Source organism: Lewinella sp. JB7 (genome assembly GCF_024297185.1).
GTDB lineage: Bacteria > Bacteroidota > Bacteroidia > Chitinophagales > Saprospiraceae > Neolewinella.
On sequence record NZ_JANCTD010000005.1, the window covers coordinates 346,029 to 403,699 of the forward strand.

At 61.1% G+C, this 57,671-nt stretch carries 44 protein-coding genes and 1 pseudogene (2 of these 45 cut by a window edge); 30 read left to right on the top strand and 15 right to left on the bottom strand.

The window, feature by feature from the left end; all coding sequences use genetic code 11:
• The 5 genes in view from nirB to NMA52_RS11465 are tightly spaced (at most 48 nt apart) and all read left to right on the top strand, a layout consistent with a single transcriptional unit that may run on beyond the window.
• Positions 1 to 1,816, top strand: partial view of a nitrite reductase large subunit NirB gene (nirB, locus tag NMA52_RS11445; RefSeq protein ID WP_254827801.1) — the 3' portion only. Its footprint begins 698 nt before the window's first position; only the last 1,816 of its 2,514 coding nucleotides appear in the window; the start codon falls outside the window, past its left edge; the stop codon is at positions 1,814 to 1,816.
• Positions 1,817 to 1,851: 35 nt separating this feature from the next.
• Positions 1,852 to 2,217, top strand: coding sequence for a nitrite reductase small subunit NirD (gene nirD, locus NMA52_RS11450; RefSeq protein WP_254827802.1), 366 nt, complete (start codon positions 1,852 to 1,854; stop codon positions 2,215 to 2,217).
• Positions 2,218 to 2,233: 16 nt separating this feature from the next.
• Entirely contained in the window at positions 2,234 to 2,836 is a 603-nt protein-coding gene (locus NMA52_RS11455; RefSeq protein ID WP_254827803.1) for a DUF4202 domain-containing protein, read from the top strand.
• 3 nt (positions 2,837 to 2,839) lie between these two features.
• Entirely contained in the window at positions 2,840 to 4,537 is a 1,698-nt protein-coding gene (locus NMA52_RS11460; RefSeq protein WP_254827804.1) for an ATP-binding protein, read from the top strand.
• Between the two features lie 48 nt (positions 4,538 to 4,585).
• Positions 4,586 to 5,242 carry a response regulator transcription factor gene (locus tag NMA52_RS11465; RefSeq protein ID WP_254827805.1) on the top strand — a complete coding sequence of 219 codons (657 nt, stop codon included), beginning with the start codon at positions 4,586 to 4,588 and terminating at the stop codon, positions 5,240 to 5,242.
• On the opposite strand, the gene NMA52_RS11470 is transcribed toward NMA52_RS11465, so the two are convergent.
• From NMA52_RS11470 to NMA52_RS11490, 5 genes are read right to left on the bottom strand one after another with little or no spacing between them, the layout of a single operon-like run.
• Positions 5,239 to 6,033, bottom strand: coding sequence for an ABC transporter ATP-binding protein (locus NMA52_RS11470; protein WP_371930965.1), 795 nt, complete (start codon positions 6,031 to 6,033; stop codon positions 5,239 to 5,241). The genes NMA52_RS11465 and NMA52_RS11470 overlap by 4 nt on opposite strands.
• A 20-nt stretch (positions 6,034 to 6,053) precedes the next feature.
• On the bottom strand, positions 6,054 to 6,929 hold the full coding sequence (locus tag NMA52_RS11475) for an ABC transporter ATP-binding protein (RefSeq protein ID WP_254827807.1): 876 nt from the start codon (positions 6,927 to 6,929) through the stop codon (positions 6,054 to 6,056).
• Positions 6,930 to 6,949: 20 nt separating this feature from the next.
• On the bottom strand, positions 6,950 to 8,050 hold the full coding sequence (locus tag NMA52_RS11480; RefSeq protein ID WP_254827808.1) for an ABC transporter permease: 1,101 nt from the start codon (positions 8,048 to 8,050) through the stop codon (positions 6,950 to 6,952).
• A 31-nt stretch (positions 8,051 to 8,081) separates the two neighbouring features.
• Positions 8,082 to 9,464 carry a CmpA/NrtA family ABC transporter substrate-binding protein gene (locus NMA52_RS11485; protein ID WP_254827809.1) on the bottom strand — a complete coding sequence of 461 codons (1,383 nt, stop codon included), beginning with the start codon at positions 9,462 to 9,464 and terminating at the stop codon, positions 8,082 to 8,084.
• Positions 9,461 to 10,798: an alginate export family protein gene (locus tag NMA52_RS11490; protein WP_254827810.1), complete on the bottom strand. Its 1,338-nt coding sequence runs from the start codon at positions 10,796 to 10,798 to the stop codon at positions 9,461 to 9,463. Before NMA52_RS11490 ends, NMA52_RS11485 begins: the two co-directional genes overlap by 4 nt.
• Before the next feature lie 188 nt (positions 10,799 to 10,986).
• Here NMA52_RS11490 and NMA52_RS11495 point away from each other — a divergent pair, with 188 nt between their 5' ends.
• The 3 genes from NMA52_RS11495 to NMA52_RS11505 all read left to right on the top strand — a co-directional run bounded on the left by NMA52_RS11495 (position 10,987) and on the right by NMA52_RS11505 (position 17,114).
• Positions 10,987 to 14,520 carry a nitrate reductase gene (locus tag NMA52_RS11495; RefSeq protein WP_254827811.1) on the top strand — a complete coding sequence of 1,178 codons (3,534 nt, stop codon included), beginning with the start codon at positions 10,987 to 10,989 and terminating at the stop codon, positions 14,518 to 14,520.
• Positions 14,517 to 15,959, top strand: coding sequence for a rubredoxin (locus tag NMA52_RS11500; protein WP_254827812.1), 1,443 nt, complete (start codon positions 14,517 to 14,519; stop codon positions 15,957 to 15,959). The genes NMA52_RS11495 and NMA52_RS11500 overlap by 4 nt, the downstream gene beginning before the upstream one ends.
• 66 nt (positions 15,960 to 16,025) lie before the next feature.
• Positions 16,026 to 17,114: a hypothetical protein gene (locus tag NMA52_RS11505; RefSeq protein ID WP_254827813.1), complete on the top strand. Its 1,089-nt coding sequence runs from the start codon at positions 16,026 to 16,028 to the stop codon at positions 17,112 to 17,114.
• Here the strand turns inward: NMA52_RS11505 and NMA52_RS18850 are convergent.
• A complete protein-coding gene (locus tag NMA52_RS18850; protein ID WP_256534244.1) occupies positions 17,103 to 17,234 on the bottom strand; it encodes a hypothetical protein in 132 nt (43 codons plus the stop codon). The genes NMA52_RS11505 and NMA52_RS18850 overlap by 12 nt on opposite strands.
• Positions 17,235 to 17,340: 106 nt before the next feature.
• Between NMA52_RS18850 and NMA52_RS11510 the strand changes: the two genes are divergently transcribed.
• Positions 17,341 to 18,141: an enoyl-ACP reductase gene (locus tag NMA52_RS11510; RefSeq protein ID WP_254827814.1), complete on the top strand. Its 801-nt coding sequence runs from the start codon at positions 17,341 to 17,343 to the stop codon at positions 18,139 to 18,141.
• Between the two features lie 107 nt (positions 18,142 to 18,248).
• Positions 18,249 to 20,225, top strand: a complete 1,977-nt coding sequence (locus NMA52_RS11515) for a putative porin (protein WP_254827815.1) — start codon at positions 18,249 to 18,251, stop codon at positions 20,223 to 20,225.
• A gap of 61 nt (positions 20,226 to 20,286) precedes the next feature.
• Here NMA52_RS11515 and NMA52_RS11520 read toward each other — a convergent pair whose 3' ends face one another.
• Positions 20,287 to 21,699 (bottom strand): Gfo/Idh/MocA family protein, encoded by a 1,413-nt coding sequence (locus NMA52_RS11520; protein WP_254827816.1) that lies wholly within the window; start codon positions 21,697 to 21,699, stop codon positions 20,287 to 20,289.
• A gap of 116 nt (positions 21,700 to 21,815) precedes the next feature.
• Between NMA52_RS11520 and NMA52_RS11525 the strand changes: the two genes are divergently transcribed.
• Complete coding sequence (locus NMA52_RS11525; protein ID WP_254827817.1) at positions 21,816 to 23,120, top strand: NAD(P)/FAD-dependent oxidoreductase; 1,305 nt, start codon at positions 21,816 to 21,818, stop codon at positions 23,118 to 23,120.
• Here NMA52_RS11525 and NMA52_RS11530 read toward each other — a convergent pair whose 3' ends face one another.
• Positions 23,121 to 23,861, bottom strand: coding sequence for an STAS/SEC14 domain-containing protein (locus tag NMA52_RS11530; RefSeq protein ID WP_254827818.1), 741 nt, complete (start codon positions 23,859 to 23,861; stop codon positions 23,121 to 23,123).
• Positions 23,862 to 24,042: 181 nt separating this feature from the next.
• Between NMA52_RS11530 and NMA52_RS11535 the strand changes: the two genes are divergently transcribed.
• From NMA52_RS11535 to NMA52_RS11555, 5 genes are all read left to right on the top strand, one after another.
• Positions 24,043 to 25,176: a glycosyltransferase gene (locus tag NMA52_RS11535; RefSeq protein WP_254827819.1), complete on the top strand. Its 1,134-nt coding sequence runs from the start codon at positions 24,043 to 24,045 to the stop codon at positions 25,174 to 25,176.
• Positions 25,169 to 26,227 carry a glycosyltransferase gene (locus NMA52_RS11540; RefSeq protein WP_254827820.1) on the top strand — a complete coding sequence of 353 codons (1,059 nt, stop codon included), beginning with the start codon at positions 25,169 to 25,171 and terminating at the stop codon, positions 26,225 to 26,227. Before NMA52_RS11535 ends, NMA52_RS11540 begins: the two co-directional genes overlap by 8 nt.
• A gap of 213 nt (positions 26,228 to 26,440) precedes the next feature.
• Positions 26,441 to 28,828, top strand: a complete 2,388-nt coding sequence (gene lon, locus NMA52_RS11545) for an endopeptidase La (RefSeq protein ID WP_254827821.1) — start codon at positions 26,441 to 26,443, stop codon at positions 28,826 to 28,828.
• A 112-nt stretch (positions 28,829 to 28,940) separates the two neighbouring features.
• Positions 28,941 to 29,585: a carboxypeptidase-like regulatory domain-containing protein gene (locus tag NMA52_RS11550; protein WP_254827822.1), complete on the top strand. Its 645-nt coding sequence runs from the start codon at positions 28,941 to 28,943 to the stop codon at positions 29,583 to 29,585.
• Positions 29,586 to 29,790: 205 nt separating this feature from the next.
• Positions 29,791 to 31,626, top strand: a complete 1,836-nt coding sequence (locus tag NMA52_RS11555; protein ID WP_371930960.1) for an ABC transporter ATP-binding protein — start codon at positions 29,791 to 29,793, stop codon at positions 31,624 to 31,626.
• 507 nt (positions 31,627 to 32,133) lie between these two features.
• Here the strand turns inward: NMA52_RS11555 and NMA52_RS11560 are convergent.
• Positions 32,134 to 33,963 carry a glycoside hydrolase family 15 protein gene (locus tag NMA52_RS11560; protein WP_254827824.1) on the bottom strand — a complete coding sequence of 610 codons (1,830 nt, stop codon included), beginning with the start codon at positions 33,961 to 33,963 and terminating at the stop codon, positions 32,134 to 32,136.
• Positions 33,964 to 34,138: 175 nt separating this feature from the next.
• On the opposite strand from NMA52_RS11560, the gene NMA52_RS11565 reads away from it, so the two are divergent.
• The 3 genes from NMA52_RS11565 (at position 34,139) to NMA52_RS11575 (ending at position 39,611) form a co-directional block, all read left to right on the top strand.
• The gene (locus NMA52_RS11565; protein WP_254827825.1) at positions 34,139 to 35,170 is read left to right on the top strand and encodes a glycoside hydrolase family 43 protein; all 1,032 of its coding nucleotides are present in this window, start codon (positions 34,139 to 34,141) and stop codon (positions 35,168 to 35,170) included.
• 213 nt (positions 35,171 to 35,383) lie between these two features.
• Positions 35,384 to 38,512 carry a hypothetical protein gene (locus NMA52_RS11570; RefSeq protein ID WP_254827826.1) on the top strand — a complete coding sequence of 1,043 codons (3,129 nt, stop codon included), beginning with the start codon at positions 35,384 to 35,386 and terminating at the stop codon, positions 38,510 to 38,512.
• Between the two features lie 121 nt (positions 38,513 to 38,633).
• Positions 38,634 to 39,611: an FAD:protein FMN transferase gene (locus tag NMA52_RS11575; protein WP_305884746.1), complete on the top strand. Its 978-nt coding sequence runs from the start codon at positions 38,634 to 38,636 to the stop codon at positions 39,609 to 39,611.
• A gap of 61 nt (positions 39,612 to 39,672) precedes the next feature.
• Here NMA52_RS11575 and NMA52_RS11585 read toward each other — a convergent pair whose 3' ends face one another.
• On the bottom strand, positions 39,673 to 40,734 hold the full coding sequence (locus NMA52_RS11585) for a branched-chain amino acid aminotransferase (RefSeq protein ID WP_254827827.1): 1,062 nt from the start codon (positions 40,732 to 40,734) through the stop codon (positions 39,673 to 39,675).
• 134 nt (positions 40,735 to 40,868) lie between these two features.
• Between NMA52_RS11585 and NMA52_RS11590 the strand changes: the two genes are divergently transcribed.
• Entirely contained in the window at positions 40,869 to 41,315 is a 447-nt protein-coding gene (locus tag NMA52_RS11590; RefSeq protein ID WP_254827828.1) for a hypothetical protein, read from the top strand.
• 10 nt (positions 41,316 to 41,325) lie between these two features.
• Positions 41,326 to 41,730: a DoxX family protein gene (locus NMA52_RS11595; RefSeq protein WP_254827829.1), complete on the top strand. Its 405-nt coding sequence runs from the start codon at positions 41,326 to 41,328 to the stop codon at positions 41,728 to 41,730.
• Positions 41,731 to 42,210: 480 nt separating this feature from the next.
• Here the strand turns inward: NMA52_RS11595 and NMA52_RS11600 are convergent, their stop codons facing one another.
• The gene (locus tag NMA52_RS11600) at positions 42,211 to 43,173 is read right to left on the bottom strand and encodes a RimK family alpha-L-glutamate ligase (protein ID WP_254827830.1); all 963 of its coding nucleotides are present in this window, start codon (positions 43,171 to 43,173) and stop codon (positions 42,211 to 42,213) included.
• Positions 43,174 to 43,561: 388 nt separating this feature from the next.
• Here NMA52_RS11600 and NMA52_RS11605 point away from each other — a divergent pair, with 388 nt between their 5' ends.
• Both NMA52_RS11605 and NMA52_RS11610 read left to right on the top strand, forming a co-directional pair.
• Positions 43,562 to 44,731: a T9SS type A sorting domain-containing protein gene (locus NMA52_RS11605; RefSeq protein WP_254827831.1), complete on the top strand. Its 1,170-nt coding sequence runs from the start codon at positions 43,562 to 43,564 to the stop codon at positions 44,729 to 44,731.
• 60 nt (positions 44,732 to 44,791) lie between these two features.
• On the top strand, positions 44,792 to 45,616 hold the full coding sequence (locus tag NMA52_RS11610; RefSeq protein ID WP_254827832.1) for an alpha/beta hydrolase: 825 nt from the start codon (positions 44,792 to 44,794) through the stop codon (positions 45,614 to 45,616).
• Here the strand turns inward: NMA52_RS11610 and NMA52_RS11615 are convergent.
• Entirely contained in the window at positions 45,613 to 48,063 is a 2,451-nt protein-coding gene (locus tag NMA52_RS11615; RefSeq protein ID WP_254827833.1) for a TonB-dependent receptor domain-containing protein, read from the bottom strand. The two genes, NMA52_RS11610 and NMA52_RS11615, sit on opposite strands and share 4 nt — an antisense overlap.
• Before the next feature lie 260 nt (positions 48,064 to 48,323).
• Between NMA52_RS11615 and NMA52_RS11620 the strand changes: the two genes are divergently transcribed.
• From NMA52_RS11620 to NMA52_RS19190, 6 genes and pseudogenes are all read left to right on the top strand, one after another.
• On the top strand, positions 48,324 to 48,851 hold the full coding sequence (locus tag NMA52_RS11620) for a hypothetical protein (protein ID WP_254827834.1): 528 nt from the start codon (positions 48,324 to 48,326) through the stop codon (positions 48,849 to 48,851).
• Between the two features lie 11 nt (positions 48,852 to 48,862).
• Positions 48,863 to 49,159 carry a hypothetical protein gene (locus NMA52_RS11625; protein WP_254827835.1) on the top strand — a complete coding sequence of 99 codons (297 nt, stop codon included), beginning with the start codon at positions 48,863 to 48,865 and terminating at the stop codon, positions 49,157 to 49,159.
• Positions 49,160 to 49,249: 90 nt separating this feature from the next.
• Positions 49,250 to 49,438 carry a 30S ribosomal protein S21 gene (gene rpsU, locus NMA52_RS11630; RefSeq protein ID WP_099105555.1) on the top strand — a complete coding sequence of 63 codons (189 nt, stop codon included), beginning with the start codon at positions 49,250 to 49,252 and terminating at the stop codon, positions 49,436 to 49,438.
• Positions 49,439 to 49,561: 123 nt separating this feature from the next.
• A complete protein-coding gene (locus NMA52_RS11635) occupies positions 49,562 to 51,130 on the top strand; it encodes an AAA family ATPase (protein WP_254827836.1) in 1,569 nt (522 codons plus the stop codon).
• A gap of 88 nt (positions 51,131 to 51,218) precedes the next feature.
• The gene (locus NMA52_RS11640; protein WP_254827837.1) at positions 51,219 to 51,950 is read left to right on the top strand and encodes a (Fe-S)-binding protein; all 732 of its coding nucleotides are present in this window, start codon (positions 51,219 to 51,221) and stop codon (positions 51,948 to 51,950) included.
• Between the two features lie 259 nt (positions 51,951 to 52,209).
• Positions 52,210 to 52,695: pseudogene (locus NMA52_RS19190) on the top strand (transposase); the annotation flags it as partial.
• A gap of 230 nt (positions 52,696 to 52,925) precedes the next feature.
• On the opposite strand, the gene NMA52_RS11645 reads toward NMA52_RS19190, so the two are convergent.
• Positions 52,926 to 53,738: a transporter gene (locus tag NMA52_RS11645; protein WP_254827838.1), complete on the bottom strand. Its 813-nt coding sequence runs from the start codon at positions 53,736 to 53,738 to the stop codon at positions 52,926 to 52,928.
• A 38-nt stretch (positions 53,739 to 53,776) separates the two neighbouring features.
• Between NMA52_RS11645 and NMA52_RS11650 the strand changes: the two genes are divergently transcribed.
• Positions 53,777 to 54,490 carry a polyprenol monophosphomannose synthase gene (locus NMA52_RS11650; RefSeq protein WP_254827839.1) on the top strand — a complete coding sequence of 238 codons (714 nt, stop codon included), beginning with the start codon at positions 53,777 to 53,779 and terminating at the stop codon, positions 54,488 to 54,490.
• A gap of 5 nt (positions 54,491 to 54,495) precedes the next feature.
• Here the strand turns inward: NMA52_RS11650 and NMA52_RS11655 are convergent, their stop codons facing one another.
• Complete coding sequence (locus NMA52_RS11655; protein WP_254827840.1) at positions 54,496 to 56,292, bottom strand: DUF5060 domain-containing protein; 1,797 nt, start codon at positions 56,290 to 56,292, stop codon at positions 54,496 to 54,498.
• Positions 56,293 to 56,304: 12 nt separating this feature from the next.
• On the bottom strand, positions 56,305 to 57,671 hold the 3' portion of the coding sequence (locus NMA52_RS11660) for a S9 family peptidase (protein ID WP_254827841.1). 1,036 nt of this gene lie beyond the right edge of the window; the window shows 1,367 of its 2,403 coding nt (coding positions 1,037-2,403); the start codon falls outside the window, past its right edge; its stop codon occupies positions 56,305 to 56,307.

A 57,671-nucleotide genomic window follows, 5' to 3' on the forward strand; every position in this document is an offset into this window, starting at 1 on the left:
CGAAACCGACCTGCTCATCATTTCGGCGGGCATCCGACCGCGCGATGAACTCGCCCGTAAGTCCGGTATCGCCGTCGGGCCCCGGGGCGGCATCGTGGCCGATCGGCACATGCGGACCAGCGCCCCCGACGTGTTCGTTATCGGCGAGGCCGCCCTGTATCGCGATATGATCTACGGACTAGTCGCCCCCGGGTACGAAATGGCACGCGTAGCCCTGTCAACCCTCATGCGGGATGCGGACCCGGCGTGTATGCCGGAATCGATCGATCTGTCCACCAAGCTGAAACTGATCGGTACCGACGTGGCCAGTTTCGGCGACTGCCTTCCGCAGCCGGGCACGGCGCGTTCCATCGTGTACCGGGACGAGGCCGGCGGGGTGTACAAGCGCATTAACGTTTCCCCGGACGGTCGGCGGTTACTGGGCGGTATCCTGGTGGGCGACGCGGCCGACTACAACCGCCTCCACCAGATCTACCGGAACCAGCTGGCCCTGCCTCCCCAGCCCCAGGACCTGATCCTTGGAAGTCGGGGTAGTGGGGGCGGGGACGCGGGAGCCGGCATATCGGAACTCCCGGAAGCAGCGGTTATCTGTTCCTGCGAAAACATTACCAAGGGTCAGCTTTGTGGCCACCTCGAAGCGGAGCAAGCCCATTCGGTAAAGGACTTGATCGCCTGTACGGGGGCCGGGACGGGGTGCGGGGGCTGTAAGCCTATTCTTTCCGACCTGGTGGAGCAACACCTGAAGGCCCGGGGGAAGGTAGTTCGCCACCTGCTGTGCGAGCACTTTCCCCACACCCGTCAGGAACTGCGCGACCTGATCGTACTGCGGCAACTGCGGACTTACGACGAGGCGCTGGACGAGCTTGGACGGGGCCACGGCTGCGAGGTATGCCGGCCGGCCCTCGCGGGCATCTTCGCTACGGTGTACGCCGAAACGGCCAACCCCCAGGCGGTCATCCAGGATACCAACGACCGTTTTCTCGCCAACATCCAGCGCAACGGCACTTACTCCGTCGTTCCCCGCGTACCGGCCGGCGAGATCACCCCCGATAAGCTGATCGCCATCGGGGCCGTAGCCAAGAAGTTCGGCCTGTACACCAAGATTACCGGGGGACAGCGGATCGACCTCTTCGGCGCACGTCTCGATCAGTTGCCGCCCATCTGGGAGGAACTCATTGCCGCCGGATTCGAGAGCGGGCACGCCTACGGCAAATCGCTGCGCACCGTGAAGAGCTGCGTCGGCAGTACCTGGTGCCGGTACGGGATGGACGAGTCCGTATCCTTCGCCATCGAAATCGAGGAGCGGTACAAGGGTTTACGTTCGCCCCACAAGCTGAAGGGCGGCGTCAGCGGATGTATTCGCGAATGCGCCGAGGCCCGGGGCAAGGACTTCGGGCTGATCGCGGTAGAGGAAGGCTACAACCTCTACGTCTGCGGCAACGGCGGCGCGCGGCCCAAACACGCCGTACTGCTCGCCGGACCCATCGACCGCCGGACCGCCGTTCGCTACCTCGACCGATTTCTCATGTTCTACCTCCGAACGGCGGGGCCGCTGGTCCGTACCGCGAAGTGGCTGGAAACGATGGAAGGGGGAATCGATTACCTCAGATCCGTGGTAATGGACGACGTGCTCGGCATCGCCGCGGAACTGGAAACCGAAATGCAGGGATTGGTCAATGGCTACCGCTGTGAGTGGAAGGAGGTAATCGAGGATCCGGAGATGCGCGCCCGCTTCCGCCCCTTCGTCAATACCGACGACACGGAAGAGCTCGAGTTTGTTCCCCTCCGCGACCAACAGATGCCCAAACCCTGGTAACCCAGACCCCCCCCGGGGTCCTCCAATGCTTATCCATGACCGCCTACCAAACCATCCTTCCCGAACAGGTCACGACCTGGTTCCGTGCCGGCCACACCCACCAGTTTCCCGCCGGCGCGGGCGCCACCGTCAAGTACGGTAACCGCCAGATCGCCGTCTTCTACTTTCACCGCAACCGTCGGTGGTACGCCTGCCAGAACCTCTGCCCCCACAAGCTGGAGAACGTACTCGGCCGCGGACTCATCGGCGAGCAAGACGGCATTCCTAAGGTGGCCTGCCCCCTGCACAAACGTACCTTCAGCCTGGAAACCGGGGAAAACCTGAACGGCGACTGTCCGCCCGTAGCCGTCTACCCCGTACGGGTCGAGGGAGAGGACGTGTACATCGGATTTGCGGATTAGCCCGTACCTTTTGCCCATGCCAGAGCAGGATGCCAAGACCCGACTTACCGCCGCCTTCGAAGCCCTCGATGCCGCCAACGCCGCTGACCCCCGTCACGTAGCGAACAATGGCGGCGAGGTTCCCTACGAAGTACTCTACGCCCGCCGCATGACGGAGGAGTTGAATCGCTTCGCTCCTGCCGCGCCCGACGCCCTGCGCCTGGCCGCCCGCGCTCAGCACCTGGAACGGTGGCGGATCCCGCGGGAAGATTACCCCATGGACCGTGAGGGCTACCTGCGGTGGCGCGCGGACCTCAAGAAATTTCACGCGGAGCGGGCGCGGGAGATCCTGTCCGGGGTCGGCTACGACGACGACATTCTCGACCGCGTAGCCTTTCTGCTCCAGAAGAAGCGGCTCAAACGGGACGAAGACACCCAGACCCTGGAAGACGTGGTCTGTATCGTATTCCTTAAATTTTACGCCGCCGAGTTTGCCGCCGAGCATACCCGCGAGAAGATCCTCGATATTCTGCAAAAAACTCTGCGTAAGATGTCGGATCGGGGGAAAGAAGCCGCCCTGGCCGCCGACCTTCCCCCCGTTGTCCGGGGACTGGTAGTGGAGGCCGCGACAATCGGGTAAGCCGTGGGAGAGAACCGCATCTTCTCCCGCCTCCGCCGCGCGTATCTCCTGGCACTGTTCCTCATCGCGCTGTCGCTGGTCGGTGAGTTGCTGCTGGTCGACGGTTTTCTGATCGACCAAAAAAAGGACGGCGACATCATCAACGTTGCCGGCCGCCAGCGCATGCTGAGCCAGCGCATCGCCAAGGAAGTGGCTCTCGGCGCGGGAGAATCCGTCGCTACCTACGTGGAGCACTGGCAAAGTCGTCACGCCTGGCTAAAGCGGGAGCTGACGGGCCAGCCCGTCCTGGATAGCCTGCGGGCGCTCGACCCACTGATGCTTAGCCTGGCCCGTACGGCGCTCTCCGATACGCTCGGGCGGGTGGCGACCGTCAACAGGCTCTCCGAAAGCTTTCTTACCGCCATGGATGCCATCGTAGGCGAATTGTCGGCCACCGCGACGAATAAAGTCGATCGGTTGCAGCAGGTCAACCGGTGGCTTACCGCCCTGACGCTGACGATCCTGCTGCTCGAATTACTCTTCATCTTTCGTCCCGTGAGCCGCTTCGTGCGCAGGCAGTTCGAGCGAATCGATGCCGAGCGCGCCGCCCAGGAAAAAGCACGGCGGGCGGCGGAGGAGGCGGTAGCCGAGAAGAACGCCACCCTCGGCCAACTCTACGCGCTCAACACCGCCATCGACGAAGCAGCGCTGTTTGCCTCCCTGCGGAGCGACGGTACCCTGATTCACCTCAGCAAAAAGTTCCGGGAACTCCTGGGCGCGGACGCTCCGGTCGTCGGTCGCCCCTTCGCTCAGGTGCTGAACCGCGGCGAGGGGCGGCAGATTCGCATGGCCGAGATCCTGCGCAACGTCACCGTAACGCCCTGGCGCGGTGAGTGGGAGCTTACCGACCGCGATGATGCCACCCGCTTTCTCGAGCTGAGCGTACTGCCCGCGCGCCGGGCCGGGGCCGACGTGGACCTCTTCGTCCTGGCTACCGACGTGACCGAGAACCGCATGGCCCGCGACGCCCTGAATGCCCTGACCGAACGGCAAATTACGGAAGAGAAGGAACGCGCCCACCGACGGGCCCGCCAGACCACGGAGGCTCAGGAAAAGGAACGTCTGCGGGTGGCCCGCGATCTCCACGACGGGGTAGGGCAGAATCTCACCGCCCTGAAGTTTAGCCTGGAAAGCCTGAAGCTCGACGGTTCGGAGCGGAGCCAGGCCGACCTCGAGCGGCTCAAGGAACTGGCGGGCGATATCATCCGGGGCGTCCGCATGGCAACCTTCAATCTGCGCCCGCCCGAACTGAGCGACTACGGCCTGGCCGCTACCCTGGAACGCATGGCCCGCGAACTCAGCCGGCTGACCGGCGAACGGGTAGTTTTCGAAAACGATCAGTGTACGGCGACCCTGGACCCGGCCGCTGAGCTCAACCTTTACCGCATCACCCAGGAAGCCGTAAACAATGCCATTAAGTACGCCGGCGCGAACTACATCCTCATCACCCTGTCGGCCGGCAAGGACATCCTCAGCGTGACCGTCGACGATGACGGCCAGGGCTTCGACCCCGAAACGGTAAAATCGCGGACCGACGGGTCCGGCCTCGGTCTGGCCTCCATGGAGGACCGCATCGCCCAACTCCGCGGGCGCTTATTCATCCGTAGCTCCCCGGAGACGGGTACCCGCATCACGATTAACGTGCCCCTCGGCGGGGGCTAATCGGCGAATCCTGTATTTTGTCGCCTCGCCCCATTCACCCTACCGATCATGTCCACTACTATCTTACTCGCCGACGATCACGCCCTGGTCCGCGACGGTATCCGCCGCCTCCTCGAAGATCAATCCGACCTGCAGGTAGTCGGTGAGGCGAACGACGGGGAGGAATTGGTCGCCCTGGTCCGCGAACTGAAGCCGGACCTGGCCATCGTGGACATCCGGATGCCGAAAATGAACGGGATAGAAGCGGTGCGCCACCTGCGACGCGAAGGAAGTCCGACCCCCTGCCTGATGCTTTCCATGCACGACAGCGAAGAATACGTACTCCAGTCCATCGACGCCGGAGCCTTCGGTTACTTGCTCAAGGATGCCAGCCGCGATGAGTTCCTGCGGGCGGTCCACACCATCGTCGGGGGCGATCGCTACTTCAGCGGCGACCTTTCCAATATTCTGATCCGGCAACTGACGCGTACGGAAGGAGGGGTGAGCGCACCGGCTCCCGCCGCCCGGGAAGCGGTCGAACTGACCCGCCGGGAGCGGCAGATCCTGCCCATCATCCTTCAGGGTGCCACCAATCAGGAAATCGCCGATCAGCTCGACCTCAGCCGCCGGACCGTGGAGACGCACCGGTTCAACATGATGAAGAAGCTGGGGGTGAGCAACAGCAGCGAATTGAACCGCCGTGTACGGGAACTTGGGCTGGCCTAGTGCTCTAGGAAGCCGATGAGATGCTCGCGGTAGCCGTAGTAATCGGGATGGTTAAGGATGTCCTTGCGCCGGCGGGGGCGGGCGAAATCGATGGGCAGGATGTCTCCGATTTGCGCGCGTGGACCGGAAGTCATCATGATTACCCGGTCGGCCAGGAAGATGGCCTCGTCCACGTCATGCGTGATTTGGATCGCCGTGATCTTCTCTTTGTCCCACACCTCGAGCAGCACGTCTTGCAGTTCGGCACGGGTGAGGGAATCGAGCATCCCGAAGGGCTCGTCGAGCAGCAGGATCTTGGGTTTCAGAGCGAAGGCCCGGGCGATCCCCACCCGCTGTTGCATGCCCTGACTGAGCTGGGAGGCCCTCCGGTGAAGTAGGGAGCCGAGCCCCACCTTATCAAGGTAATACCGACTGATGTCCTGCCGCTGCCGGCGGGTCGCATGGGGGAATACCTGTTCCACCCCCAGCTGCACATTCTCCAGGGCCGTCATCCACGGCAGCAGACTCGGCGACTGAAAGATGACCCCCCGATCCGGCCCGGGCCCCGTAATGGGAAATTCATTCAGCAGGATCTCTCCGCCGGAGATGTCGTTCAGTCCCGCAATCATGGTCAGGAGGGTCGTTTTGCCGCAGCCGGAGTGGCCGATGATGGAGACGAACTCCTGCTTCTTGATCTGAAGCTGTAGCTTCTCCAGCACGACGTATTCCCCCGTCGGGGTGGGGTAGGTCTTCGTGAGATCGCGGAAGTCCAGTACGACGTCGCGCAGGGAAATGGGGGCGGCAGGGGGCATGGTGGTCATGGGGAGGGGATTTAGTCCCGGTGCCACGCCGCGACGAAGCTGCGGGTACCGGGCATGATGGGTTGGACGTCGGGCAGCGGCAGGGAATTGTCCGCCCGTGGCCGGTTAGATTCGCCCAGGGCGACGAGGTAATTCAGGATTTCGGTGCGCACCCGTTTGAAGTTCGGGTCGTGATTGAGGTCGGTCTTGTCGCGCGGACGCGCGAGGTCGATGCGGAACTCCGGCCCCAGCCCGGCGGCGGGCCCCGGATCGAGCGGAAGGATGCGATCGGCCATGAAGATGCCCTCGTCCACGTCGTTGGTGATGAGTACGGCGGTCCGCCGGTTAGCACTCCAGATCCGGAGAATCTCATCCTGGAGGTTCCCGCGGGTCAGGGCATCGAGCGCGCCGAGGGGTTCGTCCATCAGCAGGAGGTCGGGGTCGGTCGCCAGAACCCGGGCGATGGATACGCGCTGGCGCATTCCTCCGCTGAGTTCGCTGGGAAATTTATCGATGGCGTGGGAAAGCCCGACCATCTCCACGAAAGTCCGGATATGTCCTTCCCGGCGGTCCTTCGACCAGTCGGGATACACCTGATCGACCGCCAGGGCGACGTTCTGGTAGACGGTGTACCAGGGCAGGAGGGAGTAATTCTGAAAGATGATGCCGCGTTCCGGGGCCGGACCCTTGATGGGTTGGCCGCGGTAGAGCACCTGGCCGGAGCTGGGCCGGAGCAGGCCGGTCATCAGGTTCACCAGCGTGGTCTTGCCGGAGCCGGTGAACCCGACGATCGCCAGAAACTCCCCCTCCGCGATGCTCAGGTTGATGTCGGACAGTACTTCGGTGCGGGATTCCCCCTCGCCGTACCACTGGCTGACGTTGCGAAATTCAATTACGGGAATGGACATATGCACTGATTTTGCGGGGGTTATCCGATGGCCTTCTCGAAGGACACGCGGCCCTGTACCATGAACATGAGGCGGTCGAGCAGGAAACCCACCAGGCCGATGACGAACATCGCCACGATGATCTTGGCGTTGGAATCCGATCCGCCGTTCTGAAATTCCTCCCACACGAAGGAGCCGAGACCGGGGCTCTGCGCCAGCAGTTCGATGGCGATGAGTACCATCCAGGCCACGCTGACGGTAATGCGCATCCCGGTGAAGATGAGGGGAATGGCCGAGGGCAGAATTACCCGGAAGATCTTCTTTCCGATTCCCAGCTGGAGGACGCGGGCGACGTTGAGGTAGTCCTGGTTCACCGAGGAAACCCCGACGCTGGTGTTCACGAGGGTAGCCCACATGGCGCACAGGCCCACGCTGATGGAGGAGATGAGGAAGGAAGTATCGGTATCGGAGCCCAGAGTAAGGGTCTTTACGATCATGAAGACCAGCAGCAGCCAGACCACCGGCGAGACCGGTTTAAAAACCTGGATCATCCAGTTGAAGGCGATCCGTAAGTTTTCGTTCAGCCCGATCACGATCCCCAGGGGAACGGCAATCAGCAGGGAGATCAGGAAGCCCACGACGACCGTTTTCAGGCTGGTGCCGATCTGATCCACGAAGGACGGCCGCCCGGTGTAAGTGATCGCCGCGAGGCCACGGGCGGCCCGGGCGGCGTTCAGCTCGGCGGTTTCCGCGGCGAATTCCGCTTGCTTGGTCCGGATGGCCCGGTGATCGGCCAGTAACAGCCCCGCAGCCCGCACCACCTCACGGGGGAACGGCAGGGTGTTGGGTTTGCAACTGACGTCACCGGAAGCAATACAGGCGGCCATCGCGGCTCCCGCGTCCGCGCCCTGTTCCTGCGTCGTTCGCTCGATGCGGGCCGTGGCTTCCACCCCGTAGAGGTAGCCCGCGCTCAGCTGCCAGAGAAGCAAAAATATCGCCATGGAGGTTAAGGAGATCGCGAGTTTACGCCCCAGGGCGGGGAGATTGCGGCGCATATTCACCCGCCGGGGGAGGCGGCGGGAAAGCGAGGCGAGGGCGGCCCGGGGGGCGGCGGCGACGGTGGTAGTGGTGGGGTGGCCCATGGGAGAGGGGATGAGGGGGGGTGAAGGAATGTTACTCGCTCTCCAGCGGATCCTTGTGACCGATGCTGAAGCGTTGGAGGTAACCGATGGGGTCTCTGCCGTCGTAGGAGATGCCGTCGATGAAATCGGCGGTGACGGGCTTGTAACCGTCGGTGTCCGGCAACTCGGTGGCGGGAAGGAGCCCCTCGGCTACGAGTTCTTCCGCGGCCGCCCGCCATATTTCCGGGCGGTAGATCTCCCGGATGGTCTCGTGGTACCAGTCGGCGGGCTTGGCTTCCGGGATCTGGCCCCAGCGGCGCATCTGGGTGAGGAACCAGATGCCGTCGGAGTAGAAGGGATAGGTCGCGTGGTATTTGTAGAAGACGTTGAAGTCGGGCTGCTCCCGCTTGTCACCCTTTTCGTACTCGAAGGTGCCGGTCATGGAGCTGGCCAAGACGATGGAGTCGGCCCCGACGTAATCCGGACGGGAAAGAATGCCGATGGCCTCGGCGCGGTGGGCCGGATCGTCCAGCCAGCGGCAGGCCCGGATGAGCGCCTTGGTGATGGCGCGGGTGGTGTTCGGGTACTTGGCGGCAAAGTCGGCCCGCAGCGCGAAGACCTTCTCCGGGTTATTCTTCCAGATGTCGTTGTTGGTGACTACGGGAACGCCGATGCCCTTAAAGACCGCCTGTTGGTTCCAGGGTTCGCCCACGCAATAGCCGTAGATGGTACCCGCCTCGAGGGTGGCCGGCATTTGAGGCGGCGGCGTCACGGAGAGGAGCACGTCGGCGTCCACCTGGCCTTGAATGTTGTCGGCGGTGTAGAAGCCCGGGTGCAGGCCGGCGGCGGCCAGCCAGTAGCGGAGTTCGTAGTTGTGCGTCGACACCGGAAAGACCATGCCCATTTTGAAGGGTTTTCCGCCGTTGCGGTATTCTTCCACCACGGGCGCGAGCGCGGCGGCGGAGATCGGGTGGATGGGCTGGCCGTTCTCGTCCTGGGGGACGTGGGCTTTCATCCGGTCCCACACTTCGTTGCTGACCGTGATCCCGTTGCCGTTGAGATCCAGGGAGAGGGGCGTAATGAGTTGCGCCTGACGACCGAAGCCGGCTCCGGCGGCTACGGGCTGCCCGGCGAGCATATGGGCGCCGTCGAGCTGTCCGTCGATCACCCGGTCCAGGATATTTTTCCAGTTGGACTGGGCCTCGACGGTGACGAACAGGCCCTCGTCGCGGAAGTAGCCCAGTTCCTTCGCGATGGCCAGGGGAGCCATGTCGGTGAGCTTGATGAAGCCGAAAGTGAGTTGGGGTTTCTCGATGGCCGCCAGTTTGGCGGGGTCGCGGGAGCCGGCGGTTTCGGCCGGAGTGCCGGCATTACTGGAGCCGCAGGCGTGCAGGAGGAAGGCCAGGGGCAACAACAGGATCAATAAATGCTTCATGGTTGTCGAGTTTTCGGTAGGTCGGTATGGGGGAGATGATGACCGGTGGTTATTTCTTCTGCTTGTCTTCGCTCTCGAAGAGGGTGGGGCGGAAGGTGATCATGGTCCAGGCCCAGTTGTTGGACCGCAGGTTGCCGGGGCGGAGGCGGGTCAGCGTTTTCGGTGCCCAGCAGGTGGGAATACCCGACATGGAGGGTGACGCCGGCGGCGAGGGGGCGGACGTACACCAGGTCCACTTCCGTACCCATGGCCGACGGCAACCGCTCACCGTCGGCATCCACCTGCGCGGAGCCGGTGAAGAACTGGTGACCGTGGGCCAGGAGCGCGGCCCCGCCCAGTTTCCACTTCGTTTTCAGGTAGAGGTCCGTGACGCCCACGGTGCCGTTGGCCGGCCCTACGTAGAAGTAGTCCATCAGTCCGTTGAAGGCGTGGTTGGTACCGTAATCGGGCTGAAAGGCCGTGATCCGGTTGCTCTCGGTCGTAGCATCCTGTCCGGAGATGAATTCGGCCCCCAGGGTGATGGGCGTGACCTTCGTCGGGTAGGTGGCGCTCAGTCCCGCCAGCAGAGCCCCGACGGGCCGCCCGTTCTGGCGGCCGGTCTGGGCGTAAAGATCGCCAATGAACGTAAGCTTGCCGGCACGGTAGCTGACGTAGGTGCCCAGCGTCTGCTTGTGGGAAACCGTGGAGTCCGCATTCTGCAGCGTGGCGTTGAGCGCCAGCAGGGATACCGACCCCTTGTCTTCGGTAAAGGCGTGATTGTACCAGGCGTACTGAAGGCTCTTGTAGTTGCCGCTCACGGAGTAATAATTGGCGGCGGGTGCCTGAAGGTACGCCGGTTCGGGAACGTCGTCGTCGGAGTTGTAGGCCAATCCGACGTGCAGGCGATCGATCTTTTTCTTGTTTTCGAACTGCAGTAACAGGGCGTCGTGGCGGCGTCCCTGCTGGGCCCACTCGAGCCCGCCGAGGATGCGTTCGTTGTCGTAACTGATGATCTGACGGCCGGCCCTGACGGAGAAGCGGGGGTTGACCGCGTACTGTCCCCAGGCTTCACTAAGGAAGGTGTTGCCGTTCTCGTTCTTAAAAATTTGCGGCACCTCGCCCCAGAGGCGCACGTCCTGCAGGGCGAGTCGGAAGGTGTATTTCTCCTCGGCGTAATCCACGTAGACCCGACTGCGCTGCTCGGTAAAGAAGGCCGGGTCGCTGCCGGCGGAACGCGGCGTTTTAAATCCGTTGCGGAACTCCGTGCGCGGCCGCACCTCGGCACTTAACTTAAACTGGCCGGAGAGGGGAGAACTAAGGAGTGAAAGCAGAAGAGCGGAGGCAATGAGTCGCATGGGAGGAAACGTACGAGTGATCAGGCGTAGGACCTTCCCGTGGGTCCGATGTTACAAATCTACGTACTTAAAACTTAAAATACGTAATTAAATACGTAAAAAACTAAGTATAATTTTTATCCATACTGGTAAAGTGTATCTTTGGGACCGTCAGATGCGTTTATTCCTACGTATTTTAATCCTCCTCTATGACCGCCACCGAAGTAAAGACCACCTGCTCCTACTGCGGCGTGGGCTGTGGGATCATCGCCCGGCAGGACGTCCGTGGCCGACTCAGCGTGGAGGGGGATCCGGACCACCCGGCCAACCTCGGGCAGCTCTGTTCCAAGGGCCGCACCCTTAACTACGTAGTGCAGGACCAGTCCGACCGACTGCTTTACCCCCAACTTCGCTACCACCGCGCCCATCCTCTCCAGCGGGTGAGTTGGGAGCGGGCCATGGACCGGGCGGCGGCGGTCTTCCGTTCCGTCATCGCGGAGCACGGTCCGGACAGTGTCGCCTTCTACGTATCCGGCCAGTGCCTCACCGAGGAGTACTATTTGATCAATAAGCTCACCAAGGGGTACTTCGGCACGAACAATATCGACACCAATTCCCGGCTCTGTATGAGCTCGGCCGTAGTGGCCTACACCAAAATGCTCGGTGAGGATGCCGTGCCCGTCAGTTACGCGGATATCGACCACGCCGATTGCTTACTGGTCGCGGGGGCCAACCCCGCCTGGTGCCACCCGATACTCTGGCGGCGGGTGGAAGCCCGTAAAGCCGCCCACCCCCACCTGAAAATCATCGTAGTGGACCCCCGGCGCACCGATACCTGCGCCCTGGCCGATCTGCACCTGCAGATCGTGCCCGGTACGGACGTACTGCTGTACCACGCCATTGCGCGCCGGCTGTACGACACGGACCGTATGGACATGGAGTTCATCCGGCAGCACACCGAAGCGGGGGAGAATTACGTGCGCATCCTGAAATCGCTGCACCTGCGCTCCGCCGCGAAAACCTGTGGCGTGAGCCTGGAAGACATTAAGCTCGCCGCCGACTACATCGGCGACGCCCGCGCCTTTCTGTCGATGTGGGCCATGGGCCTGAACCAGAGCAGGGTAGGAGTGGAAAAAAACGGGGCCCTCATCAATCTGCACCTCCTCACCGGCCAGATAGGTAAGCCCGGTGCCGGCCCCTTCTCCCTGACCGGCCAACCCAATGCCATGGGTGGCCGGGAAGTGGGGGGTATGGCCAGTCTGCTCGCCGCTCACCGCGTCCTGTCGAACCCGGATCACCGGGAGGAGGTCGCCCGCTTCTGGGGGGTGCCCAGTCTGCCCGCCCGGCCGGGATACACGGCCACCGAACTCGTCAGTGCCCTGCACGCCGGGAAGGTGAAAGCGGTGTGGATCGTATGCACGAACCCCTCGGTCAGCCTCCCCAACGCCCTCCACGCCGACGGAGCCCTGCGCAAAGCCAGGTTCGTGGTCGTCCAGGACATCAGTCACCGCAGCGATACGACCGCCTACGCCGATTTGCTGCTCCCCGCCGCCGGGTGGCTGGAGAAGACCGGTACCATGACCAACTCCGATCGTCGCGTAAGTCTGCTCCAGCCCCTGGTGCCGCCCCCCGGCGAAGCCCGACCGGACGCGGACATCATCATCGACTTCGCCCGGCGAATGGGCTTCGCCGGCTTCGATTACCGCGACGTGAGCGAAGTCTACGACGAGTACGCCCGCCTCACCGCCGGCACCCGCATCGACGTCAGCGGCCTGAGCCACGACCGGCTCCGCCGGGAAGGGACTTTTCAGTGGCCGGTTCCCTCTCCCGATCACCCGGGGACGCCCCGCCTGTTTACCGATCACCGCTTCTACACGCCTACGGGCCGGGCCCGCTTCATGTCCACCGTTTCTCACGCGGACCGGCCGCCCGCCGCGCCCGCCGACCGGCCGCTCATCCTGACTACCGGCCGCATCCGCGACCAGTGGCATACCATGACCCGGACGGGCAAGGTGGCCCGCCTGCGCCGGCACGTCGCTCTGCCTTACCTGGACATTCACCCCCTCGATGCCGCCGGCGAGAAGCTGGAGAACGACCAGCTGGCGGTGGTGCACTCCGCGCGCGGCGAGGTCCGGGTCAAAATCCGCTACAGCCGCGACCTGCGGCGGGGCGTGGTGTTCCTGCCCATGCACTGGGGGAAAACCCTGGGATCCGACCTCACGCGCGCCAATAACCTCACCGACGACGCCGTCGACCCCTACAGCAAACAGCCCAACTTCAAGTTCTGTCACGTGGGCGTGCGGGCCTACGTAAAACCGACGGAACACCTCCTCGTCATTGGTGCGGGGGCCGCCGCCTTCCGCTTCGTATCCCACTACCGCGAGCTCAACACCCGCGACCGGATCACGGTCTTTTCCCGGGAGACGCACGCGTTCTACAACCGCATCCTGCTGCCGGAGTACGTCACCGATCACCTGAGCTGGGAGCAACTCGAGAAACTGCGCGAGCAGGAGCGATTACGGCTCGATTTCGCCCTGCACCCGGAAACCTCGGTGGAGCGTATCGACCGGGCAAACCGTACCGTCTACACCGCCACCGGCGAAGCCCACACTTACGATCGCCTGATCATAGCTACGGGTAGCCGACCCTTTGTTCCCCGCGACGTGCCCCTCTACCTGCCGGGAGTCTTTACGATGCGTCGGCGGGAGGATGCCGACGGACTGAGCGACTACCTGCGGCTCGGGCAACAGGCGCGGGAGGCCCACGTACTGATCGTCGGTGGGGGACTGCTCGGGCTCGAACTGGCGGCCGCCCTGCAGGAGATCGGCGTGCGCATCACCCTGGTGCAGCGCAGTAACCGCCTCATGGAGCGGCAACTCGACGCGACGGCCAGTCAGATTCTCGCGGAGGATGTGGGGGAGCGGGGCATCCAGACCTATTTCCGCAACGAAGTAGACACCATTTTTCCGCTGCCGGCGGAGTCGGGCGCGGGCGCGGGTGCCATGCGGGTGACGTTCAAAAGCGGTATTTCCCTGGTGTGCAACGCGGTGGTGTACGCGATCGGCACGCGGCCCAATCTGGAAGTCGGCAGGACCGCCGGACTGAAGTGCGGCGGGGGCATTCAGGTCGACGACCGGCTGACGACGAGCGATCCCTACGTGCACGCTATCGGAGAGGTAGCGGAGTGGCGCGGAAAGCGCTTCGGGATCACGGCGGCGGCCGAGCAACAGGCCCAGGTCCTGGCGGCCTACCTGGCCGGCGACCTGACGGCCGCCTACGCCGGGTCGGTTCCGATGAATATCCTCAAGTTCCGGGATCTGGACCTGTGCAGTCTGGGGGAGGTGAGCCCGCCGCCCGACGATCCGGACTACGAGGAGGTGATCTTCCGTGACCTGAGCCGCCGCTACTACAAAAAGTGCGTGGTTCACCGCGATCGTCTGGTGGGGGCCGTCCTGATCGGCGACAAAAATGAATTCGCCGAATACCGGGCGCTCATTGAAGACCGGCTGGAACTGGGTGAACGGCGGGAGGAACTTCTCCGCTCCGGAAGCGCGCGCGAACCCCTGCGGGGGCGGGTGGTTTGCAGTTGCAACAACGTCGGTGAGGGGAACCTGGCGGATGCGATCGCGGGCGGGTGCCGGGACTTCAACGAGCTGGTCGCCCGCAGCGGTGCCGGTCTCGGCTGTGGCAGCTGCAAGCCGGAAGTAAGGAACATTCTCGACCACCAACTACAGACGCCATGACCACCGATCTGCACCGCGTATCCGTCCGGGGGGGCATCCTGGCCCCGAGCGAGCTGCTCACCGTGATCGAACTGGCCCGGGAACTCGGGCTGGACGGCTTCCACTTCGGCTCCCGGCAGGACATACTCTTTCCCGTACGCCCCGACCAGGCGGAGATCGTGGGTCGCTACCCCCGCTTGCGGGTGGAATCACCGGCCGAGGGTCACCACGCCAACATCATGAGCAGTTACGTGGCGGCCGATATTTTCCCCTCCACCTCCTGGCTGACGAGTTCCACCTACCTCTACATCCTCGAGCAATTTTCCTTTCCCACTCCCCTGGAGATCAACCTGACCGATCCCCGGCAGCGGCTGGTACCCCTCTTCACCGGCCACCTCAATTTCGTCGCCTCCGACGAGGAGGACTTCTGGTACCTCTACCTCAAACTGCCCGGCTGGCCGGAAATGCGCACCCTGCCCGCCCTCGTGCACAGCTGGGATCTGGGCCGGATCGCGGGGAGTATTTCCGCGGCGGGTACCGCCGAGGACCTGGAGGAAGTCATGACCCTGATTCACGCTAACGAGAACCTTAACCTGCGCGATTTGCAGCGTGACCTGGCCATCACCTTCCGTCCCTTCCCCTACTACGAGGGAATGAACCGCCTCGACGGCGACCACTACTGGCTCGGCCTGTACTGGCGCAACAACTGGTATGGTCTCGACTTCATGGCCGCCGCCTGCGAATTGTGTCTTGAGCACCGGATCGGTAAACTGAACATCACGCCCTGGAAGAGCTTCATTGTCAGCGGCATCCCCGAGAGCGAACGCCTCAGCTGGGAAAAACTGCTGGGACGCTTCGGGATCAACGCGCGTCACAGCAGTCTGGAACTCAACTGGCACCTGCCCGTGGCCGACGGGGATGCCCTGGAGCTGAAGCGTTACCTGGTGCGGGAATTCGACCGGCGCGACATCAGCACCTACGGGCTCACCTTCGGCATCAGCCGCGGCCGGGACGTGCCCTTCACCAGCATCGTGATCGAACGGGAAATGCCCAGCGCGGGTTACGTAGACGGCTTCGCGGTACGGCCGCTTTACACCCTGAAGTGTGCGCGCCACTTCGACCCCAACACCCGCGAATATGCCGAATACGCCCGCCGCGTAGACCGGTCCGAACTGGCGGAACTGATGGTCGAAATCAGTCAGCTCTACTTCGAACAACTCAACGAACGACTCGAACAGGTTATCGAAAGCAAGCCCCGCAACGAAGCTCCGCCGCCGAGTAGGAGCGTGCATCAGTGTGGGCACTGCCAGAGCGTATACGACCCCGAACTGGGGGAACCCGACGCCGATATTCTTCCCGGCACCCCCTTTTCGGAACTCCCACCGGACTACCGTTGCTGGACCTGCGGAGCGCAGAAAGACGTCTTTTTGACGATACAACTTACATTAGAGGTACATTAACAAACAATTAGGACACCCACCACGGTTCTTCAGTAAGCCCCAGTAGTTTAGTAACCCCCCCGCCCCTTGGCTACGCACATCATTCATCCCACTAAGCAGATAGCGCCCGGCGAACTGGACGGGTACTTAGATCGCGGGTGGCGACCCACCGGTCAGTCGATCTATACTTCCGACTACCTGCGTACGGACGACGACGAACTCCACGGCTGTCTGCAGATCCGGCTGCCGCTCAACGGGTTCACCTTCAAGAAACGCCACCGGAAACTGATGCGCCGCAACCAGAGGCGCTTCCGCACGGTCTACGAGCGCGCCAAGTTTCCCGACGGCGAATTGCTCCGGGTGAACAGGCTGTACATGGCGCACCATCCCGAGAAAACGCGCGCGGATCTGGAGTACAACGTCATCACCGATGAGGGTCAACGGGTACTGAATACGCAGGTCGTGCGGGTCTACGACGGCGAGCGCCTGGTCGCCTTTAGCTACATCGACGTCGGTCAGCGCGTCATTTACACCAAGGCGGGTATTTACGATCCGGCCTACGCCGCCGACAGTTTGGGAATCTATACTATGCTTCTGGAGGTCGAGCTCGCCCAGCGGTGGAACTACGACTACTATTATCCCGGCTACTATTCCCCCTCCTTCGCGGCCTTTGACTACAAGCTTACGCTGGGACAGATGGAATACCGGGATATTTCCGCGGGTAAGTGGCTGCTTCATCCCACGGCCGCGGAGGAGCGCCCCGCCGACCCGTTGACCGTCAATCGCAACAAGCTCAACGAGGCGCTGCGTATTCTCGGCACCGCCAGTATCCGGGCGGAGTTCCGGGAATATCCCTCCTTTACGGGGCGCTTCCGTCCCACCCGTGACGGCGACAATCTCATGCTCGACGCCCCCCTTCTCCTGGTCGTCGGGCGGCCCCTTCCCCTGGATTTTTATTTCGTGCTTACGTACGACAACGAGAAGCAGTGCTACCGCTACGACGTGGTCCGGACGGCCAACCTCTACGATATGCGGGTACAGCTGCAGAGTCGGGAAGGGGTGCCCCGTTTCACTACGCCGGTAGTCGTGCATAACCGCCTGCTGGAATCCGAGTCGGTACAGCCCATCGTGCGGCTTATCCGGGAACGGTTACACGCCGCCGGGTCAAACGCTTGAAAATACGATGTACATCAGCAGCAGGATCGCGCCTACGATGGCCGCGGTGATGATGAAGAACCGTTTGGTCTGCCGGGCGGATTCGGCATTGCGTTTACGCTTTTTTCTGACTTTGGCCATCGCATGATCTTTAGTGGTCGACTCCCGCTCAAGTTAGTACCCACCCCGCAAACCGAAAAGCGTCGTCAATCGACTACCTTTGCCCGCCACAGCAAACGTAATCTCCATGAGCACCCAACTACTTGCCGGAAAACGCGGCGTCATTTTCGGAGCCCTTGACGACCAGAGCATCGCCTGGCAGGTCGCCGAAGTCTGCGCCGAAATGGGCGCCAAATTCACCCTCACGAACGCTCCCGTGGCCCTGCGCTTCGGCAGCCTCAACGAACTGGGGGAAAAACTGAACGCCGAGATCATCCCCGCCGACGCTACCAGCATCGAGGATCTGGAAAAGTTGTTCCAGCGGTCCGAAGAGGTGCTGGGAGGCAAACTCGACTTCGTCCTGCACGCGATCGGTATGTCGCTCAACGTACGCAAGGGGAAGGAGTACACCGACCTGAAGCACGACTGGATGCTGAAAACCTTCGACATCAGTGCCATCAGCTTTCATAAGATGTGCCAGGTGCTTTACCAGGGCGATCACATGGCTGAGTGGGGCAGCATCCTCGGGCTGAGCTACATCGCGGCCCAGCGCACCTTCCCCGACTACAGCGAAATGGCCGAATCCAAGGCCCTGCTCGAAAGCTTCGCCCGGAGCTTCGGCTACCACTTCGCCGAAAAGAATAAAGTCAGGGTCAATACCATCAGCCAGTCCCCTACCATGACCACCGCCGGCAAGGGTGTCAAGGGCTTCGATGAGTTCTTCGGCTACGCGGACAAGATGTCGCCCCTCGGCAACGCCCCCGCCCGAGCCTGCGGAGAGTACTGCGCTTCGCTGTTTAGCGACCATACCCGCTACGTGACCATGCAGAACCTCTACCACGACGGCGGCTTTTCGAATATGGGCATGAATCCGAAACTGATCGGATAGCGCGGTAGACAACGAAAGGGTTACGGGGAGTACTCCCTGAACAAACGGAACCCCCCGAGGCGCGAGCAATGGACATGGCTGTACAACAACTTTGGCGGATAAGCTGGATGCATCGGATTCGCTCGCTGCTCTGCGTGCCGTTACTGCTGTTCGCCTTCGGCCACGGGGTCCACGCTCAGATCCTCGATCCCAGCGACACCGGGCGACCGGACCTCGGCGACCCGGAATACGACGAGGCGTCCAGTCGCCGGGGCGGGCCCCAGGATCAGCGGGAAACGCTCCCCGATACCTTCGGCATCTTCATCTACCGGGTGGATAATCCGAATCGGGAAGAGACCTTCCGCGACAGCCTCCTCAACGGCTTTCAGCGCTACGAACCCGACCGCGCGGCCGATTTTGACTACGGCACGCTCGGCATCCTCGGTTCCGCCGCCTACGGACTCCGGTACACGCCGGTACACCGCAGGGGACTGGAAGTAGGGTTCCGGCAGTTTGATCTGTACCGGACGGACGGGCAGCAACTGGACTTCTACCGCCTGGAGCGCCCCTTCACCTACCTGCGGTACCTGCGGGGCAGCGAGCAGAACGACGGTCGCCTGACGGCCCGCTTCAGCCGGAATTTCGCCGACGGCGTCAATTTGTTGCTCGACTACGACCGCATCTATCAGCTGGGTACCCAGGACCAGTATCCCTCCACGGCAATCCGCAATACCTCGGTCGCTACCGGACTGGCGGTCAGGCCACCGGGCAGTCGCTACAGCGGCTACTTCAGTTACGTGGCCAACACCTTCGAGAACCAGCAAAACGGAGGAATCGCCGATACGCGGTCCGATACCGGAGGGGAGATCAACAGCCTGGACAACCAAATTCCGTTCCTGGAGGAAACGTATCTCCGCCACGCCTACCGCGAGGCAACGGCAACCCAGTACCTGCAGTTCGGGGCGAGCACGGATACGCTGTCGGGCCGGGAGCGGCGGGCCTTCACGGTGAAGCATCAGTTACGGATCCGGGGAGCGGCCTACCGGATGAGCAGTCTGCGATCCGAACAGGACAGCAGCTTCTATAATCGCTTCCCCGCCCTGGACCTGGACGACCGGGGACTCCGCAGTCGCCTCACCCACGACGTCATCAGTAACGAACTTGGAATCTCCACCTACCGGCGGTCGCGCTCGGGCGGGCGGGAAACCGTCCAGCGAGATCTGCTGGAGGTCGGCCTGCTCCACCAGTTGCACCGGGTCTCCCGCGAAACGGGCGACAGTACCGCCAACGTGGTGATGGCGCAGGCCCGTGTCGGGCTCCGGCCGAGCGACCGGCTGCAACTCCTGGTGGACGGACAGCTCAACATCGTCGGCCAGATCGGTGATTACCGGCTGGCCGCCGAGGGGGCACTCGATCTCGGGGTAGGCGGTAAGCTCGAACTGGCCGCCGTAAATCAGCTGTACTCCCCCGATCTGGTACAGCGGACCTACCTGCTCAACGGTAGCGAATGGTACGACCGCGACTTCGCCAAGACCCTGGAGTTGCGACTCGAGGGTGCCTACACGCTGCCCTTCATCGGCATTCGGGCGGGGGTAGGGTATAGCCTGCTGACGAACTACATCTACTTCGACGCGGAGGGGATGCCCGTGCAGGAAAGCAGTCCGGTCAGCATCCTGCAGCTCACGGCGGAGCGTGACTTCAGCTTCGGCGATTACCGGATCGATAACCGCATTCTGCTGCAGGAAGCGGATCAGACCGTCTTTAGACTTCCCCGTCTGCTGGGTGAGCACAGTATTTACTACGCCGGCAAGTGGTTCGGGGTGCTAAACGTTAATCTCGGAGTCGATCTCCGCTACGTGAGTGGGTTCAGTCCCTACTACTACAACCCCGTCATCCAGCAATTTCAGTTGCAGGACGAGCAGGCCACCGACTTCTCCTGGCAGGTGGATCCCTTCTTCAGCCTGCGGGTCACCCGCTTTCGCTTCTTCGTGAAGTTCGTTCAGGCGCAGACGTTGCTGTCGGATCGCCTTTTCTACCTCACCGCGGAGCATCCCTATCCGGACGCCGCCCTCCGCCTAGGCGCGAGTTGGCGGCTGCTCGACTAAATTAAAAAGGGCACGAAGGTGGTTTCCTCCGTGCCCCTGATACTCGTATGAGCGTGGTGTTCTAGAACTCGCGCATGCTGGTCGGCGCGACGAACTCATTCATTTCGTCCACGTTGGTGACCTTCATGTTTTTGCCGTCCCAGAGCAGCTTCGTGCGGCCCCGAACTTCGTACTCGTCTTCCTTGCCGTCGGCTTTCGGGAAGCGGTAATCGTACCCGCGAACGGCGAGATTACCCATGAGGATGGTTTCGGTAAGCGGCCCGGCCTTGCCCAGGTGGCTGCTGGGCTGGTAGCCTTCCTTGATGCCGTTGACCCAGTCCATTTCGTGGGACGTCTCGACCCGGGGGAGGGTTTCCGGTACATTGCTCTCCTCCATGCGGGAGGTGGGGAGCAGGCGGGGGTTCTGACCGTAGGTATTGGCCATGAGTTTACCCTTGTCGCCGACCATAATGATGCCGCTGCCGCCGTCGCCCATCGGCTCGTCGACGCCGAGTTCTTCGGGGCGACCGGGCAGGATGCCACCGTCGGTCCAGATCAGTTCGACGGGGGGCTTCTCTCCGCGGGCCGGGAATTTCACGTGGATCTTGGAGGCCGGGGGCGCGGTGCCGGGGTTGTAGTCGGCAACCCAGTCCTGGCTGTACACCTGGACTACGCTGGCTTCCGCGCTTTCTGGATAGCCGAGTTCGAGAATGTAGAAGGGCGTATCGATGATGTGACAGCCCATATCGCCCAGTGCGCCGGTACCGAAGTCCCAGTAGCCTCTCCAGCTGAAGGGGTGGTAGGCCTTGTTGTGGGGGCGCATTTCGGCGATGCCAAGCCACAGGTTCCAGTCGAAGTCGGGCGGAATGGGATCGGTGGTCGTAGGCACCTTACCTCCCTGGGGCCAGATCGGGCGGTTCGTCCAGGCATAGATAGTATGCACGTCGCCAATGGCACCGGATTCGTAAAGTTCCTGGGTTTTGCGAATGCCTTCGCCGCTGGCGCCCTGGTTGCCCATCTGGGTGACGAGCTGGGGTTTAGACTTGGCCATTTCGGTCAGCATGCGTACTTCGGCGATGGTGCGGGCCAGGGGTTTTTCGATGTAGAGGTGCTTGTCCAGGCTCATCGCGGCCAGACCTGCGGTCGCGTGCATGTGATCCGGGGTGGTTACGACCACGGCATCAATGTCCTTTCCGTACTTATCGAGCATGACGCGGAAGTCGCGGTCGTAGCTTGCTTTCGGAAAGCGTTCGCGGGTTTCGGCGGCCCGGGAGTCGTCGACGTCACAGAGCGCCATCACGTTTTCACTCATCAGGGCACGGAGGGTGCCGGTGGCCTTACCGCCGGCACCGATGGCGGCGATGTTGAGCGTGTCACTGGGTGCTTTATACCCCTTGCCCCCCAGCACGTGGCGCGGGACGATGGTGAAGGCGGCCGCGGCGGTGGCGGCGGTACGTAGAAATCTCCGACGGGTAGAGATAGATTGTTTAGGCATAATCGAGGTTGGTGATTGTGCGGTCAAGATAAGCAACCGCGCCATTAACCCGGGCCACCCCTCCCGCGAAGTGTCCGTTCGCGAACCTTATTCGTAGCTAGCCGATTAGAGCAGGCATGGATCCCACTACCAAGATCAACATTCCCGAAAGTGAGCTGGAGCGCGTCGTCATCGTCGGCGGTGGATTTGGCGGATTGCAGCTGGCGCGTAAGCTCAACCGGGCTAACTTCCAGGTCGTCCTCATCGACAAGAACAACTACCACCAGTTCCAGCCCCTCTTCTACCAGGTCGCGATGTCGGGACTGGAACCGAGCAGCATCGTATTTCCCTTCCGCAAGTTGTTCCAGGGCCGTAAGGACCTGTACATCCGTATGGCGGAGGTCACCCACGTAGACGTTCGGGCCAAACAACTCCAGACGCCCCTCGGGCACTGCAACTACGACCACCTGATCGTGGCCACGGGAGCCGACACCAACTACTACGGCAATGAGGAGCTCGAACGCCGGACACTGCCCATGAAGTCCGTCTCCGAAGCCCTGTATCTCCGCAATTCCATCCTCGACGACTACGAGGATGCCCTCACCACCCCCGGTTACGCCGACCGGCAGGAACTGGTCGACATCGTTATCGTCGGCGGCGGCGCCACGGGGGTGGAGCTGGCCGGTTCCCTGGCCGAGATGAAGACCCACGTGCTCCCTAAGGATTATCCCGAATTGCACGTGCAGGAGGAATTCGACATCTACCTCATACAGTCCGGAGATGCCCTGCTGAAGGGAATGAGCGAGCACAGCAGTGAAAAGGCACTTCGCTACCTGGAAAATCTGGGGGTCAAGGTCCTTCTCAACAGCCGGGTCACCGGCTTCGACGGGCGCACCGTGACCCTTGACGACGAGCGGACGATCGCCACTCAGAAGGTGATCTGGGCGGCCGGGATCCGCGGACAACCCATAGCGGGCCTGCCCGAGGAGGCCATCACTTACGGCAACCGGCTGGCCGTCGACCGCCACAGCCGCGTAAAGGGGACGGACTGCGTGTACGCCATCGGCGACGTGGCCTACATGGAGGAACCGGATTTTCCCCAGGGGCATCCGCAAGTAGCTCAGGTGGCCATTCAGATGGGCGAGCACCTGGCCAAGAACCTACGCTACCGTCACCTCAGGGGAGAAGCCTGGGAGCCCTTTCACTACCACGATAAGGGCAGCATGGCCACGATCGGACGCGGGCGGGCGGTGGTCGATATCCCGAAACCCGAGTTTCACTTCGGTGGCGTACTGGCCTGGCTGGTCTGGTTGGTCGTCCACCTCTTCGCCATCCTGGGTACCCGCAACAAGATATTCGTCTTCCTCAACTGGGTGTACAACTACATCAACTACAACCAGAGCCTGCGTCTGATCATCCGGCCGGCCAAGGCGCGGTCCTGATCAGTCGAGCCAGGAAATAGCCCGCTTGCGGTCGATGGTGGAAAAGGCGGCCAGATCCAGTCCGGGCGTGAGCAGATCGCTGAGTTTCACGCTGGTCTTGAGCCACGACTGGTCGCCGACGATGGCTACCCGCTCCAGGTCCTTGTACAGTTTGAGGCTGGTCTTGAGATCTTCCCACAGCGTCCGGGCATTGATGCCCTCGGTACTCACGATTTCCAGCAGGATGCGGGCCTTGCCGTGGTGTCGTACTTTTTCTTCCACCAGCGTGTTGATCCGGTCGTAGTCGGCGATGTTGAGTTTCCCCACGATCGCCAGGCCGAGGAGGCGGTCGTCACCTAGATCCACCGTTTTGACTCCCTCCGATACCAGGGGTTCCGTATCCGTCTTCAGCCACTGGTGCGCTACTTCTCCCTCATCGAGGCGGAAGGTCTTCACCTCCATACGGGGCGTGAACCAGTCAATACCGCCGGAGAGCGTGGTCAGCCAGCCGTGGTCGGTCAGAATGGCGTACTTCTCGATCTTATGCAGTAGATCCTTTTTGGCCTTAATGGTGTCCCAGAAAGACTGGTAGCTAGCGAAACCGCCGACGTTCTTGATGTTGCCGAGCAGCCGCAGGCGTCCGTGGGTGACCACCTTCGCCTCCACGGCCATGAGCAGGCGGCGCATACCTTCTTCGTCGACTTCTCCGTCGAGGGTAAAACCGAGCATATTGTCCTGGGAAAGGGGAAAGACCGAAATCATAGGGAGTTTTCTTAGCTAAACTCCCCGCCCCCGGCAAATGATTACCGGCCAGCGCGCAAATTCGACCAATGCCCCGCCCGGTCCGACGGCGAATTCCCCCCAATTCCGATAATTCTCGGAACCTCCCGGTAAAAATCTTAGTTGCAATGAGCAGAATCTTCCGATATACAGTCAGCATCCGATGAGAATAGCCATCATTGCCCACCTCAAGTTTCCCATTTCAGAGCCCTTCCACGGGGGACTTGAGATGCATACCCACTGCCTCACCCAGGAGCTGATGCGCCGGGGTCACGAAGTGACCCTGTTCGCCCGTCGGGAATCCGATCCGGCATTCCGGGTGATCGAGCCCACCCTCAATGCCATCGATCGGATGGAGGGCATCGATCTCTTCGAGGAGGAGCCCGGCTTCGGCCGCGACTTCGTGAACAAGTTCCATGCATACATGGAAATGATCACGACCATCCAGCGGGGTGATTTTGATATCGTGCACAACAACAGCCTGCACTTTCTCCCCCTTTCCCTCGCACACACCCTCGGCTGCCCGATGGTCACCACCCTGCACTGCCCGCCCTTCGCCTCCTTCCGCAGCGGAGTGCTCCTGGCCCGTCCCTACCTGGGAAACCAGTTCGTTGCCGTCAGCGAGAGCATCGCCCGACAGTGGGAGGATAGTATCACCCACTGCCGCGTCGTCCATAACGGCATACAGGTCGACCGCTGGTCGCCTACCGACCGGGCGGAGCCCAATACCGCCTTCTGGTTCGGTCGCTTCTGCCCGGAAAAAGGGCCCGAGTACGCCATCCGGGCCGCCAAACGGGCGGGCTTCAAACTGCGCCTGGCGGGGTCGATCTACGACCAGGAATACTTCCGTCGGGAAGTCGAGCCCCTCCTCGACGACGACATCCAGTACATCGGTCACCTCGACCACGCGGCCATCTGCGCCGAAGCGGGTCGCGCCGCCGTAGGCTTATTCACCTCCACCTGGGACGAACCCTTCGGCCTCGTACTTCCCGAAATGCTTGCCTGCGGAACGCCCATCGTGTCCTTCGACAGCGGAGCGGCCGCCGAAATCATCGACGATAGCTGCGGGATTATCGTAGCGAAACGCGATGTTGCCGCGATGGCCGCCGCCATGCCCGTAGCCGCCCGCCTGCGTCGCCAGAATTGCCGCCGCCGTGCCGAGCGCCACTTCCCGATCGACCGCATGATCTCTGACTACGAAAGAATTTACCGCAAGCTGGTGCCCCAGGGAAAGAAGGTCACCACGGTCACCGCCGGCCCCCTGGTCGGACCCGCAAGCGTGAGCGTTGTTGCCTAGACCGATCGCCTTTTACGTCCACCACCACGGGGGAGGGCACGCCAACCGTACCCGATTGCTCGCGGATCATCTGCCGACCACTACGCCCGTACACGCCTTCACGTCTTCCCCGGATCGTTTTATCGGCTGGGACCGGGGCATCGTTCACCCCCTACCGCCCGACGTCGATCCGGACCGGGACCCGGCGGCGGACCTCCTGGTCGATCAGGTGCTGCATTACGCCCCCCTCGATCTTCCCTGCCTCCAGGAGCGGATGGCGAAACTGGCCGGCTGGATCACCCGCGAGCGCCCCGCCTGGTTCATCGTGGACCTCTCCGTGGAAATCGCGCTGTTCATACGCTTGTGCGGCGTGCGCGTAGCCCTCGTGCGTTTACACGGGCACCGCGAGGATCCGGCCCACCTGGCGGCCTTTCGACTGGCGGACCGGCTGCTGGCCCCCTTCCCCCCCGAGCTGGAAGACGCGCACACCCCCGCCTGGGTCCGGGCCAAGACGACCTACCTGGGCACCTTCAGTCGGTTTGACGAGCGACGGGAAACGCGGGAAGCGTGTCGCCGACTTCTGCACCTCGACGAAGACCGGAAAGTGGTCACCGTCATCAATGGTTTGGGCGGCGGAGCGCGGGAGCCGGCGTACTGGGAACGTGCTGCGCGAGCTAACCATGACTGGTACTTCCTGCTGGTCGGCAAGGTCGTCCCGACCGGCACCGAACTGCCAAACTTACGCGTCGTCGGCCTGGTAGATGACACCTTTCCCTATCTCCGGGCGGCTGACGTGGTCGTAGGGAGCGGGGGGACCAACACCATGATGGAGATCGGCGCGGTCCGGGTACCCTTCGTCAGTCAGCCCGAGCCACGGCCCTTCGACGAGCAGGAATGCAAGATGGAAGCCCTCCAGCGGCTGGGGCTCACCGAGATTGCCCGGTCCGCTACGGCACCCGCGGAGTGGGGCCGGATCCTGGACCGGGCGCTCCGACAGGACGTAAGCGGTTGGGAGGGCCTGGGTGGGGGAGGATCGTTAGCCGCAAAACTGGCGGATCTATTCGCTCGCTGACGGTACGCCGGATCAGACCGGACGATTTGCGTCCAAATAACTACCTTTTGCTGGGGAGCAGTATCCCGCGTCCGATTGGTGGCGGGGGTGGCTACCAATGCGTCCGCTGCTTTCCGATTACCTTTGCTCCTGCGCGCCCGCCCTGGCTTGGTACGATGTTTGCAACTGCTAAGCGAAACTACGCCAGTGAGCCTACCTAAGATTACGATTAAGATGGATAACCGAGGATTTGACGACGATCAGGACATGCTGCCCTTCATTGGTCTGGAAGATGGAGACGAGGAGCTGGTCGACGGGGATACGCCCAGTCCGATTCCCATCCTGGCCCTGAAGAATGCCGTACTCTTTCCGACGATCGTAACCCCCATAAACATAGGCCGTGACCGCTCCATCAACGCCGTAAACCGGGCAATGGAAGGGAACCGACTCGTGGCCGTCTTCGCCCAGCGCGAACTGGACGTGGAGGAACCGAAGGTGAGCGACCTGTACGAAGTCGGCACCCTGGCCCGAATCGTGAAGATGCTGCGGATGCCCGACGGCAGTCTGACGGCGGTCCTGCGCGGAGGACAAAGAATTCGCCGTACCGGCATCACCGCCGAAACGCCCTTCATGGAGGGGACGATCGAGCCCCTGGAATACGCCCAGCCCGCCGAAGCGATGACCTTCGAGGCCACGATCGACAGCATCCGCGACATGGCGGTGCGGGCGGTGGAGCTGAGTCCCAATATCCCCACCGAGGCCCGGGTAATGCTGGACAATATCAGTCGTCCCAGCCAGTTGCTGAATTTTATCGCCAGCAACCTAAACGGGGAAATGAAGACCCGCCAGGAGCTGCTCGAAACCAATGACCTGGGCAGCAAGGCCGAGCGGGTACTGAAGGAGCTCCAGCGCGAACTGCACATTCTGCAACTGCGCGATCAGATCGAGAACAAGACGCGTGGAGACATCGAGCAGCAGCAGCGGCAGTACTTCCTCAACCAGCAGATCAAGGCCATCCAGGATGAGCTCGGCGAGAACCCCAACGAGCAGCAGATCGACGAACTGATCGCCCGGGCCGAAAAGAAGCAGTGGCCGGATGAAGTGAGCAAGACATTCGACCGGGAGGTGCTGCGCCTCAAGCGGATGAACCCCCAGGTGGCCGAGTTCAGCGTGCAGCTCTCCTACCTCGAAATGTTGCTCGACCTGCCCTGGCAGGAGTACACCGAAGACAACTTCGACCTGAAGACGGTCTCCCGGGTGCTCGACGACGACCACTACGGCCTGGAGAAGGTCAAGGACCGCATTCTCGGGCACCTCGCCGTCCTGAAGTTAAAGGGGGACATGAAAGCGCCCATTCTGCTTCTGCTGGGCCCTCCCGGCGTGGGCAAGACCAGCCTCGGAAAGAGCATCGCCCACGCACTGGGTCGCAAGTTCGTGCGCATCAGTCTGGGTGGTCTGCACGACGAGAGTGAGATCCGCGGACACCGCAAAACCTACATCGGTGCCATGCCGGGACGGATCGTGCAGTCGCTGCGTAAGGTCGGTTCGGCGAACCCCGTGTTCATTCTCGACGAGATCGATAAGATCGGGCAGAGCCACCGTGGAGATCCTTCCTCCGCCCTGCTGGAAGTGCTGGACCCCGAACAGAACGGAACTTTTCACGACAACTACCTGGATCTGGATGTAGACCTTAGCAAGGTCCTCTTCATCGCTACGGCCAATAGTATGCAGACGGTCCAGCCCGCGTTACGGGATCGTATGGAGATCATCCGGCTGAGTGGATACTCCACGGAGGAAAAACTGGAGATCGCCCGCCGGCACCTACTGCCCAAGCAGCGCGAATCCCACGGCCTACTCGCCAAACAGGTTAAGATCCCCCTGACTACGCTGCGGGAAGTCGTGGAGGGTTACACCCGGGAAAGCGGGGTACGGGCCCTGGACCGCCAGATCGCGGGACTCATGCGTCACGCCGCCAAGGAGATCGCCATGGAGGGAGAAGAGCGGGTCACGATCAAGAAAGACAGCCTGGAGGACGTACTCGGTCCCCGGATCTTCGAGCGGGAACCCTACCGCGTGGGGCGGCAGTCGGGCATTGCCATCGGACTGGCCTGGACCCAGGTGGGTGGTGAAATTCTGTTCGTGGAAGCCAGTCTGAGCCCCGGCAAGGGCGGTTTGCAGCAGACGGGCAACCTGGGTGCCGTGATGAAAGAGAGCGCCACCACGGCGCGTTCCTACCTGCGGGCCAACGCCGAGCGGATCGGCATCGATCAGGAAGCCTTCAAAACGAAAGATCTGCACGTGCACGTTCCCGAGGGTGCCACGCCGAAGGACGGACCCAGCGCGGGCATAACGATGCTGACCGCGATGGCGAGCGCATACACGGATCGACCCGTAAAGCCGTATTTGGCCATGTCGGGAGAAATCACCCTGCGCGGACGCGTCCTGCCGGTCGGGGGCATCAAGGAAAAACTGCTGGCCGCCCGACGGGCCGGAATGAAGCAGGTCATCCTGGCGCGGGCCAACGAACGTCACGTGCGGGAGATCGAGGAGCGGTACCTCGTCGGCATGGAAGTGAGTTACGTGGAAAACATGGTCGAGGTCCTCGAACTCGCGCTTGCCTGAGGCCCGAGCGTTAATCTGTGTTAAAAGCAAGCCCTAACTTGCGGAAATATGGCCGTAGCCCAACCGAGCCGGCTCCTGCCGCGTCCTTATTGCGATTACGTTAACGTCGAATATGAAGTACTTCTTCCTTTGTTGTCTATTCCTTGGCCTCGGCACCGCCCTGCGGGCCCAGCTGGTCGATCAGGACGGGGAGCCGCTGGTGCAGTTTTCGGGCATGGTGCTGGACGGTACCACGAGTCAGTTACAGCCCGTGCCCTACGCAACGGTCCTCATCAAGAACGACGGCCGGGGTACCTACGCCAACCTGGAGGGTTTCTTCAGCATCGTGGCGCATAAGGGGGATACGATCCTCTTCAGCGCCCTGGGTTACGACGACGTGGAGTTTGTAATCGACCGTAACCTGGAGGACGACAAGTACAGCCTCGTGCAACTCATGACGTACAACGCCATCGACCTTCCCGAAGCGGTGGTGTTCCCGTGGCCCAGTCGCGACCATTTCAAGCTGGAATTTCTGGCGATGGACGTGACGCCGGAGCTGCAATCGCGGGCCTCCGAAAACCTCTCCGCCGATAAGCTCGAACGCCTGCAAGAAACCGTGCCCCGTTCGGGAGCTGAAAACAGCAGCTACTACTTACGCCAACAAGCCCGGCAGACGTACTACATCGGACAAAAGCCGCCCATGAACATCTTCAGCCCGGTAGCCTGGAAGCAGTTCTTCGATGGCTGGAAGCGGGGGGATTTTAAGAAGAAGGAGTAGGGGGTGGTGGGTTGGTAGGGTAGTAGGGTAGTAATTTAGTAGTTTAGTAGGTTAGTAATTTGGTAGGTTAGTAGGTTAGTCGGTTAGTAATTTAGTAGGATAGAGCGTTAGGCGATTGGGTAGTTAGTACGTTAGGCGGCCGGGGGAGTAATTTCGTAGAGTCAGGGAGCGGAGAACTCATGTGCCTACGGGCTGTTGATTGCGCATGGCATTAGGTAGAAAAGCGGGTACGGCTAAGGAGGAGGAAAGGACTTGGCGCGACCAATTGACTGCTCTCCGGAATTTGCCGCCTTTTTTTCGGTTGATCTACCGGACGTCACCGCCGCTGACGATTACGAACATCGTGTTGCGGCTGTTGCAGTCCGCGCTACCGACCGCCATTCTGTACGTAGGTAAGCTGATCATTGACGAGGTCCTGCTGATCATTGACGGCACGGGGGATACGACCTTTCTCTGGCAAATGGTGGGCCTCGAACTTCTGCTGGCCCTTACCTCCGACCTCCTGAGCCGCGGCATCAATCTGGTGGACAGCCTCCTCGGTGATCTCTACACCAATCAGACCAGCGTGGACCTGATGCGGCATGCGGCCACCCTGGATCTGTACCACTTTGAGGATTCCGAATTTTACGATAAGATGGAGCGGGCACGGCGGCAGACGACGAGCCGGTCGACGCTCATGTCGCAGATGCTGGCGCAGTTTCAGAGCACCGTGACCCTGGTCGTGCTGGGAATTAGCGTAGCGGCCTTTAATCCCTGGCTCATTCTGCTGCTGGTCGTGGCGGTTATTCCCAGCTTCATTCAGGAGAATTACTTCAATCAGCAGGTGTATAGCCTGACGCGCAGCTGGACGCCCGAGCGGCGGGAGCTGGATTACCTGCGCTACATCGGGGCCAGCGACATCACGGCCAAGGAAGTGAAGATCTTCGGACTGGCCAACTTCATTACCGATCGTTTTCACTCGCTGTCGATGAAGTACTTCTACGCTAACCGGAAGTTGGCCGTACGGCGAGCCAGCTGGGGAGCTTTCTTTTCCGCGATCAGTTCACTCACCTACTACGGCGCCTACGTTCTCATTATTCTGCAGACCATCAGCGGAGCGATTACCGTGGGTTCCCTAACCTTCCTGGCCGGTGCATTCCAGCGCATGCAGGGGGGATTGCAGACCATCCTATCGCGCTTTTCCAGTATCGGGGAAAATGCCCTGTACCTCCAGGATCTTTTCGACTTCTTCGCCATCAAGCCGCTGATCGCCGACAAGGCGGGGGCGCTGCCCTTCCCGAAACCCATCCGCACGGGCTGGGAGTTCGAGAACGTCAGTTTCGCCTACCCGAATACGGAGAAGTACGCGATCCGCAACCTGTCGTTCAAGCTTCCCTTCGGACAAAAGGTGGCCCTGGTGGGCGAGAACGGCGCCGGAAAGACCACCCTGGTCAAATTGCTCGCCCGCCTATACGAACCGACGGAAGGACGCATCCTGCTGGACGGTCGCGATTTGCGGGAGTACGAGCTCTCCTCCCTGCGCGACAACGTCGGCGTGATCTTTCAGGACTTCTTCCGCTACCAGATGACGGCGCGGGAAAACATTGCCGTCGGCCGGATCGAAGAGGAACTCAATCAGGATCGGATCGAGGACAGTGCCCGAAAATCCCTCGCCGAAGAAGTCGTCGGCGGACTCGAGGGCGGCTACGATCAACTGCTCGGTCGTCGTTTCGCCGGCGCCGTGGACCTCAGCGGCGGACAGTGGCAAAAGATCGCCCTGGCCCGTGCCTACATGCGCGATGCCCAATTGCTTATTCTCGACGAGCCCACCAGTGCCCTCGATGCCCGGGCCGAGTACGAAGTTTTCCAGCGCTTTACGGCACTTATCGAGGGAAAAACGGCCGTATTGATCAGTCACCGTTTCTCTACCGTCCGGATGGCCGATCACATCCTTTTCTTGGAATACGGGGGGCTGGTGGAAGAAGGCAGTCACGAGGAATTACTGCAGCTCGATGGCCGCTACGCGGAGTTGTTTGCCTTGCAGGCGGCGGGGTATAAGTAGGGGGCTCGCGGGGCTCGCTGGTAGTAGTTTAGTCTCGCTCGCGGGGCTCGCTGGTAGTTCTTTAGTCTCGCTCACGGTGTTCGCTGGTAGTAGTTTAGTCTGCTCACGGTGTTCGCTGGTAGTGGTTTAGGGCGCTCACGGTGTTCGCTGGTAGTAGTTTAGTCTGCTCACGGTGTTCGCTGGTAGTGGTTTAGGGCGCTCACGGTGTTCGCTGGTAGTAGTTTAGTCTGCTCACGGTGTTCGCTGGTAGTAGTTTAGTCTGCTCACGGTGTTCGCTGGTAGTAGTTTAGTCTGCTCACGGTGTTCGCTGGTAGTGTGGTAGTATGGTAATGTGGGGAGCCTCGTTTGCTGAATTGTTGATAACCCCGTCACTACCGCGCGGGTGAAAGCCTAAAAGACTAACAGCCTAAAAAACTAACCGCCTAAAAAACTAACCGCCTAAAGAACCAACAGCCTACAAGCCTAACTGCCTAAAAGACCAACAGCCTCGCGACCAACGGGAGCCCCCTATCTATTCTTCTTCTCGATCTGGAAGGCGGCCGAGATCAGGCTCAGGTGAGAAAAGGCCTGGGGGAAGTTGCCGAGTTGCTCGCCGTGCAGGCCGATCTCTTCGCTCATCAGGCCGAGGTGGTTGGCGTAGCCCAGCATTTTTTCGAAGACGACGGTAGCCTTGTCGACCTGACCGATGCGGGCCAGACATTCCACGTACCAGAACGAGCAAATGGCGAATGCCCCTTCATCGCCGTCAAGGCCGTCGGTGGCTCCGTGGTCGAGCTTGTAGCGGAAAATGAGGACGTCGGCGGAAAGTTTTTCCTCGATAGCCCGAAACGTGCTCAGCCAGCGGGGTTCCTGACTGGAAACGAACCGCAGCAGGGGCATGAGCAAGGCGCTGGCGTCGAGGGTGTCGCTGCCCTTGAACTGGACGTAGGCCTGCAGCTCCTCGTTCCAGAAACCGTCGTAGATCTCGGCGTAGATTTCGTCGCGTACCCGCCGCCATTCCGCCATGGGGTAGGGGAGACTCCGGTTTTCGGCAATCTTCATAGCCCGATCGATCGCTACCCAGCAACAGACGGCCGAATGCAGGAAGCGCTGCTTGCCGCTACGGACCTCCCAGATGCCGTGGTCCTCATCCCGCCAGTGTTCGATAACGAACTCGACCAGTTTGGTAATGGATGCCCAAAAACTGTTGGTGATACTTCCGCCCGCCTTGTTGTAGAGATAGATCGTATCGATGAGCTCCCCGTAAATGTCGAGCTGCTTTTGGTCGTAGGCGCCGTTGCCGATGCGTACGGGTGTGCTCCCGTGGTAGCCCTCCAGGTGTTCGAGGGTGCGTTCCTCCAGCTTTGTTTCCCCGTCCACGGCGTACATCAGCTGCAGGTGATCCATGCACTTGTCGCGGATCCAGTCCATGAAGTGCTCGGCCTCCTGGGTGTATCCCAGTCGGAGGAAGGCGTACATTGTAAATGCCGCATCGCGGATCCAGGTGTAGCGGTAATCCCAGTTGCGCACGCCGCCCATCTGCTCGGGCAGGCCGAAAGTGGCGGCGGCAATAGTGCTGCCGTAACGCGCCGAGGTCAGCAGCTTCAGGGTGAGTACGGAGCGTAATACGGCCTCCTTCCAGAAGCCCTCGTAGCGGCACTTCTTCGACCAGTTGGTCCAGTATTTACGGCACTCGGTGAAGCAGTGCATCCAGTCGAGATCGAAGTCGATGCCTTCGTTGAGGGTCAGGATGAAGTCGACGTCGTCGCCCCGGTGCAGGTCGATGACGGCCTCCAGTCCGGTATCCGTAATTTCGAGCGGCGCGTCGGTGAGCAGCAACATGGTGGGCTGTTCTCCCTCCGGATCACGGATCAGGTAGCCCCGCCCCTCCGGGTTTTTCTCGATCACGCATCCCCGCTTCCCGTACCCGAACCTGGGCTGAAGATTGAGCTTGATCCGGTGGTGACCGTAGACGCCCTTCAGGCGCCGGAAGACGGCGAAATCCCGTTCTCCCTGCACGATCGGCATGAAATCCGTGAGTTCCGCGATGCCGTCCTCACTCAGAAAGCGCGTGATGAGAATGTTCGTACCGGGCAGGTACAGTTGTTTGTGTTTGGTGTCCTCGGCCACGCAGGAAAAGCTGAAGAAGCCCCCGACGTCCGCGTCCAGCAAACGACCGAAGACGGTGGGCGAATCGAAGCGGGGGAGGCACATGAAGTCAATACTCCCCGTGACGCTGACCAGCGCGGTCGTATGCAGATTGCCGATGATGCCGTATTCGGCAATGGGTAGGTAGCGATCCGGGTAGGCGGAATCGATCTCCTGCACGGGGGCAGCGGAAGGGTTAGGGGAGCTCATTGCTTGTCCCAACGGAAGAATTCATACGTTGGTTTTGGCGGGTCCGCGGGAGCAGTTATTATTTGGAGACAGCAACGGTCCCGGGTAATCACCCGCCAGCCTACATTTAGGGGTGAAGACTACTCCCCGGCTTGCTGTAGTGCCTGGTGTCCAGTCCTTAAAAGCTTACGAATCAATGCATAGATACTCGATTCATATTTTCGCCACCATCATCTGCGGCCTGGTGGCGTGTACTTCTACCAACCCACCCGGCACCCAGGCTTCGGCTACCTCCGGAAACCCCATCTTCCCCGGCTGGTACGCGGATCCCGAAGTACTGGTAGCTGATAAGGAGTACTGGATCTTCCCCACCACGTCGGCGGCGTATACTGATCAGCTTTACCTGGATGCCTTCTCCTCGCCCGACCTCGTGCACTGGACGAAGCACGAACGGATCCTCGACACCTCCGTCGTCACCTGGGTCCGGCAGGCGCTCTGGGCACCCTCGGTTATCGAAAAGGATGGCCGGTATTACCTGTTCTTCGGAGGCAACGACGTGCAGCGGCCATCCCGCGACGGCTTCGATCCCGACAACGACATTAACCACTACGGCGGCATCGGAGTGGCGGTAGCGGATGCCCCCGGCGGTCCCTACACCGATCACCTCGGCAAACCCCTCATCGACACCTTCTACCATGACGCCCAGCCCATCGACCAGTTCGTCTTCCGGGATACGGACGGTACGGATTACTTTTTCTACGGAGGTTGGGGAAAGTGCAACCTCGGGGTGCTGAACGACACCTACACCGGCTTCCTTCCCTGGCCCGACGGGCAGCTGTTCCACGACGTCACCCCCGAGGGCTACGTGGAAGGTCCCTTTATGTTTCGGCGTAACGGCACCTACTACTTCATGTGGTCGGAGGGAGGCTGGACGAACGACTCTTACCGAGTGGCCTACGCCATGGCACGGAGTCCGACCGGCCCGTTCGAGCGCATCGGTACGATCCTGTCCCAGGATCCGGACATCGCCACGGGCGCGGGGCACCACTCGGTGGTCAACACGCCGGGCACCGACGACTGGTACATCGTCTACCACCGCCGCCCGATCCCGAACGAAGGACGCGATCACCGGGTGACGTGCATCGACCGGATGGAGTTCAACGCCGATGGCACGATCCGGCCGGTGGTGATGACCCGGGAGGGAGTGGCGGGGAATCGGATCAGGTAGGGCGTGGGGGGGGCGCTGTCGGAGACACCATTTTGCTGTCGCTGTCGGAGACAGCATTGTACTTCGCTGTCGGAGACAGCAGTGTACTTCGGCAGCGGTGGAGGGGATTATAACATTTTTTTAAGGCCTCGGCGCAAGCAATGCTTAGGGGTTTAGACGTCTGCGGGGTGTTTTATCAGTGGAAGAACCTCCCTACACCAAGTGCAGAATCAGATGAAAGCGATATACAGAGTAACGATGGTGGTGCTGCTCGCACTTCCCTATTTACTACCCGCCCAGGGCTTCAATTCCTTCGGGCAGAACAAGCCTAATTACGAGAAATTCGAGTACGACGTCTATCAGTCGCCGCACTTCGAATTGTATACCTACATCGATAACGAAGAGTGGCTGAAAAACTTCCTGAACGACAGTGAAGAGTGGTACCGTAACCACCAACGCGTACTGCGGGACACCATCGCGTTCAAGAACCCCATGATCATCTATGCCAACCACGCGGATTTTCAGCAGACCAACGCCATCAGCGGCTCGATCGGCGAGGGGACCGGCGGGGTCACCGAAGCCTTCAAGAACCGGGTAGTACTGCCCGTGGCCCAGACCAACGCTCAGACCCACCACGTACTGGGTCACGAGCTCGTCCACGCCTTCCAGTACGATATGGTGATCCGGGGCGACAGCACCAGTCTGCGCGACCTGCAAAAGCTTCCCCTCTGGATGGTGGAGGGTCTGGCCGAATACCTGAGCATCGGTTCCGTCGATCCCTTTACGGCCATGTGGATGCGCGACGCGGTACTGAACGACGACATTCCCAGCCTGAAGGATCTCAGCGGCGGTAAGTACTTCCCTTACCGCTACGGTCAGGCCTTTTGGTCATTCGTGACCGGATTACAGGGAGATGATGTCATCAACCCCTACTTCCGCGCTACGGCCAAATGGGGCATCGAGCGGGCTACCAAGCTCGTGCTCGGCTACGACTTCAAGGATTTCAGTAAGCTCTGGGAAGATTCCCTTCGCAAGACCTACGGCGACCAGATCGGAGACGCCAAGACCGACCGCTTCGTTGGAAATGAACTCGTAGGCCCCGACAACAACGGCGGCCGCATCAACCTCTCGCCGGAGATCAGCCCGGACGGGAAGTACATGATCTACCTGTCCGAGCAGGACCTCTTTAGTATCGACCTCTTCCTTGCCGACGCCCGCTCCGGGGAGAAGGTCCGTAAGATTCGTTCCTCCACCATCGGCAGCCACATCGATGCGCTGAGCTATATCGAGAACAGCGGAACGTGGAGCCCGGATAGCAAGAAGTTTGCTTACACCGCTACCAGTAAGGGACAAAACATCCTCATCATCGCCGACGTGGAGAAGGGGAAGGCCGAACGGGAAATCCGTCCGGAAGAGGTCCCCGCCTTCAGCTTTCCGGCCTGGTCGCCGGACGGAAAGTCCATCGTCGTATCCGGCCTGGTGCAGGGCCAGACCGATCTGTACAGCATCGACGTACGTAGCGGGCGGGTGACTCAGCTGACCAACGACGTGTACAGCGAGATTCACCCGAGTTGGTCCGCCGACGGCAAGACGATCTACTTCAGCACCGACGCCCGCGGTCTACAGCGCAAGGAGCGGCCCTACGGTGCTCTGCGCTTCAACCTGGCCGCCCTCAACGTCGAGAGCCGTGAGAGCCGGGAGCTTCCTGTATTCCCCGGTGCCGATAACCTCAACCCGGTCGAGGGGGCCGACGGTATGCTGTACTTCCTCAGCAACCGCAACGGATTCCGGAACATCTATCGCTACGACATCGCACGGGACAGCGTAGCGCAAATGACCGACCTCATTACCGGCGTTTCGGGCATCACTACCTACGCCCCGGCCATGAGCATCGACCGGCGCAACAATCGTCTGCTCTACACCTACTTCAATCAGAAGGGGTACCGGATCTTCGGCACTCCCGTCGACCGAATGACGGCCGTGGCCGTCGACAAAGACTCCGTCGATCTTACGCCCGCGACCCTGCCACGCCTCAATCGTCGTGCGGAACTGGTCGTCGACGAGCTGCTGACGGACATGGACAAGGAGCCGGTCATTTCCCTGAACGAGATTACCCGGCAGCCCTATAAGCCCAAGTTCAAGCTCGACTACGCTTCCGGCGGTGCGGGTGCCGGGGTCGGCAGCAACCAGGTCTTCGGGACCACTACCGGACTGGCAGGGGGCGTGCAGCTCTTGTTCAGCGACATCCTCGGCAACAATCAATTGTTTACCGGCCTGTCCCTGAACGGAGAGATCACCGACTTCGGGGGCAGTGTCGCCTGGGTAAACCGTAAGACTAAGGTGAACTACGGGTTCAGTCTGAGCCGCATTCCGTTCCGCAACTTCGGTCTGCTCGAACCCTTCATGGATTCCATCCAGGTTTCGGACGACGGTTACGCGGAGCTCATCAATGCGCCCTATCTGATCCAGCGACTGTACCAGAATCAGGTCGGTGGCTTTGCCTCGCTGGCCTTCAATACCAATCTTCGTCTGGAGGGTAGCCTGAGCTTCAGCCTGTACAACAACCGCGTGGACGAATACGCCCGCTACTACAATCCCATCACCGGTTACCCCATTCAGGCCAACGTGCAGCCCGAGCGGCGGCGCGATCTGGAGAGCGAGAGCTTCAACCTGATCAACGGCGGCGTGGCGCTGGTGGGGGATAACTCCAGCTTTGGCATGACTGCTCCAATCCGGGGTCACCGCTACCGCCTGGGGGTCGATCAGTATCTGGGGGAATTCAACTTCACGGCCGTGAATGCCGACTACCGGCGCTACATCTGGTTTGGCAAGGGTGCCCTGGCCGTACGCGGACTCCACTACGGCCGCTACGGCAGCAGCGGAAACGAGCTCTTCCCCCTTTACGTGGGTAGTCCCTGGTACATGCGGGGCCTAAACGCCAGCAACGCGGTCAACAATCTCGACGCGGCCGGGCGCGGCATCGAGGAGCTGATCGGCAGCAAACTGGTGGTCGGCAACGTCGAACTCCGCATTCCCTTCACCGGGCCGGAGCAGATCGCCCTCATCAAGTCGAAGTTCCTGTTCAGCGACCTGAACTTCTTCGTCGACGGGGGTATGGCATTTTCCGACATCAGTCAGTTTAACGGGCCCACCTACACCCTGGACAAGGACGGGGAGGTTCTTATCAATCCCGTTACCGGTGAGCCCTTCCTGGTCAGTCCTGGTGTCAAGCCCATCTTTACCGCGGGCGTCAGTACCCGGGTCAATGTCTTCGGACAGTTCGTCGTGGAGCCCTACTTCGCCCGTCCTTTGCTGAAGGATGCCAGCTGGAGCTTTGGGGTGAACCTCCTGCCCGGCTGGTAAGCTAGGGGTCGTGCGGTAGGCCGGGGAGCGCTAAATTTGCGGTCCACCAGCCTACCGTACGACCATCACTGCTCTGACCTACTTACACCGCTCCCGCGTTCCCGCCCTACTGTTGTGCCTGTTGCTCGCTGCCTGCGGGGACCCGGTACCCGACGGCTACCTGCCCGCCCACGCCATCCGCGGAGAAGCCATGGGCAGTTATTACCGCGTCACCTACCTCGGAAAGACCGTTCCCGGCCTGCAGAACTCCGTGGACAGCCTACTGGAAGCGTATAACCTCGAACTTTCCCCATGGGTGGAAGAGAGCACCATTTCGGCCTTCAACCGGAGCGATATCGGGGTATCCCTGGCTGGGACCGCGCACTTCGTTCCTAACCTGCGGCTGGCGGCAACCATTGTCGACCGAACACGGGGAGCGTACGATCCGACCGTAGCACCCCTGGTTAAGTTCTGGGGCTTCGGGGGGGCGGAGCACCGGCGGACGAACGAGGTGGACACGGTTGCCCTGGACAGTGCCCGGGTCCGGGTAGGTTTTAACCTGATCTCCTTCGACGCCGGCTTCCTGCGTAAGGCGAAACCAGGAGTCGAACTTGACCTCAACGCGAGCGCCAAGGGCTACGGGGTTGACCTGATTTCCGCCCTGCTGGATAGTCTGGGCCGGCCCGATCACCTCGTTGATATTGGGGGTGAAATGCGTGCAGGTGGTACTAAAAACGGTCAGCCCTGGACGGTTGGTATCCGGCTTCCGGACGAGGACGCGGGCAAAGTTTCCGCCGCAGGTACCCTGCCCCTGCAGAACGGCCGGGCCATCGCCACCAGCGGGAATTACCTCAACTTCTACGAGGTCGACGGGGAAAAGTACAGCCATACCATCAATCCGAAAACCGGACTGGTGGAGCGCAACGACCTACTGAGCGCGAGCGTGCTGGCCGATGATTGCGCGACGGCGGATGCCTTCGCGACGGCCTGCATGGTGCTGGGGGCGGCGGGCGCGCGGGAGCTGATCGAAGGACAGCGGGAGCTGGAAGGCTACTTTCTGGTGCGGGGGGAGAACGGGGAGCTGGAGGTAGTGGTGACCTCGGGGCTGGCGGGGGAGTAGCACGGGGTTTCCCTCGCGGTCGGAGACTGCTGCGGACATCGCCGCCGGAGGCAGCATCGTACTAGACGCGGACGAGCCAGTTGTGGGTGTCCTCGACCTTACCGGCGCGGAGTCCGTCGATGTGACGCTTCAGCATGGGACCTACTTTGCGGCCCTCGACGGGGGGGAGGGTCATGAGCTTATCCTTGTACTGCAGCTCGCTGACGTGGCTGACCACGGCGGCCGTGCCGGCGCCGAACATCTCTTCCAACTGACCGGCTTCGGAGGCCGCGACGATTTCGTCGATCTCGATCACGCGTTCGGTGACGGGGATGCCCTTGTCCCGGAGAATCTGAATAAACATCTTGCGGGTGATGCCCTTCAGGATGGCGCCGTCGGTGGCGGGGGTGATCACTTCCCCGTTGATGACGAAGAAGATGTTCATGGTGCCGACCTCCTGGATCTGGTTGCGGTTGGGGCCGCCCATCCAGACGACCTGGTCGAAGCCTTTCTGCTGGGCTAGGTGAGCGGGAAGGAGGGATCCGGCGTAGTTGCCCGCCGACTTTGCCTCGCCGGTGCCGCCGGGAACCGCACGGACGAACTCTTGCTCGACCACGAGGCGGACGGGCTTGGCGTAGTAGGGTCCTACCGGAGCGGTGAAGATGCAGAAGCGGTAGGTTTCGCTGGGCCGTACGCCGATGAACTCATCGGTCGCGTACATATAGGGTCGCAGGTACAGGGCGCTGCCTTCGGTGGGGGGGATCCAGTCCTTATCAAGGGCCACCAGCTGACTGACGGCCTCGACGAAGCGGTCTTCCGGATACTCGGCCATCATGAGGCGGCGAGCGCTGGCGTTGAGCCGCTTGGCGTGCTCGTCGGGGCGCAGGAGCATGGGCGTGCCATCCTCGTGCTTACTTGCCTTCATTCCCTCGAAAATGGCCTGGCCGTAGTGCAGCACCATGCTGGCCGGGTGCATGGTGAAGTGACCGAAGGGGACGATCCGCTCGTCGGTCCACTCTCCGTTGCGGTAATCGCTGACGAACATGTGGTCGCTGAAGATCTTGCCGAAGGGGAGATTGCTGAAGTCTACGGTGTCGAGGCGACTTTGTTGAACGCGCTCGGTACGGATTTGCGTGGTAGTCATGGCTGGGGCGGTTTTCGCAGGCTAAAGGTAAAGCGGGGCGGAAGAAGATTTACACTTTGCGAATAACGATTTGTGATTTACGATTTCCAACGGGCAATTTACGAATGCTACCGCCCGCCGTTTATCTTTGGCGTATGCTCGAATTTACTTTGGTCGGTCAGCCGGACACGGAGGGGGCGGTCGCAAAACTAGGACCCGCCCGCGATCTGGATCTGCTGGTGGTGTACTACGGCGAACTGGCACGTCGCGCCTTCCTGGGACGCATACTTGGAGCCGCGGGGTATACAGAGCCGGGCAGTCAGCTGCACTTACTCGAATGGCCGGCCGACCGCGAACTGGATCTGGCGGGCCTGGTGCGGCGCCTGGGCGTGACGAAAGTCGTCCTCTTCGGTTACGACCTGCAACGGCTCGGACTGCACTTTTCCGTCGCCAACTATTTCCCCCTCACGGTTGGTGACGTGACCTACCTCATCGCCGATAGTCTAGAATTCATCGAGCAAACCAAAGACGACGGGGACAACCGCGCCGCCGGGGCCCTCTGGACCGCCATCAAAGCTCATTTCGTAGCCTCTACTCCATAAAAAACCCCATATGACCAAGGGAAACATCGACCTCGCCCTGCTTATTCTTCGCCTCTGGTTCGGTCTGGAAATGGCTTTTGCCCACGGACTGGGGAAGGTGATCAAGGTAGTGAACGGGAATTTCCAGTTCGCGGACCCCATCGGTATCGGCACGGCGCCGAGTTTAGTGCTGGCCGCTTCCGCCGAATTCTTCGCCGGGATCCTGATTGCCATCGGCTTCTTCACCCGCATCGCCACCATCCCGTACATCATCACCATGCTGGTAGCCGCCTTCCTGGTGCACGCCGCCAACGGAGATGAGTGGGGGAGGATCGCCGGTCCGCTGCATTACGCCGTTGCTGCCATTTCGATTCTGATCGCGGGCCCGGGCCGGTACTCGCTGGACCATCGGCTGTTTGTGGAGAAAGTAGGGTAGTAGTTTAGTCTCGCTCCCGGGGGTCGCTGGTGGTCGCTCGCAAGCTCGCGGGTGGTAGTTTGGTCTCGCTCCCGTTGGTCGCTGGTGGTCGCTCGCAGGCTCGCGGGTGGTAGGTTAGTCTCGCTCCCGGTGGTCGCTGGTAGTTGCTCGCAGGCTCGCAGTTAGTAGTTTAGTTTCGCTCCCGGGGGTCGCTGGTAGTCGCTCGCAGGCTTGCGGGTGGTAGTTTAGTCTCGCTCCCGGGGGTCGCTGGTAGTCGCTCGCAAGCTCGCGGGTGGTAGTTTAGTCCCGCTCCCGGGGGTCGCTCGTGGTCGCTCGCAAGCTCGCGGTTAGTCGATAGTGTACCTGTTGCATTGCCGGGTGTGGGTGATGCCAGGAGGGTCAGGATACTATCAGTGAGCTTTAGCGAACGGGACCAACCGCGCGATAGCGCGACTACCAGCGAGCGCAGCGAGCGGACTAAATTACCAAAATTAAGCGCCCCTATTTCCCAAACGCGTAGCTCCCGTCCACCGCCCTGCGGATGTACTCCCCCCAGGTGAGGTTGTCGCGACCGGGCTGTTGTTGTTGGGCACGTTCGATAGCGTAGTTGGCGGCCGTCTCGATGACCCATTCGAAGTTCTCTTCGCCGACGCTGAACTTATCGGCATCGGGGGCGGGGTTGCAGAAATCGATGGCGTAGGGAATGCCGTCGCGGATGGCGAACTCAACGGTGTTAAAGTCGTAGCCGAGCCACTCGTTGAGCTTGATGACGTAGTCGTGGATGGTGTTGAGGAGTTCCTGGCTCACGTCATGCTTGACCTTGTAGCGATCGAGGAATTCGTTGCGCGGTTCGTAGTGCATGATCTTGACGTGCTTGCGGCCGATGCAGTAGCAACGGAAGTAGCTGGTGAAGTCAATGGCTTCCTGGAGCATCATGACGAGCTGACCGGTTTCGGCGTGGGCCTTCCAGAGTTCGTCGGGGCCGTTGAGCTTGTACACGCTCTTCCAGCCGCCGCCGGCGTGGGGTTTCATGAAGGCGGGCCAGCCGATGTAGTTGAAAATGCTCTGCCAGTCGAGGGGGTAGGCCATGTTGGTGAAACTGGCGTCCGTGGTGTCGTCCGGGTGGGTGTGGCTGGGTAAGAGAACGGTCTTGGGTACGGGCACGCCGGCGGGGCCTACGCTGAGTACGTTATTGAAAAACTTCTCGTCGGCACTCCACCAGAAGGGGTTGTTGATGACGGCCGTGCCGGTAGCGGCGGCGTTCTTGAGCATGGCCCGGTAGAAGGGCACGTCCTGACTGATGCGGTCGATGATGACGGCGTAGCCGGGGTTGAGTCCCTGGCCGACCTTATCGATCTTAACCGGTTCGGCGGTGATGCCGTCTACATTTTTGTCGTTGATGCGCTGGATGACGGCGGGCGGAAAGGAACGCTCACGTCCGTAGAGAATGCCGATCTTTTTCATATGGGTGGTTTGTTAGGCACTAAGGTAAGCGGCCGACGAATGTTTACGTCCGCCGCACGTCCACGTATTCCGCAAAGTGCCATATTTAGGGGAAGAACACCAACGATGAAACCGGTTTATCTCGCTATTTTGGTTCTACTCTGCTCCTGCGTCCGCGCCCAGAGCGATTATCAGCTATTCCGACCGGACGTGCAGTATTTGTACGAAAGGCCGAATTTTTCGGAGCACCCTACGGTTTCGACAGCCAGTATTACGGACTCCGGGTAGGGGAGACGACGTGTGAAGCCTTGTACACTACCCTGGGCGGTTACCATATGCCTACATTTATACCTGTGAAGTAGCCTTTGCCTTCGGCGACTCCGTGTGCCAGACGGCGGATAGTACCGTCATGTACAATGAGCTGGATGAGCCATTCGTCCTGTACCAGGGAGCCGGGGTGGGGCAGCGGTGGCTCGCCTACGTCGACGGCCCCTACCGAATAATGGCCGAGGTAACCGAGGTGGATTCCGCCACCGTACTGGGACTACCCGACGAGATCAAGCGTATCGTCTTCACTACCGAGCGGGGGGATTCCGTGGGGGGAGAAGTCGTGATCAGCCGGCGGTACGGACTGGTGACCGGCATCCGGTTCCACCAAGTCCTCTTCGAAAGAACAACCTACGCACTGGCCGGAATGGATGCGCCGGAAGCCGGTCGGCAATTGCCGGAGCCCGAAACTTACGGACTGGCCGCGGTCGGGGATACGTTTCAGATAGAGTCCTACAATTACCTCACCGAACCCTTCGGAAGCGGGACTCCCTTCGCCCGCCGCAACTCCAGTTTTACGATCCTGGAAGTCGACACCACTCAGACGGGGATCTATGCCTACCGGGCCCGGGGGGATTTCTACGACTACGTGCCCAGTTTTGCCGGATACCGTGCCGTTCGCCTGGATACCGTATTTGACTTCACCATCGACCGGGTGCCCGACGCGCTCACCGAGGTGCAGCCCGGACAAGTGCTGATCAGCCCGGGCAGTCCGGATCGCCGCCGGGTGGCCAAGAGCGAACTTTCCGAACATCGGTGCGGATTCCTCCAATTGCGGGCCAGTACGCCGGTGACCTTCCCGCCGGGGGAAAATTGCGGGCTGGACGATTCCCACGTGGACGGGGGACCGGGGCCGGTCTATACCCAGTTCGTACCAGTTCCTTTAGACAGCATTCATGGGCAGGCCGGGCCCCAGTGGGCGAGCCTGCGCTATCTGAGCTCCGGCGATCGTCGGTGCGGCACTTTCGTCGATCCCGCGAAGCTTTCCGTGTCCACCCGGGAACCGCTTACCCATCGGATCGACGTGCAGCTTTACCCCAATCCGGCCGGTGATCAAATCACCGTCGAGCTGCCGGATGACCTGGCTTACGACCTGGAAGTGATCAACCCGACCGGTGGGAAGTTGCGGACGGTTACCGCAGTACGCCGGTCCACGGTCATACCTACCAGGGTGCTGCCCGGGGGTGTGTACATCTTGCTCGTCTCCCGCGACGGGCAGCTGCTGGGGCGGCGGCGCTTCACGGTAGAGTAGCAGGGAGACCGGCCCGTCCGGGGCGGTGCGATGCGTATATTGGGCGACTGAACGCGCTACATGAAATATCTGCTACCCCTTCTCCTGTTGTTCGCCGGAAGTACACTCTTCGGGCAGTCCGCCGAACTCGTCACCTACAAGCAACTCGATACCACGGCCCTGCAACTGGAGGTGCTGCTGCCGAATGATTATGACCCCGCCGGCACCCATCCGGCCATCGTGTTTTTTTTCGGGGGCGGCTGGAATACGGGTACCCGTGAGCACCTGCGGCCCCAGGCGGAGTACTTTAACCAGCGGGGCTTCGTCTGCTTTCTAGCGGACTACCGGACCAAAAAGGGCCACGGCACCGACCCCTTTGCCGCGGTCATGGACGCCAAGTCCGCCCTGCGGTACGTACGCGCGCACGCCGGACAGTGGCGGATCGATACGGCGCGGATCGCGGCGGCCGGGGGCTCGGCGGGCGGTCACCTGGCGGCCACTACGGCCATGATCGATGACTACAACGATCCCGGCGACGACCTCTCCGTCAGCAGCCGACCGGCGGCCCTGCTGCTCTTTAATCCCGTGGTGGATAACGGTCCCGCCGGCTACGGTTACGAGCGGATCGGGGAGGCGTATCCCCGCTTTTCGCCGCTCCACAACATTGACGCCGACACGCCGCCGACCATCTTCTTTCTCGGCACCGACGATCATCTCATTCCCGTGACCACGGCCGAGTACTACTGCATGGCCATCGAACGTGTGGGTGGCCGCTGCGAGTTGCACGTGTACGAGGGTGGGCGCCACGGCTTCTTCAACGTCCAGAACGCGGAACACTTCCGTGCGACGATGGAGGCCAGCGAGCGCTTCCTCCGGGAGCTGGGCTGGATCACCTCGGCCCCCTAGAAGTCGTCTTCGCCACCACCGCCGTCACCGCGTCGACCGTTGCTCCCGCGTTCCCGCGAAAGTCGGTTCAGGCTGTACTGGAAGCCGAGGTAGACGATGCGGCTTTCCCGCTGAAATTCGCTCGTCGTGAGGATGCCGCCGGTTTCGGTCGTGAAGCGGTACCGACGCTGGTTGAACAGGTCGGTGACGCGGAGGGTGAGTGCCCCCTTCTCGTCGAGAATTTCCTTGCGGAAGCCCAGGTCGAGACTCTGGATGGCTTCGATGCGCCCCTGCGGACGTACGCCCGGTGAGCGGTAGAAGTAGGTGAACTGCGCCTGTACCTCCCCCGGTAGTTCGTAGCTGCCCTGCACGTTGCCGCTGAAGAGGTAGCCATTTTGGTCGATGTTTTCGTCCTGGTTGTTGCCGATGATCTCCGAGCGGTAGCCGTTGGCGCTGAAGGTGAGGTCAAGCTTTTCGGTGGGCCGGTAGGTCGTGATGATCTCAATTCCGTAGTCGCGGCCCCGGTCGAGGTTGTCGCGGGTACTCAGGCTCACGCCGCCGGGCAGGATCCGGGTGATGCGGCTGATGATGTCGTTGAGCTGGCGGAAGTACACCCCGCCGGTAAAGGTGCCCTTGCCGTACTGCTGCTGGATGTTTAGCTCGAAGCTGTTGATCAGTTCGGGCAGCAGGAAGGGGTTGCCGCTGCGGAGGTTGAAGGGATCGCCACGGTCCACGAAGGGGTTGAGGGCGTAGCCGCGGGGCCGTTCGATGCGGCGGCTGTAGCTGGCCTGGAGGGTCGTGTTATCGTCAAACTCGTAACCGGCGAAGATGCTGGGGTACACTTTGAAGTAGTTGTTCTCGAAGATTTCCGCGTTTGGTTCGAGTAGGATGCTGGTCGTCTGGGCCTGTTCGGCGCGTAAACCGATGTTGAAGCGGATCTTATCGACCTTACCGCCGAGGGTGGCGTATACGGCGTGGACGTTTTCCTCGTAGCGGAAGAGGTTGCTCAGGCTATCCACCTTTTCGAAGCCGCCGCCCTCGAAGGTCTGAAACGCGGCGTCCTGGGTGGTGCGTTCCATGGTGCTGCGCCAGCCGGTGGTGAATTTGAAGTCGCCCATCGTCTGTTCGTAATCGAGCTGGCCGAGGAATCGTTTACGGTCTTCCAGGGTGGGGGCCCGCTGCTGGTCGGTGCCGAAGGGGGCGCCCAGCGCATCGGTAAGTATTTCGGAGTAGTTTTCGATCTCTTCCTCGTCGTTCTCGCTGTACTGGAAGCTGGAAGACAGCTGACGCCCCTCCTTTTTGAAGGTGGTGAAGTAGGTGGCCTGCACCTCGAAGTCGTTCTCGGTTTCGGGTTCGGTTTCGGTCCGGACGCTGGTGAGCTCCAGCTGACCCTCGCTGTTGAAGAATTCGGTGGTCCGCAGGTTATTGTTGTTGCCCTGCTCGAACTGCACGTTGCCCTGGAGGCCGATCACGCCGCGTGGACTGATGTTGTACTCCGTGCCGAGCTTGAACATTTGAGATTTGCGCAGGCGGTCGCCGTCGAAGAGGAAATCCCGGCTGAAGGTGCTGTCGCCCAGGGTACCCGTCTGCTGGCGGAAGCCGCGGAAAAAGCGCTCGTCGTAGCGGCCGCTGACACCGGCGAAGGAGTTGAACTTACCCTTACGCCAGTTCAGGTCGAGGTTACCGTCGAATTTATTATTGGTTCCGGCGTTCAGGTTCACCGTGGCGTTGAAGCCGTCGTCCTGCTTCTTCTTCAGGACGATGTTGATGATGCCGGCCGTGCCCTCGGGATCGTAGGCGGCGCCGGGATTGGTAATGACTTCCACCCGTTCGATGCTGCTGGAGCTGAGGGACTTCAGGTAAGTGGCCGGGTCGGTGCCGACCAGTCCGCTGGGCTTGCCGTTAATAAGGAAGCGCACGCCGCCGCTGCCGCGCAGACTCACGTTGCCCTCCAGGTCGACGGTGATGCTGGGGATTTGTCGCAGTAGGTCTTCCGCCGAGCCGCCGCTGGCCGCTACGCTTTTCTCCACGTTGAAGGATTTGCGGTCCAGTCCCAGTTCCATGATGGCGCGGTCGGCCGTCACGACGACCTCATCGAGGTCGGTGGCTCCGCCGGCTTCCAGGGTGATGTCGCCGATGCGTAGGAAGCGCTCGGAGTCGTTGAGCTCGAGCATCATCTCCTCGCCCTCGTAGCCGATGAAGGTCACTTCGAGTCGGTAATTCCCGTAGGGGAGGTCCTTGATCGTGAATTTGCCGTCGATATCGCTGGTGGTACCGCCGATCATTTCGCCGTTCTCTACGCGGTACACCGCGATATTGGCAAAGCCCACGGGCTCTTCACTTCCCCCGTCGCGGAGTTGGCCGTCCACCGCACCGGTATTGGGGGCGAGGTCGGGGGGCACGCTTTCCGTTTGGGCGCGGACGCAGGTGCAAAGAAGAATCAATAGAGCGGTGTAAATGGGCTTCATGTGGTCGGGATGCTGATCTACTGTTACAACGTGGAGGTTCACGTACCGTTCAGGAATTGGGTAGAGGGGGAGGGCGGGATGGTCGAGTAAACGGCCCGAAGTATCGAATGAGGGGCGGAGGTATCGATTTTTAGGGCCGCATCGGCGAATCTCCACGGGGTACGAGCCGTTCCGCGGGTAAGGAATACCACCACCGTCCGGAGCGATTGGCGGCGCCGCTTTCCGTGCGAACCCGGCGGCCGGAAAGAGGTTATGCCACTATGGCCGTACCCGCATCCCCTACGCTGCAAACTCTCCTACGGGAACCCGCCGCCGCCCTGGCCGGGACCGATCTATCGCTCACGCTTCCCCTGACCCGTGCGCTCCTCAACGAGGTGCTGGCGGCCCGGCCGGCCGGCACCCCGATCCGGGAGCTGTACGTCGATCCGGAAGCAAACAACCGCTGCCGCGTTCACCTGGCGGCCGACGCTCCGGTGATCGGCACCGTGAGTCGGCAGTTGATGCTGGTGCCGGGGGCGGCCGTCACCTTTCCCGACCAACCGTGGCTGCGCTTTGACATCGAGTCGGGACTCAAGTTTCTCGACAAGCCCCTGATCAATCTCGTACAGGGGCAGATCGAATCACGCCTGCCCCGGGGAGTCGACGTAAGCAGCGACTACGTGCGCATCCACATGCCGGCCCTGCTGACCCACCTGGGATACCAGCAACTCGTACCGCTCATTCACCAGCTACGGATCAGTAGCGAGGCCAACCGTCTGCTACTGCACCTTCACCTCAAGGCTAACTAAGAATCATTCCCATGCATCCCGTACTTAAACACCTGATCGAAACCGATTTTTCCGACCTCAGCGGCAGCCGCGTGGAGGGTCAAATCGCGCTTTCCGATGACATCATCAACCTCGGTCTGCACGAGGTGCTCAACCAACTTCGCCGGGCCCCCACGCCGGAAAACGTTGCTCCCGCGTCCCCGCCGCGACCCGCCGCAGCGAATACACTGCCCGACCCCCGGCTGTTGCTCAGTAAAGTAGACGTGGAGCACCTGAAGTACCGCACGGAAGCCGGCAAGACCGTGGTGGAGATCAAGGCGGGCGTATAGCCCGGACCAGCGACTAAATTAAGCGACCCCCTTGGTCCTTCCGAAAACAAGCCGTATCTTTGCGCTCCAATTAAAAAAGATGAACGCTGAATGCTAATTATTAACGTACGTGAGGGAGAGAATATCGACCGCGCCCTGAAGCGCTACAAGCGCAAGTCCATTAACACCCGGGTCATTCGTGAGCTGCGCAACCGGCGTGAGTTTACCAAGCCCAGCGTAAAGCGGCGGAAAGAGAAACTGAAGGCGGAATACCGTCTGGAGAAGTACGGCGACCAGTAAGGACGCCCATAGGCGGTTCCCCCGGGGAACCGATCATCGAACGGCTGTCGACGGATAACTTCCCCGGCAGCCGTTCCTGTATTTTGCCACAACCCATTGGTGCCGCCCGCCGTTAACCCCGCTATGACCGTCAAACGCGATACCGATCTACGCCACCGCACCGAATCCCTCCTGGCCGCCCTGACCGCCGGCCTCTACGAACGGAATCACGCGATGGGGCTGGCCCTGCTCACCGCCGTGGCGGGCGAAAGCATTTTCCTGTTGGGACCCCCGGGCGTCGGGAAGAGCCTCATCGCCCGCCGGCTGAAGTACGCCTTCCGCGACGGGGTGAGTTTCGAGTATCTGATGTCCAAATTCTCGACGCCCGACGAGGTATTCGGGCCGATATCCATCAAGAAGCTCCGCGACGAGGACAAGTACGAGCGGCTTACCGATCGTTACCTGCCCGGCGCCAACATCGTGTTCCTGGACGAGATCTGGAAGGCCGGCCCCGCCATCCAGAATGCCCTGCTTACCATCCTCAACGAAAAGATCTACCGCAACGGGGAGGAAGATATGAAGGTGAACATCCGGGGAATCATTACTGCTAGTAACGAGCTCCCCCCACGGAGCGCTAATCTCGCCCCGATCTGGGACCGCTTTCTCGTACGGCTCGAGCTGGGTAAGATCAGTCAATACCAGAACTTCGTCAAGATGGTGGTCGACACCCAGGACGTTTACGAAGACAACATTCCCACCGCTACCAAACTGTCCGAGGAGGAGCTCGACCGCTGGTCGGGAACCATTGACGCCGTAGCGGTACCGGCCGAAGTGCTCAACACCCTCCAACTGCTGCTGTACAAGATCGAGCAGTACAACGCCCAACCCAACAACGCCCCTAATCCCATCAACATCTACGACCGCCGGTGGAAGAAGGCGGTCCGCCTGCTGCGCACCTCCGCCTTCCTGCACGGCCGGACGAAGGTGGACCTCATGGACTGCTTTCTCCTGGAGCACTGCCTCTGGAACGGTCCGGAACAGCGGGAGGTGATCCTGGAAATGATCGTCGATGCCGTGCGTAAACATGGGTATTCGGTGGCCGTCAATCTATCGGCGCTCAAGCGCGAGGTCCGGGAATTTGAAGAGGACGTGCGCGAAGAAACGCGCATTGCGCACGTGCGGGAGGAAGAACAGCTGCTTCCCGTGCAAGAGAGCTATTACGAGCTGGAAAAGGACCTGAGCCAGTTTCGGGGCGTACTGGTCACCATCGAGCAGTTCCGCGGGCTAAGTAACCAGGAATTCACCAGCGTCAACTTTTACGACGAGGAGCGCAACCTGGTCAACCGCATCCGGGGGCGGAAGGGGCCGCGGGAAAATACCATCGAGGTCAACTTCAACGGGACGGACACCGTGTTCCGGTTGAAGACGCACCTGGTCGAACGCAGGGAGGTGATCCGTAAGCAGCCGCACCGTATTCTACGAGAATTCTGGGACCAGCGTCACGAGCGTTTGCGGAATTACATCGACCAGCAACTCCGGGCGATCCGGGAGCAGGGGCCGGACGAGCTCAGAGACGTCCGGGATCACCTCTTCGTCGATGTGGATTACGCGAGCGTGGTGTCCGCGAACCTCGAGGAAGTCCGGAATTCCCTCGAAGGTCTACAACTCCAACTCGAAAAACTACAGTTCGAGTACGGTGGTGTGGAGGCGTAGTTAAGGGGCATCCTGGGAACGGTACACCACCGGACGGTTATGCGGGACGGGCTGGCTACCTTGAGCCTAGCATTCACCCCATTTACCTATGACCGTCGGCCTCTTCATACCTTGCTACATCGATCAATTTTACCCGCGGGCGGGGATCGCGACGCTGCAGTTGCTGGAAAAGGTAGGCTGTACCGTGGAGTACCCCCGGGAGCAGACGTGTTGCGGACAACCTTTGGCGAACAGCGGGATGGAAAAGGAAGCCCGGCCGATCTACGCGCACTTCGTGGAAACCTTCCGGAGCTACGATTACGTCGTGTGTCCGTCGGGGAGTTGCGTGTACCACGTTACGCATCACTACGATACGCTGGAGCAGACGGAAACCGTGCGGCGACTGCGCGAGCGCACCTTCGAGCTGGCGGATTTTCTGGTCAACGTCGTCGGCGTGAAGCAACTGAACGCCCGCTTTCCCGCGCGGGTGGGCGTACACAACAGTTGCCACGGTTTGCGCGGCCTACGGCTCGGTGAAAGTTCGGAAAGGGTGGGGGCGGACTTCAGCTACTATCGCTACCTGTTGGGTATGGTTGACGGCGTCGAACTGGTGCCCCTGGACCGGGTGGACGAATGCTGCGGCTTCGGCGGCACCTTCAGCGTGAACCAGCCGGAATTGTCTACCAAGATGGGACGAGACCGCATCGCCGATCATTTACGTCACGGGACGGAAGTCATCACTAGTGGAGACATGTCTTGTTTGATGCACCTGGAGGGACTCATCCGGCGGGAGGGGTTGCCGTTGCGGGTGATGCATGTGGCGGAGATATTGAATGGGTAGGCGGTTAGGCGGTTAGGCGGTTGGGTGGTTAGGCGGTTAGGCGGTTAGGCAGTTAGGCTGTTGGACGGTTACTATTATCCTTCGGTAACTAAGGCGTCGCGTCCCTTTTTGGGGGGGAGTGCGGATATCGAGCGAGCCGGCCTGGCTCAGGATCTTTTGTTCGTGTAGCCATTCCACTTTCTGGCGTGACCGTAAGGTCGTGATCGCCGACTTGCGCAAGGTATAGGCAGCCCAGACCCGGTAACGGGCCCGCTCCAACCAGGATGCCATTGCCAGCACCTGGGGGCACAAGTATGCCCTAATCGTGCATCTGTGGAACGGGCAATGGGACGAGTTAATGGCGTTTTTGGACTTTCCGCCCCAGCTGCGGCGCATGATCTACACGGATAACCCGGTGAAAGCCCGGCACCGCATTATGCGTGAACCTATAAAATGTAAGGCAGCCTGGCTCTCGGAGCAGCTGAGAAAGCACTACACCAAAAACCAAGCAACTACAAACGAACCTAGACACACGTATTTTACTATCCCCAGCCTCGACAACAACTACCCCCCCCACCAAATGACTAACCGCCTAACGTACTATTGCCTAATCCCCCCTACCAGCTACCATATTACCACACCAAACATCTACAAAACCACACCCCGCCAAATGACTAACCGCCTAACGCACTATTGCCTAATCCCTCCTACCAGCTACCATATTACCACACCAAACATCTACAAAACCACCCCCCCCACCAAATGACTAACTGCCTAAAGTACTATTGCCTAATCCCTCCTACCAGCTACCATATTATCACACCAAACATCTACAAAACCACCCCCCGCTAAATGACTAACCGCCTAACGCACTAATCGACTAACCCCCTTACCACACTACCAGCTACCATACTACCCCCTACCATACATCTAAAAAAAACCACCCCCCACCTAAAGACTAACCGACTAACGTACTAACCCCCTAACCCCCCCCCTCTACAGCTTCACCACCATCCCCAAATTTACCCGACCGCTTTTCCCGATGTACTCCCCGCCGAGGACGTAGGCTCCGCCGAGAACGAAGCCGGCCCACTTGACGACGGGAACGTACACCGTGCCGCCCACCCTCCGCCAGCTGCTGCCGGTACCGGCCGTAGCGGTCTGGACGGCCGTGCCGCTTTCGAGGGCCGTGATGAACTCCACCCAACCCTCTACGTAGACGTACTTAGTACCGTAGCCGGTACGCAGGAGCACGGGCCAGCTCGACCGGCTTTCGGGAGCGAACTGGAAGTCGATGCCCGACTGCGCGTGCAGGAAGAAGCCGCTATCGAACTGGTACTGATACACTAACCTACCCTGGAAGACGGTCGCCCGCTGACCGAGCGCGGCAATGCCCGTCGTCTCGTAGCTGCCGACCGGGAAACTCAGGCCGATGGCCGTGAACACCCGCTGGTTGCCGGAGGCACCGCGCAAGTCGAGATTCATGTACTTGATCCAGAGGGAAGCATCCTGCAGACTGCCCGGGCGGTCGTTGGTGCGCATATAGGGCAGGGTAGCGACCAGCGAGGTCTGATCGTTCAGGCCCGCTTCCACGAAGAGGCTGTAGCTGGTCGTGGTGACCTCCCGGTCTTCGGGGGTGCCGTCCTGCCCGAAATAGGTGGTGTAGGTCTCCCGGCTATACGCGGGGGCTACGGCAATTTCCCCCTTCGGCGTGGGAAAGCCACTGATGGGACCCTGACCGAATAAGCCGGCAACGCAGCAGAGGAAGCCGGCGAGGAGCGGCAGGCGACCAGTAAATTTTTTTTTCATACCCGTATCCTATCTTTGGCGCCTCAATCGAACCCCTCTTGAGCGACAGCCTGGTCATTATTCCCACCTACAACGAGCGCGAGAACATCGGACGTATGGTGGAAACCGTCTTTGGGTTGTCGCAGCCTTTTCACCTGCTGGTGGTCGACGATGGTTCACCGGACGGTACCGCCGACATCGTCCGCGAATTGCAGCTAAATTACCCCGCCGAACTGCATCTGCTCGAACGATCGGGTAAGTTAGGACTGGGAACGGCCTACCTCGACGGTTTCCGGTGGGGACTGGAGCGCCCGGAAAGGTACCAGTACTTCTTCGAGATGGACGCCGACTTCAGCCATACGCCGGCCGATCTTCTACGCCTGCGTGCCGCCTGCCACGACGGTCCGGGTGACGTGGCCGTCGGGAGCCGCTACGTCCGCGGGGGAAGCGTGGAAAACTGGCCGATGGACCGGATCATTCTTTCCTACGGAGCCAGTCTCTACACCCGCATCGTCACCTGGATGCCGGTAAAGGACCCGACTGCCGGGTTCATGTGCTACTCGCGCCCGGTGTTGGAGGCCATGGATTTCAGCAAGATCCGCTTCATCGGCTACGCCTTCCAGATCGAGATGAAGTATACGGCCCGTAAGCTCGGGTTCCGCATCGTGGAGGTCCCCATCACCTTCACCGACCGGGTAGCCGGAAAGAGCAAGATGCACAAGTCCATTATCCGCGAAGCGGTTCTCGGCGTCCTGAGTCTGCGGTTCCGGTAAACCGGCTACCGCCGCTCAATCAGGCAGGCCCAGTCACCCTCGCCGGGAGGCACCAGGCTCACCTGGCCGTCATCGGCGCGCACGAGTTCGCCGTGATCGATCAGGTCCCCGCCCTTGCGCGGATCGTACCACCGCACGGTAAATTCCCCCTCGGTTCCGCTCAGGTCGAGGGTAGCCGGTCGCCCGAGGGGCGTAAACACTACGTACAGCTCCCCCTCTTTGGCGAAGCAGAACTGGTCGGATCCCTCCAGGAGTTCGTTGCGGGTGACCATGTCCGCGAACGGCAGGTGGCGCTCGAAAAAGCGGCGGGCGTGGGTGGTCCACCGGTAGGCGCGGTCGCGGCTGCGCCAGTCTTCCAGGTTGAGGTCGTTGTGGGGATTGCGGGCACCGTAGTACCATTCCACTCCGCCGCCACCCGCCATGAGGTTGCCCCAGAGGGTGAAGGCGCGTAGACTGTCCTGATTGTTGAGGGGAGCGTTGGCATCGGGGTCCAGTCCACGCCACCAGGGGCCGACCTCGTCGACGGTCATAATCCAGGGGGCGCCCGCCGATGCGGATAGACTGAGCCACTTCCGGGTCACCTCGTTGGCCGAGTAAGGATTGCCGAGTTGTAAAGACAGACCACCTAAGTCCTGGTTGCCGAGCAGGGGTTCGTAGATTTCAGTTATGCCCTCATCACCCGGATGCGTGTGCAGGACCACGTAGTTGCGGTAGGGGTCGTGCTCGGCAAACCAGGCGATCACGTCGCGCTGCTGCCGGTTGTCCTGGAAGGATTCCGACCAAGAGTTAGGGCCATTTTCTTCGCCGAGGTTCCAGGTGACGGCCCGGTGGTGACCGAAGCGTGCGACCAGCTCGCGGAAGTAAAGCCGGCGCAGGGGGCCGGTATCCCCGCCGTCGAGTAGCGTTTCGTTCTCCGTCTCGTTCAGTACGAAGTGGAGCATCATGCCCAGACTGTCGGCGTGATCGAAGACGATCTCCCACTGGGCGAGTTTGCTCACGTCAAAGCGATCGTGCACGTCGTGACTGACGTAAGGCCACACGTCCCGTCCGTCGCCGTTGATGTTCATCGTCAGGAAGTAGATGCTATTGACGCCGGTGGATGCCAGGTAATTGAGGCCGCCGATCAGTCCCTTACCCTTGCCGTTCCCCCAGTCGGGATCGCTGCCGCCGTAGTCCCGCAGGTGAGCGGAATAGGTATGAAGACCCTCGGTGGTGCTTTCTCCGGCACGGAAATTTTCGTCGTGGCGGTAGGTGCCGTCGAAGTCCGCATACGCCAGGAGGTTTTCCGGACTGTCTACCCCGCCCTTAAGGAAATAATCCCCGCTTTCCGCCCACCGCAGGTAGCGGGGGTGGTCGCGGATGAGTCGGCCGGTCTCTCCCGGTCGGGGGTCGCCGACAAAGAAGGCCCCGGCATAGCGTTCCACCGTCTTGCCGGCTCCTGCGTCCCCGCCCAGGTAAGCGCTGTCGGCCCGCACCAGCTGTCCTTCGTAGGTCCATTCTCCCGTCAGGTCGGGTCGGAAGCGTACCTGCCACTGGTTACCGGCTTCGGCACCCGTCTGTGCGGCATTACCGTCGGCCGCGTAATAGCCCGGTACGGTGATCGTACGATCTCCGTTGGTGAAGGTGACATCGAGTCGGTAATCCACGAAGGGGTTGTCCGCGGCCTGCTCACTCGTTTGCGGCCCGGGAAAGGAGAGCGTCATCTTTTCCCACTTCGCGACGTCGGGGTGGGTGGGCGTGAAGGTGGTACGACATCCCCCCCAGAGGAGGACGAGGAGAGACAGCAGACTGATTAAGCGCACGGAAGGGGGTGGTTATTTAGACAAACTTACGGTTTGCCGTTCACCCTGTCGGTGGTCCCTGCCCGGGTAGGTGGGGTGGCTGCCGTACATACCCATCCAGCGGTGCATTTCCCAGAGCACGTGCAGGATGCTTTCTTCGGCCGCGTAACCGTGGTCCTCGTAGGGCAGCAGACACAGGCGTGCGGTCTTGCCTAGATTATCCAGGGCGGTGAACATGCGCTTCGACTGCACGGGATAGGTGCCGCTGTTGCTGTCGTCTTCCCCGTGAATGAGCAGGAGGGGACTGTCAATTTTGTCGGCGTGCACGAAGGGAGACAGGCGCACGTAGGTTTCCGGGACCTGCCAGAAGGTGCGCTCCTCGGCCTGAAACCCGAAGGGCGTCAGGGTGCGATTGAAGGCTCCGCTACGGGCGATACCCCCGGCAAAGAGGTCGGTATGCGCCAGTAAGTGAGCCGTCATGAAGGCTCCGTAGCTGTGGCCGCCCACGAAGATGCGCTTCGGATCCGCGACGCCCATATCGACCAGTTTGCGTACCGCGGCCTCGGCGTTCATGCGGACCTGTTCGATGAAGGTTTCGTTGGGCTCCTCGTCGCCCTCGCCGACGATGGGCATGGCAAAGTCGTCGAAAACCGCGTAACCCACGGCCAGAAAGGGGAGGGGAGACAGGGGACTGATGCGGCGGAACTGGTGCTTGCTCGTCGTCACCTGCCCGGCCTTGTCGGCGTCCTTATATTCCTGGGGGTAGGCCCACATGAGGATGGGCAGGGGTGCGTCGGTACCCGCCCGGAAGCCTTCCGGTGTATGCAGTTCGCCGCTGAGCTGCACGCCGTCGGCCCGCTGGTAAGTTACCAGCTCGTAATTGGTGTGCCGGAGCTGGGGGTAGGGGTGGGGGAAGTTCGTCACACGGATTTCTTCCTTGGTAACCAGGTGGTGCAGGAAGAAATTGGGGCGCTCGTCCGACTGCTCGCGGGCCAGCAGGAAGAAGTTGGGATCCTGATCCAGGAAGAACAGGGGACGCTCGAAGTAGGGTGGGGTAGATTCCCACAACCGGGTCTTCTCGTGGGTCACCAGATTGAAGCCGTCCACGAAGGGTTGGGGGCCGTCGGGACTGTGCCCGTTGCCGACCATCACCAGGGTTTGTCCCTCGTCGCGGGTCAGCAGGAGGCTGTGGTCGCTGGGCGAGGACACGGTGACCACGCCCCCCGGATCGTTGTAGTTGTCCTCCCAGTTATGATCGAAGAGCACTTCGGGCTCGCGGGAGGGATCGTCGGGGTACCAACGGCGGGTCACCTGGCGGCGGGAGGCCCATTCCCAGTCGACCGCGATTGCCAAATCGCTCCGACCCCAGCGGAGGGCTCCGAAGCGCAGGGGTAAGCGAA

Bases quoted from the DNA above. Each gene is read 5' to 3' on its own strand.
- nirD (WP_254827802.1), top strand. From the start codon at position 1,852: ATGACCGCCTACCAAACCATCCTTCCCGAACAGGTCACGACCTGGTTC.
- NMA52_RS11455 (WP_254827803.1), top strand. From the start codon at position 2,234: ATGCCAGAGCAGGATGCCAAGACCCGACTTACCGCCGCCTTCGAAGCC.
- NMA52_RS11465 (WP_254827805.1), top strand. From the start codon at position 4,586: ATGTCCACTACTATCTTACTCGCCGACGATCACGCCCTGGTCCGCGAC.
- NMA52_RS11470 (WP_371930965.1), bottom strand. From the start codon at position 6,033: ATGCCCCCTGCCGCCCCCATTTCCCTGCGCGACGTCGTACTGGACTTC.
- NMA52_RS11475 (WP_254827807.1), bottom strand. From the start codon at position 6,929: ATGTCCATTCCCGTAATTGAATTTCGCAACGTCAGCCAGTGGTACGGC.
- NMA52_RS11480 (WP_254827808.1), bottom strand. From the start codon at position 8,050: ATGGGCCACCCCACCACTACCACCGTCGCCGCCGCCCCCCGGGCCGCC.
- NMA52_RS11485 (WP_254827809.1), bottom strand. From the start codon at position 9,464: ATGAAGCATTTATTGATCCTGTTGTTGCCCCTGGCCTTCCTCCTGCAC.
- NMA52_RS11490 (WP_254827810.1), bottom strand. From the start codon at position 10,798: ATGCGACTCATTGCCTCCGCTCTTCTGCTTTCACTCCTTAGTTCTCCC.
- NMA52_RS11495 (WP_254827811.1), top strand. From the start codon at position 10,987: ATGACCGCCACCGAAGTAAAGACCACCTGCTCCTACTGCGGCGTGGGC.
- NMA52_RS11500 (WP_254827812.1), top strand. From the start codon at position 14,517: ATGACCACCGATCTGCACCGCGTATCCGTCCGGGGGGGCATCCTGGCC.
- NMA52_RS18850 (WP_256534244.1), bottom strand. From the start codon at position 17,234: ATGGCCAAAGTCAGAAAAAAGCGTAAACGCAATGCCGAATCCGCCCGG.
- NMA52_RS11510 (WP_254827814.1), top strand. From the start codon at position 17,341: ATGAGCACCCAACTACTTGCCGGAAAACGCGGCGTCATTTTCGGAGCC.
- NMA52_RS11515 (WP_254827815.1), top strand. From the start codon at position 18,249: ATGCATCGGATTCGCTCGCTGCTCTGCGTGCCGTTACTGCTGTTCGCC.
- NMA52_RS11520 (WP_254827816.1), bottom strand. From the start codon at position 21,699: ATGCCTAAACAATCTATCTCTACCCGTCGGAGATTTCTACGTACCGCC.
- NMA52_RS11525 (WP_254827817.1), top strand. From the start codon at position 21,816: ATGGATCCCACTACCAAGATCAACATTCCCGAAAGTGAGCTGGAGCGC.
- NMA52_RS11530 (WP_254827818.1), bottom strand. From the start codon at position 23,861: ATGATTTCGGTCTTTCCCCTTTCCCAGGACAATATGCTCGGTTTTACC.
- NMA52_RS11535 (WP_254827819.1), top strand. From the start codon at position 24,043: ATGAGAATAGCCATCATTGCCCACCTCAAGTTTCCCATTTCAGAGCCC.
- lon (WP_254827821.1), top strand. From the start codon at position 26,441: ATGGATAACCGAGGATTTGACGACGATCAGGACATGCTGCCCTTCATT.
- NMA52_RS11550 (WP_254827822.1), top strand. From the start codon at position 28,941: ATGAAGTACTTCTTCCTTTGTTGTCTATTCCTTGGCCTCGGCACCGCC.
- NMA52_RS11555 (WP_371930960.1), top strand. From the start codon at position 29,791: ATGGCATTAGGTAGAAAAGCGGGTACGGCTAAGGAGGAGGAAAGGACT.
- NMA52_RS11560 (WP_254827824.1), bottom strand. From the start codon at position 33,963: ATGAGCTCCCCTAACCCTTCCGCTGCCCCCGTGCAGGAGATCGATTCC.
- NMA52_RS11565 (WP_254827825.1), top strand. From the start codon at position 34,139: ATGCATAGATACTCGATTCATATTTTCGCCACCATCATCTGCGGCCTG.
- NMA52_RS11570 (WP_254827826.1), top strand. From the start codon at position 35,384: ATGAAAGCGATATACAGAGTAACGATGGTGGTGCTGCTCGCACTTCCC.
- NMA52_RS11585 (WP_254827827.1), bottom strand. From the start codon at position 40,734: ATGACTACCACGCAAATCCGTACCGAGCGCGTTCAACAAAGTCGCCTC.
- NMA52_RS11590 (WP_254827828.1), top strand. From the start codon at position 40,869: ATGCTCGAATTTACTTTGGTCGGTCAGCCGGACACGGAGGGGGCGGTC.
- NMA52_RS11595 (WP_254827829.1), top strand. From the start codon at position 41,326: ATGACCAAGGGAAACATCGACCTCGCCCTGCTTATTCTTCGCCTCTGG.
- NMA52_RS11600 (WP_254827830.1), bottom strand. From the start codon at position 43,173: ATGAAAAAGATCGGCATTCTCTACGGACGTGAGCGTTCCTTTCCGCCC.
- NMA52_RS11605 (WP_254827831.1), top strand. From the start codon at position 43,562: ATGTACAATGAGCTGGATGAGCCATTCGTCCTGTACCAGGGAGCCGGG.
- NMA52_RS11610 (WP_254827832.1), top strand. From the start codon at position 44,792: ATGAAATATCTGCTACCCCTTCTCCTGTTGTTCGCCGGAAGTACACTC.
- NMA52_RS11615 (WP_254827833.1), bottom strand. From the start codon at position 48,063: ATGAAGCCCATTTACACCGCTCTATTGATTCTTCTTTGCACCTGCGTC.
- NMA52_RS11620 (WP_254827834.1), top strand. From the start codon at position 48,324: ATGGCCGTACCCGCATCCCCTACGCTGCAAACTCTCCTACGGGAACCC.
- NMA52_RS11625 (WP_254827835.1), top strand. From the start codon at position 48,863: ATGCATCCCGTACTTAAACACCTGATCGAAACCGATTTTTCCGACCTC.
- rpsU (WP_099105555.1), top strand. From the start codon at position 49,250: ATGCTAATTATTAACGTACGTGAGGGAGAGAATATCGACCGCGCCCTG.
- NMA52_RS11635 (WP_254827836.1), top strand. From the start codon at position 49,562: ATGACCGTCAAACGCGATACCGATCTACGCCACCGCACCGAATCCCTC.
- NMA52_RS11640 (WP_254827837.1), top strand. From the start codon at position 51,219: ATGACCGTCGGCCTCTTCATACCTTGCTACATCGATCAATTTTACCCG.
- NMA52_RS11645 (WP_254827838.1), bottom strand. From the start codon at position 53,738: ATGAAAAAAAAATTTACTGGTCGCCTGCCGCTCCTCGCCGGCTTCCTC.